55 protein-coding genes and 1 pseudogene (1 of these 56 only partly in view) are annotated in these 56,529 nt (G+C 72.7%); 33 read left to right on the top strand and 23 right to left on the bottom strand.

Going from position 1 to position 56,529, the window contains the following annotated elements; all coding sequences use genetic code 11:
• Positions 1–940 carry the 5' portion of a condensation domain-containing protein gene (locus ON36_RS12435; protein ID WP_043651651.1) on the bottom strand. 476 nt of this gene lie to the left of the window's left edge, so 940 of the gene's 1,416 nt are visible here — the first part of the coding sequence; it begins with the start codon at positions 938–940; its stop codon lies beyond the left edge, outside the window.
• Positions 941–1,154: 214 nt separating this feature from the next.
• Here ON36_RS12435 and ON36_RS12430 point away from each other — a divergent pair, with 214 nt between their 5' ends.
• Positions 1,155–2,186: an alpha/beta hydrolase gene (locus ON36_RS12430; protein WP_043651649.1), complete on the top strand. Its 1,032-nt coding sequence runs from the start codon at positions 1,155–1,157 to the stop codon at positions 2,184–2,186.
• On the opposite strand, the gene ON36_RS12425 is transcribed toward ON36_RS12430, so the two are convergent.
• The 3 genes from ON36_RS12425 to ON36_RS12415 form a co-directional block, all read right to left on the bottom strand.
• A complete protein-coding gene (locus ON36_RS12425) occupies positions 2,187–2,657 on the bottom strand; it encodes a flavodoxin family protein (RefSeq protein WP_043651647.1) in 471 nt (156 codons plus the stop codon). It lies immediately after the preceding gene.
• Positions 2,658–2,731: 74 nt separating this feature from the next.
• On the bottom strand, positions 2,732–3,562 hold the full coding sequence (locus tag ON36_RS12420; RefSeq protein WP_043651645.1) for an alpha/beta fold hydrolase: 831 nt from the start codon (positions 3,560–3,562) through the stop codon (positions 2,732–2,734).
• A gap of 105 nt (positions 3,563–3,667) precedes the next feature.
• The gene (locus tag ON36_RS12415; RefSeq protein ID WP_444543628.1) at positions 3,668–5,215 is read right to left on the bottom strand and encodes a three-helix bundle dimerization domain-containing protein; all 1,548 of its coding nucleotides are present in this window, start codon (positions 5,213–5,215) and stop codon (positions 3,668–3,670) included.
• A 197-nt stretch (positions 5,216–5,412) separates the two neighbouring features.
• Here ON36_RS12415 and ON36_RS36115 point away from each other — a divergent pair.
• Positions 5,413–6,066: pseudogene (locus ON36_RS36115) on the top strand (DUF1906 domain-containing protein); the annotation flags it as partial.
• Between the two features lie 9 nt (positions 6,067–6,075).
• Complete coding sequence (locus ON36_RS36910; protein WP_043651698.1) at positions 6,076–7,125, top strand: N-acetylmuramoyl-L-alanine amidase; 1,050 nt, start codon at positions 6,076–6,078, stop codon at positions 7,123–7,125.
• 5 nt (positions 7,126–7,130) lie between these two features.
• On the opposite strand, the gene ON36_RS12400 is transcribed toward ON36_RS36910, so the two are convergent.
• Together ON36_RS12400 and ON36_RS12395 are read right to left on the bottom strand one after the other, a co-directional pair.
• Positions 7,131–7,706 carry a DUF308 domain-containing protein gene (locus ON36_RS12400; RefSeq protein ID WP_052313913.1) on the bottom strand — a complete coding sequence of 192 codons (576 nt, stop codon included), beginning with the start codon at positions 7,704–7,706 and terminating at the stop codon, positions 7,131–7,133.
• A 73-nt stretch (positions 7,707–7,779) separates the two neighbouring features.
• On the bottom strand, positions 7,780–8,361 hold the full coding sequence (locus ON36_RS12395; RefSeq protein WP_043651643.1) for a TetR/AcrR family transcriptional regulator: 582 nt from the start codon (positions 8,359–8,361) through the stop codon (positions 7,780–7,782).
• 96 nt (positions 8,362–8,457) lie between these two features.
• Between ON36_RS12395 and ON36_RS12390 the strand changes: the two genes are divergently transcribed.
• Both ON36_RS12390 and ON36_RS12385 read left to right on the top strand, forming a co-directional pair.
• Positions 8,458–9,339: an alpha/beta fold hydrolase gene (locus ON36_RS12390; RefSeq protein ID WP_043651639.1), complete on the top strand. Its 882-nt coding sequence runs from the start codon at positions 8,458–8,460 to the stop codon at positions 9,337–9,339.
• A gap of 69 nt (positions 9,340–9,408) precedes the next feature.
• On the top strand, positions 9,409–12,708 hold the full coding sequence (locus ON36_RS12385) for a hypothetical protein (protein ID WP_043651637.1): 3,300 nt from the start codon (positions 9,409–9,411) through the stop codon (positions 12,706–12,708).
• Here the strand turns inward: ON36_RS12385 and ON36_RS12380 are convergent, their stop codons facing one another.
• The 3 genes from ON36_RS12380 to ON36_RS36600 form a co-directional block, all read right to left on the bottom strand.
• Complete coding sequence (locus ON36_RS12380) at positions 12,709–13,125, bottom strand: nitroreductase/quinone reductase family protein (RefSeq protein WP_157224854.1); 417 nt, start codon at positions 13,123–13,125, stop codon at positions 12,709–12,711. It abuts the gene before it with no gap.
• 222 nt (positions 13,126–13,347) lie between these two features.
• A complete protein-coding gene (locus ON36_RS12375; protein WP_052313911.1) occupies positions 13,348–13,974 on the bottom strand; it encodes a maltokinase N-terminal cap-like domain-containing protein in 627 nt (208 codons plus the stop codon).
• 3 nt (positions 13,975–13,977) lie between these two features.
• Positions 13,978–15,423, bottom strand: coding sequence for a S8 family serine peptidase (locus tag ON36_RS36600; protein WP_052313910.1), 1,446 nt, complete (start codon positions 15,421–15,423; stop codon positions 13,978–13,980).
• Positions 15,424–15,647: 224 nt separating this feature from the next.
• Between ON36_RS36600 and ON36_RS12365 the strand changes: the two genes are divergently transcribed.
• A complete protein-coding gene (locus tag ON36_RS12365; protein WP_043651636.1) occupies positions 15,648–16,400 on the top strand; it encodes a siderophore-interacting protein in 753 nt (250 codons plus the stop codon).
• 53 nt (positions 16,401–16,453) lie between these two features.
• Here ON36_RS12365 and ON36_RS12360 read toward each other — a convergent pair whose 3' ends face one another.
• The 3 genes from ON36_RS12360 to ON36_RS12350 form a co-directional block, all read right to left on the bottom strand.
• Positions 16,454–17,182, bottom strand: coding sequence for a dienelactone hydrolase family protein (locus tag ON36_RS12360; RefSeq protein WP_085999616.1), 729 nt, complete (start codon positions 17,180–17,182; stop codon positions 16,454–16,456).
• Between the two features lie 214 nt (positions 17,183–17,396).
• Positions 17,397–18,287 (bottom strand): alpha/beta fold hydrolase, encoded by an 891-nt coding sequence (locus ON36_RS12355; RefSeq protein WP_043651629.1) that lies wholly within the window; start codon positions 18,285–18,287, stop codon positions 17,397–17,399.
• 112 nt (positions 18,288–18,399) lie between these two features.
• Positions 18,400–19,359 carry a coiled-coil domain-containing protein gene (locus ON36_RS12350; protein WP_052313909.1) on the bottom strand — a complete coding sequence of 320 codons (960 nt, stop codon included), beginning with the start codon at positions 19,357–19,359 and terminating at the stop codon, positions 18,400–18,402.
• 766 nt (positions 19,360–20,125) lie between these two features.
• On the opposite strand from ON36_RS12350, the gene ON36_RS12345 reads away from it, so the two are divergent.
• From ON36_RS12345 to ON36_RS12325, 5 genes are all read left to right on the top strand, one after another.
• Positions 20,126–20,917 (top strand): CPBP family intramembrane glutamic endopeptidase, encoded by a 792-nt coding sequence (locus ON36_RS12345; RefSeq protein ID WP_052313917.1) that lies wholly within the window; start codon positions 20,126–20,128, stop codon positions 20,915–20,917.
• 27 nt (positions 20,918–20,944) lie between these two features.
• Positions 20,945–21,607, top strand: coding sequence for a hypothetical protein (locus ON36_RS12340; protein WP_052313908.1), 663 nt, complete (start codon positions 20,945–20,947; stop codon positions 21,605–21,607).
• On the top strand, positions 21,604–22,800 hold the full coding sequence (locus ON36_RS12335; RefSeq protein WP_043651623.1) for a PrsW family intramembrane metalloprotease: 1,197 nt from the start codon (positions 21,604–21,606) through the stop codon (positions 22,798–22,800). Before ON36_RS12340 ends, ON36_RS12335 begins: the two co-directional genes overlap by 4 nt.
• Before the next feature lie 76 nt (positions 22,801–22,876).
• Positions 22,877–23,233 (top strand): Imm51 family immunity protein, encoded by a 357-nt coding sequence (locus ON36_RS12330; protein ID WP_052313907.1) that lies wholly within the window; start codon positions 22,877–22,879, stop codon positions 23,231–23,233.
• A 103-nt stretch (positions 23,234–23,336) separates the two neighbouring features.
• Positions 23,337–23,792, top strand: coding sequence for an SRPBCC family protein (locus ON36_RS12325; protein WP_043651620.1), 456 nt, complete (start codon positions 23,337–23,339; stop codon positions 23,790–23,792).
• On the opposite strand, the gene rox is transcribed toward ON36_RS12325, so the two are convergent.
• Entirely contained in the window at positions 23,785–25,215 is a 1,431-nt protein-coding gene (gene rox, locus ON36_RS12320; RefSeq protein ID WP_043651619.1) for a rifampin monooxygenase, read from the bottom strand. The two genes, ON36_RS12325 and rox, sit on opposite strands and share 8 nt — an antisense overlap.
• A 170-nt stretch (positions 25,216–25,385) precedes the next feature.
• Here rox and ON36_RS12315 point away from each other — a divergent pair, with 170 nt between their 5' ends.
• The 5 genes from ON36_RS12315 (at position 25,386) to ON36_RS12295 (ending at position 30,221) form a co-directional block, all read left to right on the top strand.
• Positions 25,386–26,465 (top strand): NAD(P)H-dependent amine dehydrogenase family protein, encoded by a 1,080-nt coding sequence (locus tag ON36_RS12315; protein ID WP_043651612.1) that lies wholly within the window; start codon positions 25,386–25,388, stop codon positions 26,463–26,465.
• Entirely contained in the window at positions 26,462–26,947 is a 486-nt protein-coding gene (locus tag ON36_RS12310; protein WP_043651611.1) for a carboxymuconolactone decarboxylase family protein, read from the top strand. Before ON36_RS12315 ends, ON36_RS12310 begins: the two co-directional genes overlap by 4 nt.
• Before the next feature lie 68 nt (positions 26,948–27,015).
• Entirely contained in the window at positions 27,016–27,570 is a 555-nt protein-coding gene (locus ON36_RS12305) for a hypothetical protein (RefSeq protein ID WP_043651610.1), read from the top strand.
• 66 nt (positions 27,571–27,636) lie between these two features.
• Complete coding sequence (locus ON36_RS12300; protein ID WP_157224853.1) at positions 27,637–28,869, top strand: DUF1444 domain-containing protein; 1,233 nt, start codon at positions 27,637–27,639, stop codon at positions 28,867–28,869.
• A 71-nt stretch (positions 28,870–28,940) separates the two neighbouring features.
• Complete coding sequence (locus tag ON36_RS12295; RefSeq protein ID WP_052313906.1) at positions 28,941–30,221, top strand: cytochrome P450; 1,281 nt, start codon at positions 28,941–28,943, stop codon at positions 30,219–30,221.
• A gap of 4 nt (positions 30,222–30,225) precedes the next feature.
• On the opposite strand, the gene ON36_RS12290 is transcribed toward ON36_RS12295, so the two are convergent.
• Complete coding sequence (locus ON36_RS12290; protein WP_043651608.1) at positions 30,226–31,056, bottom strand: SDR family NAD(P)-dependent oxidoreductase; 831 nt, start codon at positions 31,054–31,056, stop codon at positions 30,226–30,228.
• Positions 31,057–31,174: 118 nt separating this feature from the next.
• On the opposite strand from ON36_RS12290, the gene ON36_RS12285 reads away from it, so the two are divergent.
• The 4 genes from ON36_RS12285 (at position 31,175) to ON36_RS32705 (ending at position 34,050) form a co-directional block, all read left to right on the top strand.
• Entirely contained in the window at positions 31,175–31,771 is a 597-nt protein-coding gene (locus ON36_RS12285) for a TetR/AcrR family transcriptional regulator (RefSeq protein ID WP_043651607.1), read from the top strand.
• 78 nt (positions 31,772–31,849) lie between these two features.
• Positions 31,850–32,839, top strand: coding sequence for a GlxA family transcriptional regulator (locus ON36_RS12280; RefSeq protein ID WP_043651606.1), 990 nt, complete (start codon positions 31,850–31,852; stop codon positions 32,837–32,839).
• A 73-nt stretch (positions 32,840–32,912) separates the two neighbouring features.
• Complete coding sequence (locus tag ON36_RS12275) at positions 32,913–33,524, top strand: isochorismatase family protein (protein WP_043651603.1); 612 nt, start codon at positions 32,913–32,915, stop codon at positions 33,522–33,524.
• Positions 33,525–33,609: 85 nt separating this feature from the next.
• Positions 33,610–34,050 carry a hypothetical protein gene (locus tag ON36_RS32705; RefSeq protein WP_052313905.1) on the top strand — a complete coding sequence of 147 codons (441 nt, stop codon included), beginning with the start codon at positions 33,610–33,612 and terminating at the stop codon, positions 34,048–34,050.
• Here ON36_RS32705 and ON36_RS12265 read toward each other — a convergent pair whose 3' ends face one another.
• Positions 34,051–35,172 carry an acyl-CoA dehydrogenase family protein gene (locus ON36_RS12265; RefSeq protein WP_043651602.1) on the bottom strand — a complete coding sequence of 374 codons (1,122 nt, stop codon included), beginning with the start codon at positions 35,170–35,172 and terminating at the stop codon, positions 34,051–34,053.
• 90 nt (positions 35,173–35,262) lie between these two features.
• Here ON36_RS12265 and ON36_RS12260 point away from each other — a divergent pair, with 90 nt between their 5' ends.
• The 4 genes from ON36_RS12260 to ON36_RS12245 all read left to right on the top strand — a co-directional run bounded on the left by ON36_RS12260 (position 35,263) and on the right by ON36_RS12245 (position 39,187).
• The gene (locus ON36_RS12260; protein WP_043651671.1) at positions 35,263–35,961 is read left to right on the top strand and encodes a winged helix-turn-helix transcriptional regulator; all 699 of its coding nucleotides are present in this window, start codon (positions 35,263–35,265) and stop codon (positions 35,959–35,961) included.
• 81 nt (positions 35,962–36,042) lie between these two features.
• On the top strand, positions 36,043–36,693 hold the full coding sequence (locus ON36_RS12255; protein ID WP_043651601.1) for a TetR/AcrR family transcriptional regulator: 651 nt from the start codon (positions 36,043–36,045) through the stop codon (positions 36,691–36,693).
• Complete coding sequence (locus tag ON36_RS12250) at positions 36,690–37,862, top strand: FAD-dependent oxidoreductase (RefSeq protein ID WP_043651599.1); 1,173 nt, start codon at positions 36,690–36,692, stop codon at positions 37,860–37,862. Before ON36_RS12255 ends, ON36_RS12250 begins: the two co-directional genes overlap by 4 nt.
• 128 nt (positions 37,863–37,990) lie before the next feature.
• Positions 37,991–39,187 carry a site-specific integrase gene (locus tag ON36_RS12245; protein ID WP_043651596.1) on the top strand — a complete coding sequence of 399 codons (1,197 nt, stop codon included), beginning with the start codon at positions 37,991–37,993 and terminating at the stop codon, positions 39,185–39,187.
• A gap of 6 nt (positions 39,188–39,193) precedes the next feature.
• On the opposite strand, the gene ON36_RS12240 is transcribed toward ON36_RS12245, so the two are convergent.
• Positions 39,194–39,673 (bottom strand): nitroreductase family deazaflavin-dependent oxidoreductase, encoded by a 480-nt coding sequence (locus ON36_RS12240; RefSeq protein WP_052313904.1) that lies wholly within the window; start codon positions 39,671–39,673, stop codon positions 39,194–39,196.
• A gap of 340 nt (positions 39,674–40,013) precedes the next feature.
• Here ON36_RS12240 and ON36_RS12235 point away from each other — a divergent pair, with 340 nt between their 5' ends.
• Together ON36_RS12235 and ON36_RS12230 are read left to right on the top strand one after the other, a co-directional pair.
• Positions 40,014–41,330 carry a family 1 glycosylhydrolase gene (locus tag ON36_RS12235; RefSeq protein ID WP_043651591.1) on the top strand — a complete coding sequence of 439 codons (1,317 nt, stop codon included), beginning with the start codon at positions 40,014–40,016 and terminating at the stop codon, positions 41,328–41,330.
• 71 nt (positions 41,331–41,401) lie between these two features.
• A complete protein-coding gene (locus tag ON36_RS12230) occupies positions 41,402–42,088 on the top strand; it encodes a TetR/AcrR family transcriptional regulator (RefSeq protein ID WP_245558049.1) in 687 nt (228 codons plus the stop codon).
• A 1-nt stretch (position 42,089) separates the two neighbouring features.
• Here the strand turns inward: ON36_RS12230 and ON36_RS12225 are convergent, their stop codons facing one another.
• The 4 genes from ON36_RS12225 to ON36_RS12210 all read right to left on the bottom strand — a co-directional run bounded on the left by ON36_RS12225 (position 42,090) and on the right by ON36_RS12210 (position 45,360).
• The gene (locus ON36_RS12225; protein WP_052313903.1) at positions 42,090–43,088 is read right to left on the bottom strand and encodes an AurF N-oxygenase family protein; all 999 of its coding nucleotides are present in this window, start codon (positions 43,086–43,088) and stop codon (positions 42,090–42,092) included.
• 118 nt (positions 43,089–43,206) lie between these two features.
• Complete coding sequence (locus tag ON36_RS32700) at positions 43,207–43,800, bottom strand: hypothetical protein (RefSeq protein ID WP_157224852.1); 594 nt, start codon at positions 43,798–43,800, stop codon at positions 43,207–43,209.
• Between the two features lie 170 nt (positions 43,801–43,970).
• The gene (locus ON36_RS12215; RefSeq protein ID WP_043651587.1) at positions 43,971–44,663 is read right to left on the bottom strand and encodes a TetR/AcrR family transcriptional regulator; all 693 of its coding nucleotides are present in this window, start codon (positions 44,661–44,663) and stop codon (positions 43,971–43,973) included.
• A gap of 7 nt (positions 44,664–44,670) precedes the next feature.
• On the bottom strand, positions 44,671–45,360 hold the full coding sequence (locus ON36_RS12210) for a MerR family transcriptional regulator (protein ID WP_052313901.1): 690 nt from the start codon (positions 45,358–45,360) through the stop codon (positions 44,671–44,673).
• 101 nt (positions 45,361–45,461) lie between these two features.
• Here ON36_RS12210 and ON36_RS12205 point away from each other — a divergent pair, with 101 nt between their 5' ends.
• The gene (locus ON36_RS12205; protein WP_043651585.1) at positions 45,462–47,183 is read left to right on the top strand and encodes a GMC oxidoreductase; all 1,722 of its coding nucleotides are present in this window, start codon (positions 45,462–45,464) and stop codon (positions 47,181–47,183) included.
• Between the two features lie 68 nt (positions 47,184–47,251).
• Positions 47,252–48,091: an SDR family oxidoreductase gene (locus ON36_RS12200; protein ID WP_043651583.1), complete on the top strand. Its 840-nt coding sequence runs from the start codon at positions 47,252–47,254 to the stop codon at positions 48,089–48,091.
• Between the two features lie 9 nt (positions 48,092–48,100).
• Here the strand turns inward: ON36_RS12200 and ON36_RS12195 are convergent, their stop codons facing one another.
• Together ON36_RS12195 and ON36_RS12190 are read right to left on the bottom strand one after the other, a co-directional pair.
• A complete protein-coding gene (locus ON36_RS12195; RefSeq protein ID WP_043651580.1) occupies positions 48,101–48,991 on the bottom strand; it encodes a DUF5995 family protein in 891 nt (296 codons plus the stop codon).
• 99 nt (positions 48,992–49,090) lie between these two features.
• Positions 49,091–50,026 (bottom strand): helix-turn-helix domain-containing protein, encoded by a 936-nt coding sequence (locus tag ON36_RS12190; RefSeq protein ID WP_043651662.1) that lies wholly within the window; start codon positions 50,024–50,026, stop codon positions 49,091–49,093.
• 76 nt (positions 50,027–50,102) lie between these two features.
• On the opposite strand from ON36_RS12190, the gene cysD reads away from it, so the two are divergent.
• Genes cysD through ON36_RS12165 form a run of 5 tightly spaced genes read left to right on the top strand, consistent with a single transcriptional unit; the run spans position 50,103 to position 56,011 of the window.
• Complete coding sequence (gene cysD / locus ON36_RS12185) at positions 50,103–51,008, top strand: sulfate adenylyltransferase subunit CysD (RefSeq protein WP_043651578.1); 906 nt, start codon at positions 50,103–50,105, stop codon at positions 51,006–51,008.
• Complete coding sequence (gene cysC / locus ON36_RS12180; RefSeq protein ID WP_043651575.1) at positions 51,008–52,861, top strand: adenylyl-sulfate kinase; 1,854 nt, start codon at positions 51,008–51,010, stop codon at positions 52,859–52,861. Before cysD ends, cysC begins: the two co-directional genes overlap by 1 nt.
• Positions 52,858–54,075, top strand: a complete 1,218-nt coding sequence (locus ON36_RS12175; protein ID WP_043651573.1) for a hypothetical protein — start codon at positions 52,858–52,860, stop codon at positions 54,073–54,075. The genes cysC and ON36_RS12175 overlap by 4 nt, the downstream gene beginning before the upstream one ends.
• Entirely contained in the window at positions 54,072–54,857 is a 786-nt protein-coding gene (locus ON36_RS12170; RefSeq protein ID WP_043651572.1) for an SDR family oxidoreductase, read from the top strand. The genes ON36_RS12175 and ON36_RS12170 overlap by 4 nt, the downstream gene beginning before the upstream one ends.
• Before the next feature lie 20 nt (positions 54,858–54,877).
• The gene (locus ON36_RS12165) at positions 54,878–56,011 is read left to right on the top strand and encodes a sulfotransferase family protein (protein WP_043651566.1); all 1,134 of its coding nucleotides are present in this window, start codon (positions 54,878–54,880) and stop codon (positions 56,009–56,011) included.
• Between the two features lie 56 nt (positions 56,012–56,067).
• Here the strand turns inward: ON36_RS12165 and ON36_RS12160 are convergent.
• A partial coding sequence (locus ON36_RS12160) for an ATP-binding cassette domain-containing protein (RefSeq protein WP_157224851.1) occupies positions 56,068–56,529 on the bottom strand: 462 nt, incomplete at its 5' end.

The following is a 56,529-nucleotide window of genomic DNA, read 5'->3' as shown; positions in this document are numbered from 1 at the left end:
CGCGGGTGTTGACCGGGGTGAGCACGAAGTACCGTTCGGCGCCGGTGCATTCGAATTCGGTGAGGGCGAGGGCGGCGAACAGCCCGCCGAGGAAGCGGCCGCCGTGGGTGGCGCAGACCTCGTCGAAGCGGGCGGCGTCCGCGCCGGTGAGCAGCGGGAAGGTCAGCTGGGCGCCTTCGGCGAATCCGTCGTGGTCGGCGGTGCCCAGCGGCAGCGCGAAGGTCGGCATGGTCCCGCCGTGGGCGCCGAGCAGCTCCAGCCAGGTCGCCACCGCCGGGCTGGTGGCGGTGAGCGCGGCGTTGGCGGCGCGTTCGCGCGCGCAGTAGGCGATGTGCCCGTCGACCGGCGGCGCGGGGATCGGGGCGGGCGCGAGTTCGCTGCCGTAGCGGGTGATCAGGTCGACGCAGGTCAGGGCCTGGCCGACGCCGTCGGTGTGCAGGTGGTCGACCGCGGCGAACACGGTGAACTCGCTGCCGCGGTCGATGATGCCGAACCCGAAGCAGTCCCAGGTGCGCGCGTCGGGGGTGCCCGCGGCGACGAACTCGCGCAGCAGCGCCGGGTCCTGGAAGTGGCCGTGGTCGGTGGCGGTGAGCTCGATGAGCGCGGGGTCGAGGACGTGGCGCACGACCTGCTCGCAGTCGAGGCGGAAGCTGCTGTGGAAGGTGTCGTGGCGGCGCACGAACGCGGTGAAGGCCCGGCCGAGGGCGGCCACGTCGGGCGCGGCGGGAATGTCGAAGGAGATCATGCACAGCCGTGAGGCGCGCGCGGCGCCGCCGCCGGTGCGGTGCGCGGTGCGCAGGTATTCGGCCTGCTGGTAGGAGGGCGGCACCGGATGGGCGGGTGCGGCGGCCATGGCGTCGCGGGACTGCGGCGCCGCGGTCCACGCGACGACCCGGCCGGGTGCGGGCTTCCAGTCTTCGAGAAAGCCGAAATCGACCACGGATGACCTCGATTCATAGGTGCCGAACGTGGCGCGCGGCGGAGACCCCCGTGCGCCATGGCGACGATTGAAGCCCAGGTCGGCGACCGGTGACAGCGCCCTGGCGCCAACGTTGTGAACGAATCCAGTTCGGGTCGGGGCGCCCTGTCAGCCTCGACAGGGCCGTGGCGGAATCGTTGTGCCGGACCCGGCGCGGCTTCTACCGTCGCCTGCCATGCGCCCCTGGCATCGTCTGCTGTTGTGCTCCGTCCTGCTGCCTGCCGCCGTGCTGGCCGGCCGGGTCCCGGCCGCGGCGGTGCCCGGCCCGGCCGAGGTGCTCGCCGCCGCGCGCGCCGCCCCGGACGGGTCGCGGGTGACCGGGGTGTCGGAGGGGCCGGGCCGGTTGCTGCTGCTGCGGGTGTATTCGGCGGCGATGGACGCGGTGTTCGAGGTGCGGGTGCTGCGCGCGGCCGATCCGTCGGCCCCGGCGCCGGTGCTGTATCTGCTCAACGGCGCGCACGGCGGCACCGATGCCTCGTCGTGGACCGACCAGACCGACGTCGCCGACTTCTTCGCCGACGACCAGGTCACCGTGGTGGTGCCCATGGGCGGGCGGGGCAGCTATTTCACCGACTGGCGCGCCGACGACCCGGTGCTGGGCAGGCAGCGCTGGAAGACGTTCCTGACCGAGGAGCTGCCCCCGATCGTGGACGCCACCTTCGCGGGCACCGGTGCGAACGCGATCGCCGGGATCTCCATGGGCGGGACCTCGGTGTTCCAGCTGGCCGCCGCGAAACCGGGTCTGTTCCGGGCGGTCGGCTCGTACTCGGGGTGTGTCGGGACCAGCGATCCGCAGGGGCAGGCGATGGTGTCGGCGGTGGTGACGCGCTGGTCGGGCAATCCGGCCAACATGTGGGGTCCGCCCGGTGATCCGGCGTGGGCGGCCAACGATCCGGCCGTGCACGCGGACCTGTTGCGCGGCACCACGATCTACGTCTCCAGCGGCACCGGGCTGCCGGGCGAGTTCGACACCCTCGACGGGCCCGGCATCGCGGGCAACCCCGGGAAACTGGCCGGTCAGCTCACCAACGGCGGGGTGCTCGAGGCGGTCACCCACGCGTGCACGCTGGCGTTGCGGGCGCGCCTCGACGCGGCCGGGGTGCCCGCCACGTTCGTCACCCGGCCCTTCGGCACCCATTCCTGGGGGTACTGGCAGCGGGAGCTGCACGAGTCGTGGCCGGGGTTCGCCGAGGCGCTGCGGCGTTGATCAGCCCGCGTGCCCGCCGGTGCGCAGCCCCTGGGCGAAGGCGTGGGCGGCGGCCAGGTCGTCGGTGCCGGGGCGGCCCTTGTTGAGCCCGCCGATCAGCCCCAGCGGGAACACGGTGTCCAGGCCGCGGCAGGTGAAGGTGCCCGCGACCCGGAACCCCTTGCCGCCCAGGGTGTCGGCCAGCTCGCGCAGGTAGGGGCGCAGCGGGGTCTCGGGCATGCCGCTGGTGGCGAAGACGAACGCCGCGCCGCGCTGCCCGCCGGGCAGCTCGCGCACGAGCCGGCGCAGTTCGGCGTGGAAGCTCATCCAGTAGATGCCCGAGCCGAAACCGACCAGGTCGTAGCCGGTGAGCTCGGCCGGGTCGATCTCGGCGGGGTCGACGACGCGGGCGTCGAGCACCCCGCCGATGGTCTCGGCGACACGGCGGGTGTTGCCGTGGGAGACGGACTTACACACGATGGCGGTCTTCATGACGGGATCTCCTCCGGCCGCGTGGGCCACGTCCGATGTGCGGCACCGACCCTACCCGTGCCGAGGGGGCCGCCTCATCCGCGCACGACCTCGCGCAGGCGCGCGGCGAAACCGGCCGGGTCGCCGAGGAATCCGGCGTGGTCGCCGGGGAACAGCACCGGCTCGACGCCGAGGGCGGCGGCGAGGGCGCGGGAGGTGCGGTCGCAGAACTGGCCCGCCGAGTCCGTCCCGATCCCGACGATGATGCGCGGCGGGCCCGCCCTGAGCACGTCGAGGACGGGCACGTAGCCGGTGGTGGCGCGCAGTTCGTGGGCGAACCAGTAGCGTTCGCTCGCCACCTGCGCCGGGTCCCGGTCGGGTCCGCCGAACATCTGCTCGAGCATCGCGTCGGTGATCGGGATGGCGGCCATGGCGAAGAACTTCCGCCACGCGCCGACCGGGTCGGCGCCGTCGCGGTAGGTGGCGATGAGGTCCTCGGTGGCCACGCGCTGGGCGGCCGCGTCGTCGAGCAGCTCGCGCAGCGGCGGTTCGTGGGCGACGACGGTGGTGACGCGGTCGGGGTGGTCCTGGGCCAGGGCGAGGGCGCTCACGGCGCCGCCGCTGGAGCCGAACACCACCGCCGGTCCCTGATCGAGGTGGGCGATGAGCGCGGCCAGGTCGTCCCCGCGCAGGGCCGGGGTGGAGTCGCTGTCCGGATCGGCGACCACGCTGGCGCCGTGTCCGCGCGGGTCGGTGGTCAGCACGGTGTGGGTGGTGGCCAGCGCCTCGGCCGTCGCGGCGAATTCGCCGGCGCCCATCGGCGCCCCCGCCAGCACGATCAGCGGCCCCGACCCGCGGACCTCGTAGTACAGGGTGGCGCCGGGCACCGCGAGCGTGCCCGTGCGGACGGCGGAACTGGTGGTCATCGCATCTCCCATGTTTCGGCTACAGGTAGCACCGGTTGAGACGACGCCGCCGCGGCGAATTCATCGCCGCGGCGCGAGAATCTTTTCCGCCGTGTCCGCGCGGGGTCAGTTGTAGGACTTGGCGACCCCGTCGAGGAGGTGTTCGAGGGTGTCGTAGGCGGGCGGGTCGACCAGGTCGATCAGCGGCGTGGGCACCGCGACCCGGCGTTCGGCGGCCACCTGCGCGAACTGGGTGTCCTCGCCGGTGCGGAAGCCGTGCTCGACGGCCAGGCGGCGCAGCTCGGGGTTCTCGGTGAGCAGCTTGCCGATCCGGTCGCCGCCGGCGGTCAACGGCACCAGGGTGTGCCGTGACAGCACGGTCGGCGAGGGGTAGGTCAGCACCATGTCCGGCTTGATCCGGCCCGCGCCCGCCGCCTCCAGGAATTGGGCCTCGTAGATGCAGACCAGCGGGGTGGCGCCCATGCCGTTGTCGAGGTACTGGCCGAAGGGCCCCTCGCTGCTGGAGTCGGTGTAGCCCTGCGCGAGGAACAGTTTCGACAGGGTGGGCAGCACGAACTGTTCGGCGGTGCCGCCGCGCACCACGGTGTTGTCGTTGGCGACGTAGCTGGCGATGGCCAGGTACATGGCGGCGGAGTTGGAGGTGCGCGGGTCGGTGGTGGAGACCAGGATGTTCTTGCGGACCGGGTAGACGGTGTTGCCGGGCAGCTGATCCCACTGCACGCCGTTGCCGGCGATCTCGAGGAACCGGTTCATGTCGAAACCGGGGACCGGTCCGGCCGTGATCACCCCCGCCGCGGTCAGCAGGTCGGCGATGGGCCGGTAGGTGGCGATCGCCATCGGCGAGGAGAACGGGGTGTAGCGGCCGGTGATGTTGCGCTGGCGCTGGATGCGTTCGGCGGCCGGGCTGCTCGAGGGGAAGGCGAAGTCCAGCGCCCCCAGGTCGACGCTGGTGGCGATCTGGCGCGACCCGGCCGACTCGACCTCGACGCGGATCCCGTTGTCGGCCAGCACGGCCACGACCTTCGGGTCGGTGAAGAACGGGATCTTCTCCGAGCCGACCACGCCCCGGATCACCGACAGCGGCGCGGCGACCGGCGCGGGCGCGTCGTCGCCGTCCGCGGAGAACACCGCCACCGCCCCGGCCGAGACCGCGACCACCGCGGCCGCGCCCAGCGCCAGCGGCGCCAGTTTGCGGCGGTCGAAGCGGGGTAGCGCGATGCCCTCGGGTGGGGTGTCGAGCGCGCCGGGTGGTTCGGTGCCCGCGGCGCGGGCCAGCGCGGTCTCGGCGTGGGTCGCCGAGGCGGGGATGCGCACGGTGTCGATCGGCTCGGCCAGTTCGCGGCGCACGATGCGCTCGACCAGGATCGGCACGAACTCGCGGATCGGGCTGGCGGCGAACCGGGTGTGCGCCTCCCCGACCGCGGAGGTCACCTGATCGGCGGGCACGCTGCCCGATAAGTCCTCGACCAGCGAGTCGGTCATGCGACGCATCGCCGAGGCTTCGCGACGGGCGGGATCGGCTTCGACACCGGGGGTTACAGGTGACACCACACTCTCCTGGACACTCTTCGATCGGACGGACTCGGCGTCGATCGGGCCCACCCCCGTGCGCGCGCCGCGGGCCAGGCTACCTGCGCGCAGCACAGTTGCCATCCTTGCGAAGCGGTGGGCACGTACTGTTCGCCACACGCTCGACGGCCGGTCATATACCGTTGTCCCGGGGTTAGCCGCGGCGGCCGAAGGGGATGAAACATGTTCTCCCCTATGGTATTTCGGCTGTCCACGCGGCGCCCCACGCGTCACCTCTGCTCGACGTTCCATCGAATACGCCGTGATACTAGGGGTTCAGCATGCCTACCGCAGTCGACTTCGCCGCCCGGCTCATCGATCCCGCCGCCATCGCCGCGGCCGGACACTCCGCCGTCCTGGCCTACGTCTCACCCTCGCGCCCCGGCGCCAACTTCGGGGCCAAACCGATCACCGCCGACTACGCCCGCGCGCTACGCGCCGCCGGCCTGGACATCGTCTCCATCTGGCAGTACGGCAAACCCGGTGACCCGACGCCGTCGGACTGGACGACCGGTTTCGACGGCGGGGCGCGCATGGCCGAACAGGCCCGCGCCACCCATCAGAGCCTGGGCGGGCCCGCGCAGGCGCCGATCTTCTTCGCCGTGGACGAGGACCTGACCCTGGCGCAGTGGAACTCGACCGCGGTGGAGTTCTTCCGCGGCGTGAACTCGGTGCTCGGCGTGGCCTGGACGGGCATCTACGGGCACTCGCGGGTGTGCGCGTGGGCGATCCAGGACGGCGTGGTCGGCGACCGGGGCGAGTTCAGCTGGGTATGGCAGACCCGCGCCTGGTCCGGCGGGGAACGCGAGCCCCGCGCGGTGCTCTACCAGCGGGTCATCGACACCCCGTCGGAGCCGGGGCCGATCATCGACGGCGCCCACGTCGACGTGAACGACATCCTGGCCGCCGACTTCGGCCAGTGGGCGCTGGACCGCAGGGTCACCGTGCCCGCGTTCGCCGAGCTCGACCGGGTCGGCGGGTCGCACTCCTCGCGCCACGGCGCCCGCGTCACCAATTTCCTGCTGCACACCCAGGAGGGCAACGGCACCGCCGAGTCCCTGGCCGGGTACCTCAACGACCCCGCCAACGGCGTGTCCTACCACTACACGCTGCGCGACGGGATCGTCTGTCGCGTGGTGCCCGAGGACCGCGCCGCCTGGTCGGTCCTCGACGCCAATCCCTACACCGTGAACCTGTGTTTCGCGGGCAGCCGGGTGGCCTGGTCGCGCGAGCAGTGGCTCGGCCTGGGCGACGACCTGCGGATCGCGGCGTATCTGGCGGTCCGCAGCGCCCACCGCCACGGCTACTCCACCGAGGTCATCGCGCCGGACTACCGGGTGGCCGAGGGGATCGCCGACCATCGCTACGTCACCGAGGCGCTGGGGATCGGCACCCACACCGACGTGGGCCCGAACTTCCCCTGGGACGTGTTCACCGGCCACGTCACCGAGTTCGCGGCCGGGCAGGCGCTGCCCACCGCGATCGATCAGGCCGCCGCGGCCGCGCCGTGGCTGGGCGCGCGCCGCACCCTGGGCGAGCTGATGACCCCGGACGGGGCGGGCCGGTTCGCGGAGTTCCAGCACGGGCACGTCTACTGGCATCCGGTGACCGGCGCGCACGCGATCCCCGCCGCGATCATGGCCAAGTACGCCCAGCTGGGTTGGGAGGCGGGTCCGCTCGGCTATCCGGTCGCCGCCCACGCCGAACTGGCCGACCCGCGCGGGTCCGGGCCGGGGCTGGCCCAGGCGTTCCAGGGCGGGGCGATCTACCGGCGGGCGGGCGCGGACGGGTGCTGGGTGCACGGGGCGATCGGGAAGCGCTGGGCGGCCACCGGTTTCGAGAACGGCCCGCTGGGCTGGCCGGCCGGCGACGAACAGGCCCACGCCGACGGCGCCTATCAGGACTTCGAGTTCGGCCGGATCTTCTGGGCGCCCGAGCAGGTGTTCGCGGTGCGGTTCGACGGCGCTCCCGACACGCCCCTGCCGCGGCCCTGACCGGTTCAGGGGGCGGGCCGGGACGCGGCGCGGCCGCCGGTGGGCAGGGGGATCAGCCCGCCGGCGGTCAGCTCCATGACCCCGAGCACGATCAGTCCGGCTCCGGCGAACACCGCGACACCGGTGAGGGTTTCGAACCGGATCGCGATGATGACCACACCGGCGACCACCGTGCACATGCCGCACACCTCGTGCAGCAGGCCGTTGGGCAGGTCGTCGTCCCAGGCGCCGACCAGCGCCTGCACGGTGCCGCGCACCGCCCATCCGATGCCCAGCCACAGCGAGAGCAGCTCGAAGTTGTCGCTGCGATAGCACAGGATCGCGACCGTGAAGGTCAGCGCGGCGCTGAGCCCGACCAGCGCCCGCAGCAGCCCGTTGAGCCGCGCCTGCACCGCCAGGGCGACCTGCAACAGCGCCGAGGCCAGCAGGCTGGTCCCCAGCAGCCAGGCGACGAGCAGGACGGTGCGGTCGGGCCAGAGCAGCGTGACCGCGCCAAGCAGGACCGAGCAACCACCGGCGACGAGGATCGCCGTGGCCGCACCGCTGCGCGCGCTGCGTCCTTGCTCGACGTTGACGGGCACCCGCCCATCGTAGGCTCGCACCCCGCGACAGCCCCGGATTTGCCACGGGTGTGCGCGTTGTCCCGGCGCGGGATCAGGCGCCCAGCACGCGATCCAGGAGGTGGTCGACGAGGGCGAGCGCTTCCTCGGTGGAGGCGAAGCCCTGGAGCATGCCCTGGGCCAGGCCGCCCGCGGCCATGGTGATCAGTTCCGCGTCGCGCTCCGGGGTGGCCCCGCCCGCGCGGCGTAGCTGGTCGGCGACGATGGCGATGAGCGCGCGAGGCGCGGCGAAGCTCTCCTGCGCGACGGCGTCGCGGCCGGTGACGTTGGCCCACCCGAACGCGCCGAGCACCAGGACCTCCTCGCGGCGTCGTTCGTCGAGGGGCAGCAGCTCGGTCAGGACCGCGCGGATCGAGGCGCGCGGCGTGGCGTCGTCGCCCAGGCCGGCCCAGCCCCGCTGGAAGCGGATGCCCGCGTCCTCCATGACCGAGCGGTGGGTGGCGAGCAGGAAGTCCTTCTTCGTCCCGAAGTAGTACTGCACCAGGCGCACCGAGATCCCGGCCTCGGCGGCCACGGACTGGAAGGTCACCGATTCCAGCCCGCCCGCGACGATCACCCGCCGGGTGGCGTCGGTGATCTGGCGGCGGCGCTGTTCGTGATCGACCAGTTTCGGCACGGTGTCTCCCTTCGTCGCAGCATCGGAGTTTACATGGTACGCACATACCATTTACGTGGTACGGTCATACCGTAACAGCGACGACCGGGAGGGTTCATGCCGAAGATCGGACGATTCACCAGCGAGAAGGCGAAAGCCGAGTTCCTGCGCGCCTACGACGCGCTCGGCGCGAAATGGCCCGTGCCCTACACCGATCTCGACGTCGAGACCTCCTTCGGCACCACCCGGGTGCGCGCCTCCGGCAGCGGCGACCGCCCGCCGATCATGCTGCTGCCGGGCATCGGCGGCAACGGCATGAACGCGCTGCCGTTCGTCGAGGCGCTCACCGAGGACCGGGTCGTCTACAGCCCCGACGTCATCGGCTGGGCAGGCCGCTGCGTGCAGACCGCGCCGGTGCGCACCACCGAGGACATCGCGCGCTGGGGAGCCGAGGTCATCGACGGGCTCGGCGGCGCGCGCGTGCACCTGGCCGGGAACTCCCTCGGCGCCTGGCTGGCCGGCGCGATCGCCGTACACCGCTCCGACCGCCTGGCCAGCCTCACCATGTTCGAGCCGAGCGCGTCCACCTTCGCCAAGCCCCGCCTCGGCCTGCTCCTGAAGTTCCTGTTCGCCGGCATCAACCCGACACCGGAGCGGATGCGCAAACTCAACAGCTGGCTGATGCCCGGCGTCGAGCTCTCCGACGAGGAATTCGCCGTCGCGATCGCCGCGGTCAAGTTCCGCATGGCCATGCCCTGGGACCGCCCGTTCACCGACGCCCAGCTCGCCGGGATCACCGCGCCCGCGCTGATCCTGTTCGGCGCCGACACCGTCGTCGCCGACCCGCAGGCGGGCGCGGCCCGCGTCCGCGCGCACATGCCGACCGCGATCGCCGAGATCGTCCCCGACATCGGTCACGACCTGCTGTGGGCCAACCCCGAGGTCGTCATCCCCCGCTTCCTGGACTTCGTCGAAGCCACCGACCGGATCCGCGCCTGAACCCCCGTGGCCGCCCGCCGCCGGAAAACCCGGGGGCGTTCGCCGCGGGCGGTCACTACCGTGTCCGGGGTGAACCACTCGGCACAGACCCTGCTCGCGGACACCGCGGCGCTGTCGATCCCCGATCGCGCGCGGGCCCTGACCCGCACGGCCCGCGCGCTCGCCGGAACGCCCCGCCTCGCACCGTTTCTCGACGACCTGGCCCGCCACGGCGAGCAGGGCCGCGCCCTGGCGATCCACCTGGCCGTGGTCACCGGCTGCCGCGAGGTCCTGCTGCGCCTGCTCGACGCCGCCGACCCCCGCACCGCGGGCCGGGCGCTGGCCGGGCTCGTCATCGTCGGCGTCGACCCGGCGACCGTGGCCCAGCGGCTGCCGTCGTGCTCCCAGCGCGCCCGGCGCGGACTGGCCCGCGCGTTGTCACGCGCCGACCGGCAGCCGATCGCCGACGCGCTTCTCGCCCCCTGGCGCCGGGACTTCGGTGACCGGGAGGCGGCGCGGCTGCTGGTGGCCTGCTCGGGTCCGGTGGTGACGCGCGCGCTGCCCGAACTGGCCTACGCGGTGCCCAGCTGGGCGGCCCTGTGGCGCAGGCATCCGGCCCCGGTCCTGCGGTATCTGCAGGACTGCGCGCGCGGCGCCGATCGCGCCCGCTGGCAACAGATCTGGCCGCGACTGGTGGCCGCGCCGCAGGTCGCGGCCGCCCACGACCCCGATCGGCTGCTCGCCCTGGCCGCCGCCGCGCTGCCGCACCGGCGGATCGACGGGCTCGACCCCGTACTCGGCCTGCTCGCGCGCCGCGATCCCGACGCCGTGTGCCGGCTGATCCTGCACCCCAGCGGCAACGGCCGCGTCGCCGGCGGGCCCGCGCTGTGGCGCGCGCTGGCGGCCCTGCCCGACGACCGGGTCCGCGCGCTGTTCGCGGCGTGGCCGGCCGGGACGCGAGCGGACTTCCTGCGCACGCTGCCCCCGTCGCGACGCGCCGCCATCGCCACGGCCGAGCTGCTGCGCCCCGGACACCCGCCCGGCTCGGCCGACCTCACCCTGCTCGACCTGCTGCCCGCCGCCGACCGGCACGCGGCGGCACGGGAACTGCTGGCGCGCCCCGGCGGCGCGGACGTGCCCGCCGTGGCCGAGCGGCTCACCGCGCGCCTGGCCTGGACCGAGGCCGAACCCGTGCTGGGGGTGGCCACGCGGCGGCCGGTGGCCGAGGACCGGGCCACCGCCTACCCGCTGCTGGTCACCGCCGCCATCGGCACCCGCGACCCGGCGGTCGTCGGCGGGCTGCTCAGGCTGCTGGCGCGCCTGCGCAACGAACAGGACCCGGTGCGCGCCCGCGCGCTGGCGGCGGTGTCGAGGATCCCGATGTCGCTGGTGCGCGCCGATCATCTGCCCGCGCTCGAACAGCTCGCCGAGGACGGGCTGCAGGCCCGCGACCGCTCCGGCGCGACGATCGCGGCCGTGGCGAACCTGGCCCGCGCCCTGCTCGTGCGCGGGGGCGACCCCACCGCCGGACCCGAATTCGGCGCCGCCGCGCTGCGCGTCCTGGCGCGGCTCGCCGAACTCGCGGTCACCCCGAACCTGTCCGGCCTGCACCGCGACCTGGCCCGCGGCGGCGAACACCGCCTGTTCGAGGCGCTGGCGCCGCGCCTCACCGCCGACGCCCAGCGCGACCAGTGGACGCTCACCCTCGCCCTGACCGCGGGACTCGAGCACCGCGCCCACGACATCCCCGGGCTGCGCGAGCTGCTGCTGCGGGCGTGCACGTCGTCCTCGGACGCCACCGTGCGCGCCGCGGTCACCGCGGTCCTGTCCGACCGCGCCCGCCGCGACGAGAACCTCGACCGACTGCTCGCCCGCGACCCCTCGCTCCTCACCCTGCCCGCCGTGCAGGCGATCATCGGCACCCGGCGCACCGACCTGCTCGACACCCTCTACCGGGCGGCGCCGGGCCGGTTCCTGCCCCCGGACGTCCGGTTCGTGCCGCTGTTCGCCACCGGCATGCGCCGCTGGTCGCCCTACCAGCTCGACCGGTACGCGCGCCTGCTCACCGACTTCGCCCGCGACCCCCGCCCCGCGCTGTGGGAACGCGCGGCCGCGGTGCGTCAGCTCGGCCGCCTGCCCGGCGGTGCCGCCGCCGTGGCCGCGTTCGCCGGTGAGGCCGAACTCGTCGTGTCCGAGGCCGCCCTCACCGCGCTCGGCGCCACCGGCGACCCCGCGGCGGCGCTGCCGATCCTGGCCGGGCACCTCGGTGGCGACCGGGCGCGGGTCGCGGTCGGCGCCGTCGCGACCTGCCTGCGCGCGGTGCCCGCGAACCGGGTGGCCGCGGCCGCCGCGCCCCTGCTCGCCTCCCCGAAGGTCACCGCCCGCAAGGAGGGCATCCGGCTGCTCGCCGAACTGCGCGCACCCGACGCCGTCGCGATCATCGGCGCGCAGGTCCGCGCGCCGGACGCCCACCGCGACGTGCGGCGCGCCGCGGTGTCGGCCACCCGCCACCTGTTCGACCAGGAGCCGGCGTGGACGCTGCTGGCCGAGTTCGCCGCCGACCCGGCGGTCGCCGACGCCCTCCTCGACATCGCCCCCGCGCAACTCCCCGAACCCCAGCGGCCGCGCTTCGCCGCGTTCCTGCGCGAACTCGCCGCGGGCCCGGATCCGCGCGTCACCCGGACCGCCCTGGACGCCCTGACCCGCTGGCGGCGCTGGACCCCGCCCGGCACCGACGCGGTCATCGTGGACCGGCTGACCGATTTCAGCACCGTGGCCCTGTGGCAGACCGCGGCCCGCGCCCTGCTGGCCGGCGTCGACGCCGGCGCGCGGGAAGGGTTGCCCGAGGCGGTGATCCGGCTGCGCTCGGCACTGTCGCTCAGCCCGCCGGGCCGGGATCTGCCCGCCCTGCAGCGGCTGGACACCGTCCTGCGCTGGTTCGCCACCGCCGTGCGCCTGCGCGACGAGGCGCGGGCGCTGGCCCCGGCGGTCTCGACGCTGCTGAGCGAGGACTACCGACTGCACGGCCACGTCGTCGACCTCGCCGTGGCGGGACTGCGCTGGACCGAACCCGAGGCCGCCGTCGAGGCGATCGAGGCCGTGGCCCCGTACGCGGTGGGCGCGCTGGTCGCCGCACCCGCCGAGCAACTCACCCGGCGCCTGGCCGGCGAGCTCGGCCATCATCCCGAGACCACCTGGGCCGTGGTCGGCGCCGGGCTCACCGCCCGGCCCGCCGCGTCCTCGGCGCTGGCCGGGCTCGCGGTGGTCGACGCGTGCGGCACGAGATTCGGGTGGTCGCCCTCGTGGGTCGCGCTGCTGGCGGCGTTGCGCGCCCACCCCGAGATCGACGTGCGCCGCGCCGCGTACGCGGTGTTCGCGGTGCCGGAGTAGTCAAGACGCCGCGCGCGGAGTCAGCGCGACGATCGGGACGGTCCGTCCCGCCCGGCGTGCCTGCGCCCGGTAGGAGGCGTAGGCCGGGAAGACACGGTCGGCCAGCGACCAGAGGCGTTCACGCTCGCCCGCGTCGACGACGGCAGCCGCCCGCATCGGCGCGCCGCCGAGCACGACGTCCGGGTGCGCCCGCAGGTTGTGATACCAGGCCGGATCGGTGGCACTGCCCGCGTTGGACGCCACGATGATCGTGCGATCACCGTCGGAGAAGTAGATCACCGCGTTGCGCCGCCGCGCTCCGGTTCTCGCGCCGGTGGTCTCGAGCACCGCGGTCGGGAAGATCAGCGTCGTGGCGACCCGGCCACGGGTGAGCCGCAGCAGCAGCGGGTCCAGTCTCCAGGCGAGCCGGCGCGACACGAATCCGGCGACACGGCTCGCGGCGAACCTCGCGTAGGCCCGGGTAAACCACCCGGGCCCGGCGGTGGTGTCCACGGGCCGTGCGCGCAGGGTGCGGACGCCGTGTGTTCCGGTGCGCGAGCGCTTCATGGCATACCCCCGGCCGAGTCGAACTACTACACACCATCGTAGTTCCCTGCCGGCTGTAGGCGCCGGGATTCCGCGCCCGCGGCGGCGGGCGGGTCACGCGTCGGCGAGCAGCTGGACGAGCACGACCGGCGCGCCCGGGATGTCGGCGAGTACCGGCGGTGCCGCGACCTCGGCCACCACGCGCGGCGCGGCATCCACGGCAGATGGCGTGCGCTGGAAGCGCAGGACCGCGCTCCCGGCCCCGACGTCGGTGTGCGCGTCGCCGTCGACGGCCGGACCCGGGCGGGCCCGCGCGAAATCGCCGACGCGGACGCGCACCGCCGGATCCGGGGTGGCGCTCGCGTGCTGGTGCTGGGCGGGGGCCGCCCCGGCGAGCAGGTCCAGGGTGACCGCGGCCAGCACCGGGTCGGCCGGGCCGTCGTAGATCCAGCGTCGGCCGAGGACCCCGTGTTCGGCGGTGCCGATCAGGGCGTGCTCGGCCCCGGGCAGCGGCACGCCCCGGTAGCTCATCGGCACGTGATACAGCACCGGCACCGCCCCGGAATCGTCGGCGACCAGCACGAATTCGAGGCCGACCTCTCCCTCGGGGTCGTCGAGCCGGAATCCGCCCGCGCGCCGCAATCGCGGCGCCGCGCCGCGATACCAGGCGCGGCCCGGCAGCCAGGCCGTGAGCAGGTCGAGCTTGCCCGGGGTGAGGCTGGCGCGGTGGACGACGGCCACGGCTCACTCCTCTCCGGCCAGGGCGCGCAGGTCGGGCAGGTTACCGATGCGCTGGGTGGCGGGCCGGCCGGGAGCGTCGGCCTGCGGGGAGCCGGTGGTGCGCAACAGGTTCCGCACCTGTTCGGGGTCGAGCCGGTCGCCGCCGCGCATGGCCTGGGCGGCGGCGACCGCGCCGACGACGATGGGCGAGGCGCTGGAGGTGCCGCTGAAGATGTCGGTGTACCAGAGGTCCTCGTCGCCGCCGCCCTGCAGGTCCCCGTAGCCGGTCGTGGTGACCTCGCGGCCCCAGCCCTGCGCGTCGAGACGCGCGCCGTAGTTGGAGAACGCCAGCCGGGAGCGGGCCGGGCCGTGGTCGTTGCCGTGGGTGCCCGGCGGCGGGGCGCCCGCGCCGACGAGGACGGCGCCGGAGTCGATGGGCCCCGGGCGCAGCGGGTTGTGCCAGGTGCCCGGGAACTCCGCCGGACGGGTCTCGTAGAGCGCGTCGTCGAGGTCCTCGCCGCCGTTGCCCGCGGCCTCCACCACGACCACGCCGCGCCCGACGGCGTAGCGGATGGCCGCGAAGTCGTCGGGCCACCATTCGACGGGCAGGTAGCCGCGCTGGTCGGGGCGGTGACGATAGCCGAAGCGCGGGCCGGGACGATGCAGTTCGATGAGCAGGACGTCGCCGGGGTCCAGGGCGTCGGCGGCGGCACGGATGGCGGTGGCCGAGCCGATGCCGAAGACCGACACCGCGCGGATGGTCGCCTCGGGGACGATCCCGGTGATCCCGACGGTGTTGACGTCGCCGCTGATCTGCCCCGCCACCGCGGTGCCGTGGTTGCGCCAGCCCGCGTCCTCGGCCGAGGTCCCGCCGATCATGCCGCCCTGGTTCTGCCGCAGGTCCTCGTGGGTGAACCGCCACGCCCCCTCGACGTCGATCACCCGGACCCCGGCGCCGAGCCCGCCGGGCCGAGTCCAGGCCCACCGGGCGTCGATGCCCTGCGGCGCGGCCTCCAGATATCCCTGCCGCGCACCGAAATCCGGGGTCACCCTGGGCGCGTCGGGGGCCAGGCCGTATTCCGCGCCCGGCGCGAGGGGCGGTTCGGCGCCCGGTTTCACGTACGCGGCGGCCACCGTGGCGGATTCGCGCAGCCGGCGCGCCAGTTCGGGCAGGTCCCCGCTCGCGCCCCGCACGGTGTAGTAGCCCAGATACTCCCCCGCCACCGACTCCTGCGGGGTACCGGTGAGGCGGTCGGCCAGGCGGTTGCCGGGTCCGAAGATCGGGACCAGCCGCGCGTGCGGACCCAGCACGCCGTCGACCCGCTCGCGCAGCGCGGTGTGCTCGCGCAGGGCGATCGGCGTGATCGTTCGCCCGACCGGCGCGGTCACGACGACCAGCTCGGCCGGGGTCGCCGGCGGCGGGGCCTGCTGCGACCGCCGCGGTCGGTGGGAGGGAGCGGTGGCGGACATGACTACCAGTGAACAGCGTGGCCGACCCGCCCGCCACCGATCCCGGCGATTCCCGCCGAGATGGCTCCGGCCGGGCCGGAAATCTGTGCGGGGTAACGATTCCGGCGGCGCGCGCGTTGCACCGCGGGCGAGGCCACCCCGCCCGGCGGCGCGAGGTCCCCGCGCCGGGCGAAACCGGAGTACGGTAGTTAGGTAATCCTAATAACTACTGTCCGGAGGTCTCCTTGGCCCGCCCCCGTACCACTCTGACGGTGCTGCGCACCGAGCAGCTGTCCCCGCACATGGTGCGCGTGCACTTCCGCGCCCCCGGCCTCACGGTCGGCGCGTTCACCGACTCCTACGTCAAACTGATCTTCCCGCGCGAGGACGGCGAGGTGCTGCGCACCTACACCCTGCGCACCGTCGACCCGGCCGACGAGCAGGTCGCGATCGACTTCGTCTACCACGGCGACGAGGGCATCGCGGGCCCGTGGGCGGCCGCGGCCGCACCCGGGGCCACCATCGACGCCTTCGGTCCCGGCGGCGCCTACGCTCCGCGCGCCGACGCCGACTGGCACCTGCTGGCCGGCGACGACGCGGCGCTGCCCGCGATCGCCGCCGCCCTGGAAGCCCTGGTGCCCACCGCCGTCGGGTACGCCTTCGTCGAGGTCGCCGGGCCCGAGGACGAACTGCCGCTCACGGCGCCCGAGGGCGTCGAGCTGACCTGGCTGCACCGCGCCGACCGCGCACCCGGTGAGGCGCTGGCCGAGGCGGTTCGCGCCGCGCCGTGGCGGGAGGGTCAGGTGCAGGTGTTCATCCACGGCGAGGCCCATGCCGTCATGCACGACCTGCGCCGCTACATCCGCCGCGAACGCGAGGTGCCCGCAGCCTGGGCGTCCTCCATCTCGGGCTACTGGCGACGCGGCCGGACCGAAGAGGGCTTCCGCGAATGGAAGGCCGACCTGGCCGCCCGCGAGTCCGCGCCGAGCCCCCGCTGACCCGGCCGGTGTGTCCCTCGTCGCGCGCGGGGGACACACCGGCCGGTGTGCGGCTAGCTCAGGTGCCGGGCGAAGAACCGGTTCCCGGCCTCGGCCTCCCAGGCCGGGACCCCCGTGTGCCCACCCATGTTGGCGTGCAGGGTCTTCTGCGGGGAGCCGAGGGCGTCGAACAGTTCGAGGGACCGCTGCCGGTCGTTGCCCTCGTCGTCCCATTGCAGCAGTACCTGCACCGGGACCGTGACCCGCCGGGCCTCCGCCAGTATGGACCGGGGCACGAAACTCCCGGCGAACAGCAACGCGGCCGCGAGGCGGGGCTCGACCAGCGCCAGGCGGACGCCGATCGAGATCACCCCGCCGGAGTAGCCGACGGGTCCGCCGATCTCCGGCAGGTCGAGCAGCGCGTCGAGCGCCGCGCGCCATTCCGGGACCGCCGCCTCGACCAGGGGAAGCACGAGCCGGTCGATGATGTCCTCGTCGACCGGCCTCCCGTCCCGCAGGGCGGCGCGCAGGTCGGCGCGGGCGCGTTCGGCCTTGGCGGACCGGGGGCGGACGCCCGCGCCGGGCAGTTCGAGGGTGGCCGCGGCGAAGCCCGCCGCCACCGCGCCGCGGGCCCGGGCCGAGACCCGGGGATACATGGCCTCCAGACCACCGGGATGCCCGACGAGGATCAGGGGCGCCGGCTCGGTCGTGGAACCGGAGGTCCACAGGATGCCGGGGACGTCGCCGAGGGTGAAGTGTCGTTCGACGAGGCCGTCGGCGCGGGTTTCGGACGTGACAGAAATGAGGGACATCGGATGTCGCCTTTCGAGAGCGGGTTTCGGCGCTCCCGGCGACGTGTCCTATCGCCCGGCCGTGCACTCTCGAGGGAGCACCCACACGGTTCCTACGTTCACGGGTCTCACCTCCTCGGTCGCGATCACGGCGAGACCGACCGTAACAGCCACGGCCGGCCCCGCACCACCGAATTTCCCGGCCCGGCGATACCGGGTGCGGCGGCTACCGGCTGGGGGCGGGCTGCTGGTCGTGGCGGCGAACGAAGGCCAGCACCCGCGCGACGAGCTCGCCGGGAATCTGGTCGAGCACACCGTGTCCCGTGCCCGGGTAGACCTCGATCTCGGCGCGCGGGACGAGGGCGGTGAGGCGCTCGCGGGCCCGGGCGGGGTCGCAGGCCACCGAGTCGCCGCCGAAGAGCGCCAGCAGCGGCACGCCGAGTGCGCGCAGCTCGTCGTCGCGCAGCACCCGGGCCCAGCCGAGCCGGGTCCGGTACCCGAGCGACGCCCGCGCGCAGGCGATTTCCTCGTCGCGCAGCGTGACGCCCGGGGTCACCCAGGCCGTCATCTTCTTCCAGTTCTCGTCGGAGGGGTTCATGCCGAGCCGCATGATCTTCAGCAGCACGCGCCACTTCATCTTCGTGACGACACCGTTGGGCTCGATCAGCGTCAGGCTGGCCACGCGCCCCGGAGCACGGGTGGCCACGAGCGCGCCGTGCCAGGCGCCCTGGGAGAGCCCGAGGACGTGGGCACGCTCGACCCCCAACCCGGCCATCAGCTCGTCGAACCAGGCAGCGAAGTCGGCCTCGCCACGGATCGGGGCGGTCTGCACGCTGCGGCCCGCCGTGCCGAGGGTGTCCGGCGCGAAGACGACGCGATCGCGGCACAGGTCCTCCACCACCGCACTCCAGTACAGACCGGTACCGCCGAACGGGTGCAGCAGCACCATCGGTGTCCCCACCCCCGACCCGTAGCGGCGGACATGGGTCGACCCGAACGACGTCGCGATCTCGGTCGTCTCCGCGGGCTGGGGCGACACCGCTTCCAGGGCGGCGTAGGCGGCGAGATAGGTCTGCCGTGCTTGCTCGTTCTCGAATCGTCCGATCTTGCGGGCCATGGATCCCCTCCACCCTCGTTGGTGATATGACCGTACCATAAAAGGGTACGGTCATATCACCCCGGACCGGCGGCCCGCGCGCCAGTACAGGCCGTCGGGCAATCGGCCGGGGTCAGGAGGGCGTGATCGCGTCCCCCCGTTCCGGCTGCCTGCCGAGGTGTTCGTCCAGCTGGCGCTCCGCGCGCTCGGCGCGGGCCAGGGTCTGGCGGCGGGCGTCGTCGAGGGCGGCCAGGCGTTCGGCGGATTCGGCGCGGACGCGGTCCGCGACGGCGGCGGCCTCGGCGCGGGCGGCGTCGAGATCGGCGCGGGCCGTGCGCCGCAGCTCGGCGAGTTCGGCACGCGCGCGGTCGAGTTCGGAGCGGGTCGTGTCGAGATCGGCGCGGGCGCGGCGCCATTCCTCGCGTGCTTCGGCGGCGGCCTCGACACGTTCGGCCGCGGCCTGTTCGGCGCGTTCGGTGGCGCGTTCGGCGTCTGCGGCGCGCTGCAGGGCCAGGTCGCGTTCGGCCTGGGCGGCGCGCAGCCGGGTCTCGCCGTCGCGGCGCAGGTGGGCCAGTTCGGTGTCGTGGCGGGCGCGGACGTCGGCGATTTCCTCCTCGGCGGCGGCGCGCAGGCGCGCGATCTCCTCGGCGGCCTCGGCCCGGGCGGCGCGCACCGCGTCCTCGGCGTCGCTGCGGGCCGCGAACACCTCCTCGGCCGCCTGCCTGGAGACGCGTTCGACCTCGCGCAACGCCTCCTCGCGCGCGGATTCGGCGGCGGCGACGCGGGATTCGGCCTGTTCGGCGGCGGTCACCGCGTCCTCGGCGACCGCCTCGGCCGCCGCCCGCGCCTCCTCGGCGTCGCGGCGCGCCTGTTCGGCCGCCACCGCGTTGACCTCGGCCTCGGCGATCCGTCGGGCCGCGTCGGCCTGCACCGCCTGGACCTGGGCTTCGGCCACCGCCGGATCGGCCAGGGTGGACAGTTCGGCGACCGCCGCGGACAGGGTCGTGCCGAGCTGCTCGGCCAAGCCACGGAACTGGCCGAGCAGCTCGTCGGCCCGCAGGCGTGCGGCCGTGGCCGGCCCCTGTGTCGTCACAGTGACGTTTGTCGCCGGTGTCTGTGACTCCTGTTGCTGGCGTTGCCTTTCCCGCCAGGCCCGCCATCGGGTGTGGTCGGGATGGTCACAGTATTCCGAGGGTCGGCCGGGTCCGCCGGCGCGGGTGATGGGGCGGGCGCAGCCCGGATAGTTGCAGGTGCTCGACACTCGTGAATCGTAGCGTTTGTTTCGTCAATCGCACACGTAACACACGAAACGAATCCCGTTCCGCCTGTTCGAGTTCGGAATCCGTAGCCCGAGGTGCTGACCACCGATAAGTGAACATTATCGGCGGCCAGGATCGAGTGACCCTCGCGAACACGCTGTGCGCAATTACGTTTCGTTTCATTTTCGCCAACCAAACGTAACCGCTACGGAAAGCGTGAAAAACTGGGGTCGACGGCACGGGTGTACCACTCTGCGCCGTGCCGAAGGATGACGCCCACCGAGAGTGCGAGCGAGCGGAGGCGTCCCCCGCCCGCGCCCGGCACACGCCCGGCCGCCGGGGGCCGATCCACCGACCCGTCCCCCCAGGCCCGCAGCAGCCGGTCAGGCGCCCAGAACCATTGCGGTTGCGTCTCGCCGCAGGTGCCGGAAGTTGTCCGGACATCCGCCGAGCCCCGCCGGCCACGGCGGAGAATCCGGAGACCAGGCACGAGCCGGGTCATGCCTGGTTAACCACCGGATCGCCGGAGCCGCAGCAACACGGTCACCGATGACCGGTTTGCGCCCGCGAATCCGCGTCCCGACCGCTATGTTGACCGGCATGCGCACGCCAGAAGCCGAGGTGACGGCAACGCGAACCGGCCGCCGTCTGTCGTATCCGATGTTCGCGCTGATCGTGATCGTCTATTTGGCGATCATCCAGCTCGGCGGTCTGCTGATGACCGCGCTGACCGGCGAGGACGACTTCCTGTCCACGCGCGCGGTGTTCTACGGCATGATCATCCCGCTCGGCGTCGCGGTCGCGTTCACCTACGGCGTCATCGCCTATCTCGGCTGGATGCGCCCGGTCCTGCACGACGACCGCCCGACCCGGGCGTGGGTGCGGGTGGTGCCGATCGTGTTCCTCGTCGCGATCGTCTTCGGCATCAACTACAGCGCGCTGGCCGACAAGGGCCTGCTCTACACGGTGGTGCTGCTGATCGCGACCCAGTTCGTCGGCTGGGGCGAGGAAGGCATGTTCCGCGGGATCGGCGTGCTGGTCCTGCGCGACCACGGCCTCACCGAGGGAAAGGTCGCGCTGTGGTCGAGCATCGTGTTCGGCGCGGTGCATCTGACCAACGGCATCACCCACGGCGCGAGCGCGCTGCCGCAGGCGATCATGGTCAGCCTGGCCGGCTACTTCTTCTACCTGATCCGCCGGGTCACGCGCGGCAACGTCGTCAACTCGGTCGTCCACGGCCTATTCGACTTCACGCTGCTGACCGGCACGGCGATCCTGCTCGATCAGACCTTCTACGTCGGCACACTGCTGCCGATCCTGGTCTACCCGGTGCTGGCGATCGTGCTGGTGATCAAGCGCCGCGATATCGAACCCGCCGCCGCGGCGGCCTGATCCATCCCTGCTCGATCGGAGGTAGACGTGGGTACGCATGAGCGCGAGGCCGAAGCGGCCTACTCCGAGGAGTACTTCGATCCGGGTGACCGCTGGGTGCCGGTGGACCGCCGCCTGCTCGGCATCGACAAACGCACCATCGTGCCCGCGCTGATCGTGCTCGCGCTGGCCTTCCTCCAAGGTGTGCTGCTGCCCCGCATCGACGCGGCCGTGCCGGAGAAGGAGGTCACCGCCGCGGGCGACGTGATCGCGGTAGAAGGCGGCATCGGATTCACCGCGGCGGGCGGCTGGTCGCTGGTGGCGGGGGAACGCGCGGGCGACGAACCCACCGGGCAGGGCTATCCCCCACAAGCCGTCCTCACCCGCGGCGGCACCCAGTTCCTGGTCCGCGTCGGCACGTTCGACGGCGACGCGGCCGCGCTGCTGTCCCGGATCGAACGCACCGACGAGCTCCTCGGTGGCGCGCTGAGGGCCGAGGGCGACCCGGTCGCGATCACCACCCGCGGCGGCGTCGACGGGATGATCACCCGGTACGCGGCCGCCACCACCGACGGTGTGCTCGCCGCGTTCGTCCTCGACGGCACCGGCATCGAGGTCGTGGCCGTCGGCCCGGCCGAACCGGGACAGGACGTGCTCGGCCAGGTCGCCGAGATGATCGCGAGCATCGGCCGGATCGGCGGCACCCGATGACCACCCCCGCCCTCGACCAGGACCGGTTCCTGGCCATCGAGAACTCCGGCTGGGGCCGGGGATTCACCTTCTACCAGCCGCGCAACCTGGCCTTCTGGGTGTACGGCCTGCTGGTGGGGTCGGGCGCGCTGCTGTTCGTCTCCCGCATCGCGAGCAGCTACCCCGCCTACGGGCGCGCCATCGCGGTCACCGCGGCGGTGTTCGCCGTCTACGGCGCGCTGTTCTGGTGGTTCGTCGCCCACATCGACCGCTACGCCCGACAGCCGACGGCACTGCTCGTCGCCGCGTTCTGCTGGGGCGGTTTCGCCGCGACCTGGTCGATGGCCTCCTACGCCAACACCGCCGTCATCAGCCTCTACGCCAAGCTGTTCGGCCATGCCTTCGCCCAGGACTGGGGACCGGCCCTGACCGCGCCGTTCACCGAGGAGACCGCCAAGGGGTTCGGCCTGCTGTTGCTGATCGCGCTGGCGCCGCGGCTGATCCGCACCGCGTTCGACGGTTTCATCGCCGGCGCCTTCCTCGGGCTCGGCTTCGAGATCATCGAGGACATCGCCTACGGGATGAACTCGGGCGCTTCGCAGTTCGGCGCCAACCAGGTCGACGCCTCGATGAGCACCGTCGTGTTGCGGGTGGCCACCGGCGCGACCGGGCATCTGCTCTACACCGCGCTGTTCTGCGCCGGGCTGGTGTACCTGCTGGGCAGGCCGGCCGAACCGCGCCGGGTCGGGCACGGACTGGGACTGATGGCGCTGGCGATGCTGCTGCACGGGCTCTGGGACGCGATGGGCAACGTCGCCGGTGCCGGCGCGGCGGCCGCGATCGGTTTCATCGTGGGCCTCATGGTGCTCGCGCTGGCGATCGCCGCGCGCGTCTTCGCCACCACGGTGCCGCGGGAGCGGGAATTCCTCGCCCGCATCCTCGCCCCGGAGGTGGCCGAGGGCATCGTCACCGACACCGAGGCGCGGGCGGCCTGCGCGAACGCCAAGGGCCGGCGGGCCTTCCGCAAGTCCGGGGCGGGCAGGGCCGGGCGTGCCCGCAACGAGCACCTGCTGGAGGCGATCTTCGACCTCGCCGACGCCCTGGCGGCCGACCGCGGCGCGCAGACCCCGCGCGTGGAGTTCGCGCGGTCGGAGGTCGCCCGCATCCGCGACGGGCGACCGGCCGGCGAGGTCCGGCTGCCCGTCGCGCTGTGACACGGCCCCGGCGGGCGGGGCGGGCACCGCTCGCCAGGGGCGGTGGATGTCGGTGGGTGCCGATAGGTTGACCCCCGTGACCGATCGAACCTCCTTCGCGCCCCTGGTCTTCTTCGAGTACGACCACAAGCCGGGCACCTTCTGCCTCATGCTCGGTGACGGCGACATGACCGCCGGCGCGGAGGTCTTCGCCGAGGCGGGCTACGAGCCCGGCGGCTACGGCTGGACCGGGGTCGCGCGCGCGGCACTGGCGCTGCGCGCGCCGCAGCTCAGCGATCGGGTGCGCTTCGACCCGGAGGCGGGCATGATGGTCGCCTACGGCACCGACGCCGACGCGCTGCGCACGCTGGGCTCCTATCTCCAGGAAGCCTTGCGCGACACCACCGTTCTGGCCGGCTTCCTGGCGGCAGGCGACCCGGAGTGGTACGACTGACGGCACCCGCGTCCGCGCGGCGCGGCCCGGCGCGAGTCCGAGTTCCGGCCGGGCGGCGTGCGAAGCTGGGGGACATGGGTAGCTCGATCGGGGTGGTGAGCCAATGACATCGGAGCCGCAACGCGATCCCGCGGCCGTCGAGATCGGCAGCTTCTTCCCGCATCCGCCGCAGGCGGTGTGGGCGGCGCTGACCGAACCGCGGCTGGTGGAACGGTGGCTGATGCCCTCCACCGGTTTCGAGCCGGTCGTCGGCACCCATTTCATCTTCGCCATCCCGGTGGGGACCCCGGGCGAGATCGCCTGCGAGGTCCTCACCGCGCGGCCGGGCGAACAGCTGACCTTCACCTGGGTCGACCTGCGCGCCCGCTACCCCAAGCGCTGGGTGGCCGACTGGGCGGTGCGGCCCCAGGGCCGCGGCACCCGGATGCTGGTGACCCAGACCGGGTTCTACGTCGAGGACAAACGCCAGAAGATGGCCCGCAACGCCATGGAACGGGTGTGGCGCGGCGCGCTGTCGCGGCTGGGCGGTGTCCTCGACGACGGCCCCTCGCTCAACTGAGCGCGGGCGTACCGAACCAGCGGCGCAGCGCGGCATCGAGGCCGTCCTGGTCCTCGCCGAGCCAGGCGATGTAGCCGTCGGGGCGCAGCAGCACCGCGGGCGCGTCGAGGCGGGCGCCGGGATCGGTGACGGTGTCGACGCGGTCGTCGTGGCCCTTCGCCGACAGCGCGCCGGTCCGGTCGAGCAGCAGGCCACGACCGGCGTGCAGGCGCGCGTAGAGGGTGCCCTCGCTCAGGTCGATGTCGCGCAGGCGTCGCCCGAGCTGCTCGGGGCCGGGCCCGAAGTCGTAGCGGATGCCGATGCCGGTGAGCTTCTCGAGCAGGTGCCGGTGCACGTCGGGGAAGTCCAGCAGCCGGGTGACCAGGCGCCGCACGGCCTGCGCGCCGGGCGCGGTGGACAGCAGCTCCATCTGGGCGCGGCTGCTGTCGATGACCTCGGCGGCCACGGGTGCGCGTTCGGCCTCGTAGCTGTCGAGCAGGTCGGCGGGCGCCCGGCCGCGCACCTGCGCCGCGAGTTTCCAGCCCAGGTTCACCGCGTCCTGGATGCCGAGGTTGAGGCCCTGGCCGCCGACGGGTGGATGGATGTGGGCGGCGTCGCCCGCGAGCAGGATCCGGTCGCGGCGGTAGGTCTCGGCCTGGCGGGTCGCGTCGCCGAAGCGGGACAGCCAGCGCGGGGAGTGCACCCCGAAGTCGGTGCCCGCCACCGCCCGCAGCCGGGTGCGGAAGTCGTCGAGGGTCGGGGTGCTGGTGCGGTCCTCGCTGACGCCGTCGGCGCGCACGACGACCCGGTACACACCGTCGCCCAGCGGCATGAGCCCGAAGATCTTCTCGGTCGCGCGGATCCGGGTGACCACTTCGGTCACGGTCTGCGGCGTCGCGGTCACCGACATCTCTCCCAGCAGCGTCTCCACCCGCGTCGGTTCGCCGGGGAAGCCGATGCCGGTCAGCTTGCGCACGGTGCTGCGGCCGCCGTCGCAGCCGACGAGGTAGCGGGCGCGCAGGGCGGTGCCGTCGTCGAGCTGCGCGATCACGCCGGTGCCGTCCTGGGTCAGGCCGGTCAGGGTGCGGCCGCGGCGGATGTCGGCGCCCGCGTCGGCGGCGTACTCGGCGAGCAGGCGGTCGGTGATGTTCTGCGGGATGCCGAGGGCGTAGGGGTAGGTGGTGTCCAGGTCGGCGGGGGCCGGCTTGTCGATGGCGGCGAAGAAGCCGCCGAGCGGGTGGTGTGTGCCGTGTTCCTCGAAACGGTCGAGCAGTCCGCGCTGTGCCAGGACCTCGATGCTGCGCACGTGCAGCCCCAGCGCGCGCACGTAGGGCGGCTGGGTGGGCTGCTTCTCGAGCACCACCACCCGCACGTCGTGCAGGCGCAGCTCGCGCGCCAGCATCATCCCGGTCGGGCCGCCGCCCACCACGATCACGTCGATCATCGTCTTCCCCACTTCTGTCGCCGAACCCGGTCCGGCCGGTGATTCTGCACCACGGACCGGGCCTTGCCGCAAGCCCCGGTGCCCGCGATATGGTGAAGGGGGACGAGGCGCCGGGCCTCGTCTTTTTTCGTTCCCGACCTGCCCGACCAAGCGCTTGCTACCCTGGCGCGATGATCCCCACGATCGTCTGGGGCACCGGCAACGTCGGCCGCGCGGCAATCCGTGCCGTCGACGCTCATCCGGCGCTCGAACTCACGGGGGTGCTCGTGCACAACCCCGACAAGGTCGGCCGCGACGCGGGCGCGCTCGCCGGTCTCGACACCGAACTCGGCGTGGCCGCCACCGCCGACATCGACGCCCTTCTCGCCACGAAGCCACGGGCCGTGGTCTACGCCGCCTCCGGCGACATCCGTCCCGACGACGCGCTCGCCGACATCGTGCGCGCGCTGCGGGCGGGCGCCGTCGTGGTCTCGCCCGCGGTCTACGCCCTCTACGACCCCCGCAACGCCCCCGCCGACCTGCGCGCACAGGTCCTGGAAGCCATTGCGGCGGGCGGTGGTTCGCTGTTCGTATCCGGAGTGGATCCCGGCTGGGGCAATGATGTGCTGCCATTGTTGCTCTCCGGGTTATCCACCTCGGTCGAGGCGATCCGCTGCCAGGAGATCTTCGACTACTCCACCTACGACCAGCCCGACTCGGTGCGCTGGCTCGTCGGCATGGGCCAGCCGATGGACTACCAGCCGCCTATGATCGCCCCCACGGTGCCGACCATGGTGTGGGGCGGCCAGATCCGGCTGCTGGCCCGCGGGCTCGGCGTCGAACTCGACGACATCCGCGAGACCGTGGACCGGCGCGCCCTCGACACCACCGTGACCACCCCGTCCATGGGCGAGTTCGCGGCGGGCACCCAGGGCGCGATCCGGTTCGAGGTCCAGGGCATCGTCGACGGCGAACCGCTGCTCGTGGTCGAACACGTCACCCGCATCCACCCCTCCTGCGCCCCCGACTGGCCCACACCGCCCGACGGCGACGGCGCGCACCGGGTGATCATCGAGGGCCGCCCGCGCATCGAGGTCAGCGTGGAGGCCACCGACGAAGGCGGCAACCGCTCGGCGGGCGGAAACGCCACGGCCGTCGGCCGGCTGGTCAACGCCATCGACTGGCTCGCCGAGGCCGAACCCGGCCTCTACGACGCCCTCGACGTCCCGCTGCGTGCCGCGACGGGCAGACTCGGAAGGAAGAAGCCATGATCATCGACGTACCCGAGGGCAAGGACCCCATCGGATTCGTCTGGGGCGAGATGGTTCCCGGTATCGGCATCGCCGCCTCGGCCTTCTCTCTGTCGGTCTACGAACACTCCACCCTCGGCCTGCGCGAATTCGAGGCCGCCCGCCTGCGCATCGCCCAGATCAACGGATGCCTGTTCTGCCTGGACTGGCGCACCGAACGCGACGGACAGAAGGTCGAACCCGAATTCGCGCAGGCCGTCACCGACTGGCGCCTGACCGACCGCTTCGACGAACGCACCCGCCTCGCCGCCGAATACGCCGAGCGCTACGCCACCGACCACCACAGCCTCGACGACGAATTCTGGCAGCGCATGTTCGCCCACTACACCCAGACCGAGGTCGTGGAACTGAGCATGAGCATCGGCGCCTGGCTCGCCTTCGGCCGCCTCAACCACGTCCTCGGCCTGGACGCGGTCTGCGTCCTGCCCGGCCACTCCGCCTGACCCCCGGTGGGTGCGCGGCCACGGCACGCACCCACCACCACGGGGACGCCCCCGCTATTCTCGGCCCGGTGCACGTCGAATTCGGCGCGGACCGGATCCGCTACACCGGTTACGAGATCCCCGCGGCCACGGTCCATCCCGACGGCACACTCGCCGCCGCGCTGATCCGCGACGCCGACTGGTCCACCCACCCGCCCGAGATCCGGACCCGGCGCGGGGAAACACTGTTCGTCCCCGCCGCCCACTCCCAGGACCTCGCGCTGTTCTGCGAACGCGCCGCGATCACACGGGTCCGCCGCTTCGACGTCTGGGCCGACCTGCTCGAACCGTTCCTCGACACCGAATTCCCCGAAGCCGACCAACGCGCGACCCTGGAACGGCTGCGCTCCCACGCCGGCCTCGACGCCGCCGCGGTGGCGGGCATCCGCGCACGGGTCGACCGGCTCATGACCGCCTACAACATCGACAGCATGCTGTGGGAGTGGACGCACCTGGGACTGTTCGACCTGGTCGGCGCCGCGGCAGGCAGGCTGGTGCCGCCGCGGATCACCGCCTGCCTCGGCCCCGCCGACGAGTTCTATTGGTGGGCAATGCGTCTGGCCGACCTGCCCACGTCACGCTGATCGTTGCCTCGGCTACAGTGGCGCGCGGCGCCGCGCCGACCGCGCGCGGGTGCCGGAGGTGTGATCGTGGGGATGGGAGCTGACCGGCGCCGGTGGTGGCCGGTGCTCGAGGGCCTGCTCGTCGTCGGGATGACCCTGGCCAGCTGCGGCATGCTCGCCTGGGTCGCCGCGGTGCTGGTCGCCGCCCGGACCCGGCGCCGCCGCGACGCCCGGTTCGCGGTCGCGGCGTTCGTACTGACCATGCTCGCGGTGCTGTGGGCCGGATCCGAACCCGCCGACCGCGACCCCCAGCGCGCCGACTCCGCGCTGCTGGTCCTGCTGATCCTGTCCTGCGTGTGCGTGGCCCGCTACATCGTCGAGGCCCGCACCGGATCCGGCCCCGCCGAACGCGATCCCGACACCGTCGCGCGCGACGCGGTCTTCCCGTTCCTGTCCGTGCACGAGGCCGCCCGGCTGCGGGCCCTGGTCCGCGAGAACTTCGCCGAACGCGGCGTCGAGGTGACGCCCGGCGCGGCGTCGCTGCGCACCATCGACGGTCACGACTACAGCCTCTACAACCTGTTCGCGGTCTGCAACCAGGACCCGCGCGGGCACCGGGCCTGGCCCGGGCTGGTGCGCGCCCACGTCGACAACGTGCTGGCCATGCCGAGCGGCGAGGTCCTCGCCGCCGCGGGCACCGACCTGCTGGCCACCCTGTATCCGCGCGTCCTGCCCCGCCAGTACCTCGAACACGCGCCCGCCGAACAGTTCCGCTACGCGCGCCGGTTCACCGACGACCTGCGGATCGTGCTCGCCGTCGACACCCCCACCTCGGTGCACGTGCTGGGCGGGGACGCGGTCGCCCAGCTCGGCGACAGCGACGACGTGTGGGCGCGGGCGCTGGCGAATCTGCGCGCCCTGCCGGTCAGTTCGCCGGGCACCTTCAGCCGCCGCGAGGGCGGGCAGTTCCACGCGGTGGTCGACCGCTCGCACTTCACCGCCGCCAAGATCCTGGTCCTGGACGAACTCCTGGCCGGGCTCGGCATCCCCGTCGGCGAGGACGGGGTGCTCGTGGCCGTGCCCAACCGCAACCAGGTCGCGTTCCGGCCCATCGACGATTCCCCGTTCGCGCCCGCCCTGTTCGACCTCACCGACTTCGCGGTGCGCGGCTACGTCGACGCGCCGGGGCCGCTGAGCCCGCACCTGTTCTGGTGGCGGCGCGGTCAGCTGGTGCAGCTGACCGAGACCGACGACGCGGGCGCGCTGGTGTTCCGGCTGCCCGACGAACTGGTCGCCCTGATGGACCGGCACAGCGGCTGACCCGAAACCCGGTCCGGTCACGGCGGGCGGGGTTACCGTGGAGTCAGGTGCCCAGGAGAGGACGACCGCCCATGTTTCCGCCCGGCCCCCGGCTGCCCCCGGTCCTGCAGACCATGCGTTATGTGCAAGCGCGGGAACGGTTCATGACCGCCACCGCCCGCCGCTACGGCGACACCTTCACCCTGCGCATGGTCGCGCCCTACGCCAGGAACCTGGTGGTGTTCACCCGCCCCGAGCACGTGCGCGAGATCTTCGCCGCCTCCCCCACCGACCTGCACGCCGGGGAGAGCAACGGCATCCTGCGCCCGCTGCTGGGCGATCACTCGGTGCTGATCACCGACGAGGCCGACCACGCGCGCGCCCGCAAGCTGCTGATGCCCGCCTTCAGCGGCGCCGCCCTGGCCGGCTACCGCAAGATGATCGAGCAGATCGCGGCCGCCCGCGTGGAGAACTGGGCGCCGGGCGCGACCGTGCGCAGCCTGGACGCGATGACCGAGATCACCCTCGACGTGATCGGCGAAGTCGTACTGGGGGTGAGTGATCCGCGCCGCCGTGCCCTGCTGGGTCCACCGATCCGGCGCATCACCGACATCGCCCCGCTCACCCTGCTCGGCTCGCGCTACCCCCGCCTGCAACGGTACGGGCCGTGGAAGCGCTTCCACGACGACAAGGACCGGCTCGACGCCCGGCTCTACGCCGAGATCGACACCCGCCGCGCCGAGGCCGACGAACCCGGCGCCGACGTCCTGTCGCGCCTGCTGGCCGCGGGCGCGGACACCGAGTCCCCGCTCACCGCGCCCGAACTGCGCGACCAGCTGGTCACCCTGCTCGTCGCAGGCCACGAGACGACCTCCTCGGCGCTGGCCTGGGCCCTGCACGAGCTCGCCGCCGACCCCGGCACGCAGCAGCGGGCACGCCGCGCCGCGCTCGACGGCGACACCGCCTACCTCGAAGCGGTGATCAAGGAGGCGCTGCGCTATCACTGGGTGATCGGCGGCATCGTGCGCAAACTGACCCGCGACCTCACCCTCGGCGGCTACGACCTGCCCGCCGAGACGGTCGTGGCGACCTCGATCCTGCTGGCCCACCGCCGGCCCGAGGCCTACCCGGACGCGGTGTTCCGGCCCGAGCGGTTCCTCGACGGCAGCGTCGCGCCGCACACGTGGCTGCCCTTCGGCGGCGGCGTACGGCGCTGCCTCGGCGCGGGTTTCGCGCTGATGGAGGGCGCGGCCGTGCTCCAGGAGATCCTGCGCAGGCACACCCTGACCCTGCCGCCGGGGGCGAGCGGGCGCGGGCGGGTCCGCAACATCACCCACGTGCCCGCCGACGGGGCCCCGATCCTGATCGGCTGAGCGGCTAACCCGCGCGCCGGCTCAGGTCCTCCCACCTGCGCAGCTCGGCGGCGCGGGCCCCGAGCAGGTCCTCCACGATGTCGAAGGCGGCCCCGCCCAGCACCACCCGCGCGGGCGGCTCGTCCATGCCGACGATCTCGAGCACGGCCGCGGCGGCGAGGGCGGGGTCGGCGTCCACCGACTCGGTCCACCTGCTCTGCAGCCATTCCCGCAGCTCGGCGTAGGCGGGGTTCTCCTGGGTCATGGTCAGCCCGGCGGTGAACAGGCCCGTCTCGTAGCCGCCCGGTTGCAGGATGGTGACCGCGACGCCGAAGCGTTCGACCTCCATGGCCAGGGCCTCGGCGATGCTGTCCAGGGCCGCCTTGCCCGCGCCGTAGAGGCCGGTCGCGGCGAAACCGCCTGCCGAGCCCATGGACGAGACCTGCAGGATGTGTCCCGAGCCCTGGGCGCGCAGGTGCGGGACGACGGCCTGGCTCACCCACAGCGCGCCGAAGAAGTTCACGTCGAGGTGGGCACGGGCCTGCTCCTCGGTGACCTCCTCGAGCATGCCGAGCACGACGCCGCCGGCGTTGTTGACCACGACATCCACCCGGCCGAACGTCGCGAAGGCGCGGTCGACGCCGGCGAAGACGGCGGCGCGGTCGGCCACGTCGAGGGCGAAGGTGACCAGGCGGCCCCCGGAACCGGCGGCCAGGTCGGCCAGGGGCGTGACGTCGCGGGCGACGCCGACGACGCGGTCTCCCGCGGCCAGGGCGGCTTCGGTGAAGGCCCGGCCGAGCCCCCGGGAGGCGCCGGTGATGAACCAGGTGCGGGGTTCGCTGCTCGCGCGAGTCATGGGGGCTCCTTTTCGGTCCGATAAGACGAGACGATTCGTCTCGTTTACGTCCACGACTATGCGCGGCGCGCGCCGACTTGTCAAGACGAGACGTTGCGTTCCCTCTAGAATCGCCGTCATGGCCCGCACCCCCGACACCACCCGCCGCAGCGAACGCTCCCGCCTGGCGATCCTCGACGCCGCCCGCGCCCTGCTCGCCGACACTCCCTACGCCAAACTCACCATCGAGGCCATCGCCGCCCGCGCCGGAGTCGGCAAACAGACCATCTACCGCTGGTGGCCCACCAAGGGCGCGGTCGTCCTCGACGCGATCCTCGCCCTCAGCGAGCACCCCGACAGCGGCGGCATCGCCCTGCCCGACACCGGCGACCTCGCCGCCGACCTCACCACCGTCCTGCGCGCCACCGTCGCCGAACTCGCCGACCCCGCCTTCGGCGCACCCCTGCGCGCCCTCATGACCGAGATCCTCAACGACCCCGACCTCGCCGCGACCTACCGCGACCGCATGCACCGGCCCGTCCACGACGCCAAGATCGCCCGCCTGCGCAGCGCCCAGGACGCCGGCCAGCTCGCCCCCGACGCCGACCTCGACCTGCTGATCGATCTGCTCTACAGCCCCGTCACTCAGCGCTGGCTCACCGGAACCGGCCCCCTCGACGACGCCTTCGCCGACGCCCTGGTGACCACCGTCCTGCGCGGATTCGCCACCCCCTGACCGGGCCGCGATCCCCTGTCCGAAAGTGACACAACCTCGTCATTGCGGCCATGACCGGCGGCGCGACAGGATGACTACATGCCCACCACCCGCCGGATCGTCATCACGGTCTTCCCCGAGGTCGACCTGCTCGACGTGACCGGCCCCGCCGAAGTCTTCGCCCTCGCCAACCGCGAGACCGGCGGCGCCGCGGGCTACGAGATCCGCCTCGCCGCCCCCACACCCGACCCGGTCCACACCTCCGCCGGCGTACGGCTGCTGCCCGACGACACCTTCGCCGGCATCGGCACCCCCGTGCACACCCTGATCGTGCCCGGCGCCGTCGACATGATCGACGGCGAACCCGTCGCCCGCCTCGACCCCGCCGTCGTCGATTGGGTACGCGCCACCGCGCCCCACGCCGCCCGCGTCGCCTCGGTCTGCGTCGGCGCCCACGTCCTGGCCGCCGCGGGACTCCTCGACGGCAGAACCGCGACCACCCACTGGTCCACCGCCGCCCAGCTCGCCGCCGACCACCCCACCGTCACCGTCGACCCTGACCCCATCTTCGTGCGCGCCGACCGCGGCAGGCTCTGGACCGGCGCGGGCATCAGCGCCTGCCTCGACCTCGCCCTCGCCCTGGTCGCCGAGGACCACGGCGAAGACCTCGCCCTGGCCGTCTCCCGCCAGCTCGTCGTGTTCCTGCGCCGCCAGGGCGGACAGAGCCAGTTCTCCGTCCCGCTCAGCCGGCCCGCCACCGCCCGCCGCGACATCGACGCCCTGCGCGCCTGGATCACCGAACACCACGACGCCGACCTGTCCGTTCGCGCCCTCGCCGAACGCATGCGCCTGAGCGAACGTCACTTCGCCCGCGTGTTCACCAAGGAGATGGGCGTCGGCCCCAGCGCCTACGTCGAATCCACCCGCGTCGAGGTCGCCCGCAGGCTCCTGGAAACCACCGACCGCACCCTCGACCAGATCGCCACCGACGCCGGACTCGGCTCCGTGGAAACCCTGCACCGCGCCTTCCGCCGCCGCCTCGGCACCGGACCCGCGAGCTACCGACGGCGCTTCCGCACCCGCGCCTGAACCACCACCCCGAACCACCCGAACCGCGGCCCGCGGTCCGGGCGCCCCCACCTGCCCGACGAAAGGCACCCCCATGACCGTCTCCCCCACCCTGCGCGCCGTCAGCGGCCTCGACGACACCCCGCCCCGCCTGCGCGACGCCGCCCTCGTCCTCATCGACTACCAGAACACCTACCGCACCGGCGTCATGTCCCTGGGCGACAGCGCCGCCCCCGCCCTGGCCGCGGGCGCCCGCCTGCTCGCCCGCGCCCGCGCCGCGGGCATCCCGATCGTCCACGTCGTCAACGACGCGGGCACCGGCTCCCCCTACGACCTCCACACCGACCTGGGCGCCATCAGCGCCGAAGTCGCCCCCCGCGACGGTGAACCCGTCGTCGTCAAACACCTTCCCGACGCCTTCACCGGCACCGACCTCCACGAGCGGCTCGCCGCCCTCGGCGTCGCGCCCGGCGGCGACCTCGTCCTTGCCGGATTCATGACCCACCTGTGCGTCACCTTCACCGCCCAGGGCGCCTTCGCCCGCGGCTACCGGCCCACCGTCGTCGCCGAGGCCACCGCCACCCGCGACCTCGCCGCACCCGACGGCACCACCCTGTCCGCGGCCGACCTGCACCGTGCCGCCCTCACCACCATCGCCGACCTGTTCGGCCCGATCGCGCCCACCGTGGACACCCTCGCCGACTGACGACGGAAAGTGCCGGACGCCCAACGGCATCCGGCACTCCCGGCCCCCGCCGGACCCCCCTCCGCCCCTCGGTAACATTCCGCCGGTGAAACCGACGTCCGACCCCACCCAGCACCAGCACCACCACTTCGAATGCGAATGCTGCGACGCCCCGGTCGAACGCACCTGGAACGTCGTCCACAGCGACGGCGAGCCCGTCGCGGTCTACTACGCCAGCAGCTACCACCACGCCGGCCGCGACCCCGAGACCTGGATCGACGTCATCCTCGGCACCTGGGACGGCGAATACGCGCAGGACCACGTCACCTTCGGCTGCCGCGTCGGCACGCGATCGGGCAACGCCACCCCCGCCGCCGGACTCGTCCACGCCTGCGCCGACGGCACCGCAGGCCCCCTCCACGGCACCGTCCTCACCCGCGACCAGGCGCGCACCCACCCGCGCCTCGCCGACTTCTGGGCCGTGGTCGACCACGTCCTCACCAGCGACCCGGTCGTCAGCGGCCACCTCTACGCGGGCACACCCTGATCACCCGATCGGGCTGTGCCCCAACGCCACATTGCCCGAGAACCGCAACTGCCTCGCGCGCGGCAGCGGATGGAAATGCGCGCCGTGCACGTCGCGGTAGAGCCGCTCCAGCGCACACGAGCGCGAATACCCCGCGCCGCCGGTCGCTTCGATCGCGTGACGCACCGTCGCGATGAGCGCCTCCACCGCCACCGTCTTGCGGCTCAGGATCCGCGCCGCACCGGCATCGGTGTTCGCGAACCGCAGATCCGCCGAATCGGCGAACATCGCCGCGATCAGATCCGCCGCGGTCACATGGGCGTTGAGCATCTCCCCGACCGTCTGCACCGTCGCGTCGTCGCCGCGCCCCGCCAGCAGCGTCGTCGCCACCTCCACCGCCGCGTCGGCCACCCCCAGGTAGGCCGCCATCACCAGCGGCATCGCCGCGCCGATCACCACGTTCAGCAACGGCGGCCACACCTCGGCGGGCCGGATCAGCGAGACCGCCGCGTCCGGGACGAACACGTCCTCGAGCACCACCGTGTGCGAACCGCTCGCCCGCAGGCCCAGCGTGTCCCAGGTCTGCTCGATCCGCACGCCCTGCGCCGACAGCGGCATCGCGAAATGCAGTACCTCACCGCCGAACCGGATACTGCTCACCAGCACGTCGCCGACCTCGCAGCCGCTGGCGGGCGCCTTGCGGCCGTGCACCCGGTACCCGCCCTCGACCCGCTCGGCGGACCCGTTGGATCCCACCCAGTCCGAGGCGCCGGTACTGACCAGGATCGCCCCGCCGACGACCTTGCCGAACACCGCCGAGGCATCGATACCGTGATGGTGCCGCCACACCTGCGCGGCCACCAGATGCGTGTGCATCGCGAACGCCACCGCGGTCGAGGGATCGTGGCGGCCCAGCTCGCGCAACACCGCACCCATCTCGGCGTGGCTCGCGCCGCCGCCGCCGAACTCGGCCGGCACCAACGCGGCGGACAGACCGGAGGCACGCAACCGGTCGAACGCCGCCACCGAGATCTCACCGGAGCGATCGCGCTCGGCCACCTCGGGACGCAGGAATTCACCGATCTCGCGGGCCAGGGCGACGCGGTCGATGGTGGTCTGGGTTTCGGAAACTGTCGAAGTCATGTTTCGAACGTAAGAAGCGCCGCGATAACCGAATAGTCCAGAAAGTGGACTCCCCCGGTCCTGAAAGTGGACCCCGGCGACGAGGTGGACATGACCGACAACAACGACGGATACGGCCAGTACTGCCCGATCTCGCGCGCGCTCGACGTGCTCGGCGAACGGTGGTCGCTGCTCATCCTGCGCGACCTCTACCTCGGCACCACCCGCTTCAACGACCTCGCCCGCGGCCTGCCCGGCCTCTCGCGCAGCCTGCTCGCCAAACGCCTGCGCCAGTTCGAACGGGCCGGCCTGCTCGACAAGGTCGGCACCGACCACCAGCTCACCGCTGCGGGCCGCGACCTGGAACCGATCCTGTTCGGGCTCGGCGAATGGGGCGCACGCTGGACCTTCGGCCCCTCCCGCGCCGAGGAACGCGATCCCGGCCTGCTGGTCTGGTGGATGCGCGACCGCGTCGACACCTCCTCCTTCCCCGGACTGCGCCACGTCCTGCACGTGCGCTTCACCGACGACATCCGCCGCTACTGGATCGTCGTCGAACGCGGCGTCGCCTCGGTCTGCGACAGCGACCCCGGCTATCCGGTCGACGTCACGATCACCGCCGCCGTCGCCACCCTCTACGAGATCTGGCTCGGCCGCGTGCCACTCGTCCACGCCCAGCGCGCAGGCCGCATCAGCTTCCACGGCGACCCCGCCCTCACCCGGCGCATGCCCGCCGTGCTGCGCCTGAGCCCCGTCGCGGGCTACGTGCGCGCCGCCACCGAGGAGGCCCGACCCGCCCGCGCCTCCTGAGGCCACCACGCGCACCCTTGCGCTCGCGGCGGCGGCGCGCTTCAATAGCCTGCAAGTAAGTAGTTACTTACAGGAGGCTCGATGGCGATCTCGTCCCGCCGCCGGATCATGACCGAGGCCCTGCGCCTGTTCGGCGAACAGGGCTTCGCCCGCACCACCATCGCCCAGATCGAACAGGCCGCCGGGCTCTCCGCCGGCTCCGGCGCCCTCTACCGGCACTTCCGCTCCAAGGACGCCCTGCTCGTCGAAGCCATCCAGACCCGGCTCACCGACCGCGGCGACTGGGCCCGCTTCCTCGACCCCGACTTCTCGGTCAGCGCGCTGCTCGACGAGACCGCGCCCGGCGCGGACACCGTCGACAAAATCACCGTGCTCTGCCGCATCGGCCTCGCCCGCCTCGAACACGACCGCGACGTCACCCGCATCCTCATGCGCGACAACACCATCAACAGCGCCGTCCTCGACGTCTTCCGCCGCGAGGAATACGACGTCGTCGTCTCCGTCATCGCCCGCGCCCTCGCCGGCCTCACCGGCGCGGGCACCGACCCCGCCGACTGGACCGACACCGCCGCCGTCCTCACCGGCGCCATCGCCCACTACTGGCTCATCACCGACATCTTCGACGGCGACCACCCCGCGGGCATCGACACCGACCACTACCTGCGCGCCACCGCCGAACTCATCGCCGCCCGCGTCGACGCGGCCCGTCACGGACAGGAGACCCCAGCATGACCACCGACCACATCACCGTCGTCGGCGGCGGAATCGCCGGCCTCACCGCCGCCATCGCCTGCGCCGAGACCGGCGTCCCCGTCCGCCTCCACGAAGCCCACCACACCCTCGGCGGCCGCGGCCGCGCCACCGCCGCGCCCCACGTCGCCCACGACGGCGCCCACGTCTTCTACGCCGACGGCCCCCACTACCGCTGGCTGAAGCAGCGCGGCTTCACCGCCGGACTCGGCTGGCCGTCCCCCGCCGCCGCGGCCCGCCTGCGCTTCCGCGCCGACGACCGCCTCCGCGCCGTCCCCCCGCTCGGCGTCCTCCGCGCCCAGGCCGCCGCCTTCCGCACCGCGCCCGTCGACCTCGACTTCCACACCTGGGCCACCCGCCTCTGGGGCGACAAGACCGCCCGCCAGGTCGCCAACGCCATCAGCGTCGTCACCTACACCGCCGACACCGGCAGCCTGTCCGCCGCCTTCGTCTTCGGCCTATTCCAGCGCGTCCTCGGACCCCGCGTGCCCGCCGTGCGCTGGGTGCGCGGCGGCTGGCAGGAGGTCATCGACCGCATGGCCGAGCAGGCCGCCGCGCTCGGCGTCATCATCGAAACCGGTTCCCGCGTCACCGAACTGCCCACCGGCGGCCCGGTCATCGTCGCCACCGAACTCGCCTCCGCGCGCACCCTCCTCCACGACGACACCCTCACCGGCCACAGCGGCGACTGCGTCCTGCTCGACATCGCCCTCACCACCGACCGCCGCGACACCCTGCTCGCCTTCGACCTCGACGAGGGCGGCTTCCACGAGAGCTACACCATGCAGGACGACACCATCGCACCCGCGGGCGAATCCCTCTACCAGCTCCAGATGCCCCTGCGCGCCGGCGAATCCCACACCTCGGCCCACCAGCGCCTGAGCTACTTCGCCGACCAGCTCCTCCCGGACCGCCTCGCCCGCACCACCTTCCAGCGCACCGCCACCGCCAAGGGCCGCACCGGAGCCCTCGACCTCCCCGGACACACCTGGCGCGACCGCCCCGCCGTCGACCGCGGCGACAACGTCTACCTCGCGGGCGACATGGTCGCCGCCCCCGGGATGCGCGGGGAGATCGCGATCAACAGCGCACTCGAAGCCGCCCGACGCGCGGTCTCCGCGCTACGACCCGGCCTCGCGCTCCGGCCCTGACCCCGCGGGCCCGCCGCGACCGGGCCGCCGAACACCGTGTCCACCAGCGGTTCCCCGCACCCCGGACAGCGGGCGGCTATCGTCGGAGAACACCGTGCCCGCCGTCGAGCACCGAGCGTGAGGACCCGATGACCCAGGACGAGACCGCCGCCCTCGCCGTGCCCGATGCCGTGCTGGATCAGGTACGCCGCGGCGTGCGCAGCGTCCTCGTCGACACCGCCGCGCTGCGCACCGTGCGCGAGCGGTTCGACGAACAGCAGGTCGGCTCGCTGCGCGGATACCTCGAAGCCTCCCAGTCGCCGAACACGCTGCGCGCCTACCGCACCGACTGGATCGCCTGGGCCGCCTGGTGTTCGGCCGAGGGCCGCCAGGCCCTGCCCGCCGATCCCGTCGACGTGGCCGTCTACCTGGCCGCGGCGGCCGACGCCCGCCGCGAGAACGGCGAATTCGCGTTCGGCCCGGCCACACTCGAACGCAAGTCCGCCGCGATCGCGGCCGTGCACGCGGCGAACGGGCTCCCCGCCCCGACCCGCGCCGACGTCGTCCGCCTGACCCTGCGCGGCATCCGCCGCACCCGGCGCAGCCGCCCGACCCGCAAACGCCCCGTCCTCCTGCACACCCTCGGCCAGCTGCTCGACCAGCTCCCCGCGCCCGGCCCCGGCGCCGAGGCCGCCCGCCGCCGCGACACGCTCCTGCTGCTGGTCGGCTTCGCCGGCGCGCTGCGCCGCAGCGAACTCGCCGGCCTGCGCGTCGACGACGTCGCCGTGCAGACCGATCACCGCACCGGCGAACCCCTGCTGCTGGTCCGCCTCGCCGGCACCAAGACCGACCCCACCGGCGTCCACGAACAGCGGGTCGTGCTCCCGCGCGGTCAGCGCCCGCACACCTGCCCGGTGTGCGCCTTCGCGGACTGGTTGCAGCTCAGGGAGATCCACGTCGCCGAGGGTGACTCGGGCATCCGCCGCGCACCGGCCGTCGACAACGCCCTGCATCGCTGCCACGGCTACACCGGCAGCGCACTGGCGGGCCGTGACCTGCCCCTGTTCCCCACCGTCAACCGCCACGGCGGCCTCGGTGCGACCGCCATGTCCGGCCGGGCCGTCGCCGAACTCGTCAAGCGCTATGCCGCCCGCGCCGGACTCGACCCCGCCCTGTTCTCCGGGCATTCGCTGCGCGCCGGCTTCGCCACCCAGGCGGCCCTCGGTGGCGCCGCCGACCGCGAGATCATGCGCCAGGGCCGCTGGTCCAACCCGCGCACCGTCCACCGCTACATCCGCACCGCCGACCCCCTCGACGACAACGCGGTCACCAAGCTCGGCCTCTGACCGGGCTCAGCCCAGCCGCGACAGCCGGAAGATCCGGAACTCCCGGCCACCGGCCAGCTCGTGTTCCATCTCGTAGCCGGGCCAGAACTCCACGGCCTGGTCCCAGGCCGCCTTGCGCTCCACGCCGGTCACTTCGGTGACCGAGACCGGGAACTCGGCGCTGCCCACGCGGGCCGTGGCCTCGGTGGCGGCGCGGAGGTTGGCCGACCAGGCCGGATGTGCCTGCTTGCCCCAGTTCGATCCGATGAGCAGAAAGTCGGCACCGTCGGGGACGTAGAGCAGCGACGTGCTGCGCGGCAGCCCCGTCTTGCGGCCGCGCACGGTCACCTGGATCGAGGGCAGCCCCGACAGATCCAGGACGCCGTAGCGCCCGCCGGTGACCCGGCGCAGGAACTTCTCGGCGGGCAGCACCACTCCGGCTCCCCGCATCACCCACCGCTGCTGCGCGACCACCCGGGCGATCGCAGGCAAAGGATTCGACACCATCCACGAATCCTTTCTCGAGCCACCACGATTCGCGGCACCCAGCACGCCCGATGAGAGGCACCTCACGCCAACCCCTCCCCTGTCTGTGCTGGTGAGGGTTCGTATAGCGAGGATTTCAGGTGTCTGGAGGGGGCGTTCGAGACAGGAAAGGAGATGTATAATTAGATGCGCATATCTATCTATCTCGATGGAAAACCGCTCAGACCGGGGCAGGGTCGAAGCCACCGAAGGACGAAGCCACGGCTCTCCTCCCCGGCGCGCTCGGCGGGTAATCCGGCTCCCCTCCCCCGAAGTACCGCACACTGTGAAACGACCCTCTCCCCTCCCCCAGGAGGATCCTGTGCGCTCCCCCCGCCGCTCCTTCCTTCCAGTCCTCGCGCTCGCCGCGGTCCTCCTCGCGGGCAGTGCCGCGCCCGTGGCGGCGCGCCCGCCCGCGCCGGCCGTCCTCGCTCCCCTGCCCCACGACTTCCTGTGGGGCGTGGCCGCCTCCGGATTCCAGTCCGAAGGCCATGCGCCCGAGAGCAATTGGACGCGCTACGTCGCGGCCGACCCGAAACTCGACCGCTACGGCGACTCGATCGACTTCTTCACCCGCTACCGGTCCGACATCGCCCTCGCCGCCGGTCTCGGCGTGCGGGTGTACCGGCTCGGCATCGAGTGGGCGCGCGTGCAGCCGCGGCCCGGCGAGTGGGACGAGGCGGGCCTCGGCTTCTACGACGAGGTGATCCGGGCGATCACCGACGCGGGCATGCGGCCGATGATCACCCTGGACCACTGGGTGTATCCCGGCTGGGCCGCCGATCGCGGCGGCTGGCGCGACCCGGGCATGGTGGACAACTGGCTGGCGAGCGCGCGTCGCGTCGTGGACCGGTACGCCGCGGCGGACCCGCTGTGGGTCACGTTCAACGAACCCGCCTTCTACCTGGTCAACGAGATCCGGCACGGCGCGCTCACCCCCGCAGACCTGCCGACGGTCCGAGACCGGATCGTCGCGGCGCACAACGCGATCTACGACCACATCCACGCGGCGCAGCCGGGCGCGATGGTCACCAGCAACATGGCCTACATCCCGGCCGCCGACGACGCGGTCAACGGATCCATCCTCGACGGCATCACCGGCCGCCTGGACTACGTCGGCATCGACTACTACTACGGCCTGTCCCCCGACGCTCTCTTCGTCCCCGACTTCGATCGGCTCTGGAACATCCCGTTGCAGCCCGAGGGCATCTACTACGCCCTCGACCACTACGCGCGCCGTTTCCCCGGCCTGCCCCTCTACGTCGTCGAGAACGGCATGCCCACCGAGAACGGGCTGTCCCGCGCCGACGGATACGGTCGCGCGGACGCCCTGCGCGACACCGTGTACTGGCTGCAGCGCGCGGTCGCCGACGGCCTTCCCCTCCTCGGCTACAACTACTGGAGCCTGACCGACAACTACGAATGGGGCTCCTACACACCCCGGTTCGGCCTCTACACGGTCGACGTCCGGACCGACCCCACGCTGACCCGGCGCCCCACCGAGGCGGTCGCCGCGTACACCGACATCACCGCCCGCGGCGGGGTGGCCGCCGACTACCTGCCGACCCGCCCGCCGGTCGCCTGCTCGCTCGTCGACGCGCCCGCGGGCTGTACCGATCCGGTCCGGCTACCGCGGTAGTGGCCGGACGCGGCGTGCGGTGATCTACACTCGGGCGGGTGTCGAGCGCAGCGTCACAATCCGGGAGCGCCGTGAGCGGCAGGGCTGCCCGCTGGCAGCCCCACAACGACAGCCGCCGCGAGCAGATCGTGCAGTCGGCGATCACCCTGCTCGAGCAATCGCCGCCCGGGGTGGAGGTGCCGATCGTCCAGATCGCCGAGCACGCGGGGCTGGCCAAGTCCGTGGTCTACCGCCAGTTCGCGGGCCGCGACGAACTCGACCGGCGCATCCGCACCACGGTGGCCGACCTCTTCGTCGCCGACATCGAGGACGCCCTCGACATCGCGGAGGGGTCGATCCACGAGATCCTCGCCCGCACGGTCAGCTCGGTGGTCGAGTGGATCGAGGAGCATCCGCGCCTGCACGAGTTCCTGCGCGGCGGCCCCTCGGAATCGGACCCCGACACCGACGGCATGAGCTCGCTCATCGCCTCGATCTCCGCGTCCACCCGGCAGCTGGTCGTCGGGCTCGGCGGCCTGGTCGGCGTCGTCGACGAACCCGCCGCCGACACCATGACCTTCGCCATCGTGTCCATGACCGAGGCCACGGTCACCCGCTGGGCCAACGATCCCGCGCCCGCGCTGACCCGCGATCAGCTCGTGGCCGAGGTCGCGAGCTACGCCTGGCACGTGCTGGACGGGGTGGCGCGGCAACGCGGGCTCGTGCTCGATCCCGCGCTGCCGCTCGTGCAGGTCATCACCCAGCTCAGCCGCGGCTGACTCAGGCGACGCGGCGCACGCCCCGCTCGGGCTCGCTGCGGTAGCGCGAGGGCGGTCCGTCGATGCCCATGGCGCGCCACAGCCGGCGGGTCACGGGATTCATCAGGCCGAGGTCACCGGCGAGCTTGCGCATGTCGCCGAAGTAGCCCGACAGCGTGGCGCGCGAGTTCTCCGACTCCCAGAACGCCTCGCGCATCACCTCGCGCGGGATGTCGAACTTGCGCGCGAACTCCGGGTGCGGCGCCATGATCTCCCCGGCCAGCCAGCGCATCGCGATCGGGAACGCGACCGCGCACAGCTGCCGGTTCACCGGGCCCATCCGGGCGATGTGCGCGGCGAGGAACTCCCCGGCGAACGAGATGTGCCGAGCCTCCTCGGCGACGTGGATCTCCATGGTGCGCAACACCATCGGTGGCATCCGGCCGCCCTCGCGCAGGATCGCCTTCTGGTAGTGGTCGATCGGTTCCTCGCCACCGAGGATGCCGATGAACAGGATGGTGTGCGCGTAGCCGCCGGCGACGCCGATGAACGGCGAGAGCATCTTGAACAGCGGCCGCATCCCGGGGACGTCCTCGCCGATCCGGTTGATCAGCTCCTGGAACATCTGGATGTGGTTGCACTCCTCGGTCATCTCGTGCAGGCAGTAGCGGAACTCCGGCGACCCGTTGGGCAGCTTCATGATGTACTGCATCATCCCGCGGATGAGCACGCTCTCGAAGGCCGCGCCGACCTTCACCACGTTCGCCACGCGCCAGCGCCCGATGTCGATCTGGCGCTGCAGCGGCTGATCCCTGTACCACTGGGTGGCGCCGAGCGGATCGAGCTCGGGCGAGAGCACCCAGCGCACGTCGTTCGGATCAAGAGCGAGCTCGGGCGCATCCCAGTCGATGTCGAGGTAGGGGTCGAAATTGCGGTCGACCGACCCCTGGGACAGGGTGGCCAGCGCCTCCCGGTACTCCTCGGTGATGAGTGCGCCACGGCTCGATTCGGACAGCGTCATCGATGCCTCCTCGGTTCGTGCCGCGGTGTGCGCCTGTTGTCGGCGTCACACCCTTGGTACCGAGAGTAACTGAGACCCTGCGTCCCACACAACACTCCCGAGCGTGTCGCGACCGGGCTCAGGACACGAGGACCACCGCCGAGAGGCCCGCCGCCGTCGACTCGTCGGGACCGCCGAGCCAGACCAGCGGGCGGCGCGGATCCACGGCCTCGAGCGCCTCGGGCAGCGACGGATGCAACCGCTCGGCGCGAACCACGCACAGGCGCGGCGCGATGCCGAGCCGGTGCCTGCCCGCGCCCGTCTCGACGGCCAGGGCCCCGGAGGAGGCCACGGCCGCCACGGCCTCGCCGACGACCACCTCGGCGTCGTCGCTGTCGTCGCGGCCCTCGAAGACCACGGCCCGATCCTCGCCCGCGGACCACAGGTCCAGCCACGGCGGCGACGGGTCGGCCGTGCAGGCGGTGCGGACCCCGAGGGCGTCCAGGGCGGCGCATACGGCTTCGGGCAGGTCGTCGGCGGAGCTCTGCCAGACCGGGGTGTCGTGACCCCGCAACTGCTCGGCGAACCGGTCGGCGAGCTCGGCGCGCTGCGCCGGATCCAGGACGGGACCGCGCGCGGCGGCACCGGTGCGCACGGTCACGTGGCGGTGATCATCGGGTAGATCACGCAGCCCATCGCGAACACGACGCAGCACATCCTGGCGAAAATCCATCGGGCACTCCTGTTCGAACCGGCACATCGGCCGTGCCCGCCACCCCGGCGGACACGATCACCACCTGCCGGTCTACCGCGCACCGGGACAAATGGCATCTTCGTGCTTACCGTACCGATCGGTCCGCAGTGTCGGCGCCGCCTCGGCGAACCCCCGGCGACCATCGCGTGTCAGCGGAAACCCAGGCTCGCCATCAGGTTCGACACGTGCAGCTCGAACACCTCGGCACGGTCGGTGAAGGTGTCGCGGCCGTACATGTCGAACACGTCGAAGGTGACCGCGCCGAACAGCGAACTCCACACGGTGAGGGCGGCGCCGAGCAGCCAGTCGGGCAGGTCGAGGCCGAACTCCGCGCGGATGGTGGCGAAGTCCGCCGCGAGCGCGGCGGGGACCGGCGCGGGCGCGTCCGGCGCGCGCAGGTCGCCCGCCCGGTACGCCTCGGCGATCAGGCGCAGCAGGGTGGCGATCACCCGCACACCCGGGTCGACGGTTTGCGCGGCGGGAGCCTCGTAGCCGGGCACCGGGGTGCCGAAGAGAAGCCCGTACCAGGCGGGTTCGGCGAGGGCCCAGGTGCGCACGGCGACGGCGGCGGCCCGGAACCGCTCCGCGGGCGAGTCGGGGGCCGCGGCCACGGCCGCGTCGACGGCGTCGCCCAGGGCGTTGTAGCCGTCGATGACGAGCAGGGTCAGCAGTTCGTCCCGGCTGCTGACGTAGCGGTAGACCGCCGAGGAGACCACGCCGAGGTCGCGCGCGACCGCCCGCAGCGACAGCGCGGCGGCACCGTGGGTGGCCAGGTGCTCGCGGCCGATCCGCACGATGTCGGCCATGGTCTGGGCGCGGGCCCGGGCGCGTGGAGTGGTCATCGCAGCATCATCGCGCACCGTCGGCGGCGCGCGCCGCGTGCGCCGCCCGGGTGATCTCGTCGGCCAGGGTCGCCCCGCCGACCTCCCAGCACACCGCGCGCAGGGGCTCGAGGAACCGGTTGAGGTCCTCGTCGACGTCGCCGCCGCCGTAGGAGCGATCGGCGCCCTCCCGGAACGTCTGCACCAGGTCGACGGCGAGGCCGGACATGCGTTCGCGGATGAGGGCGCGCAGCCTGCTGCTCAGGGCGACGTCGGTGCCCACGTCGTAGAGCACCAGCGCGCCCTTGAGCATGGGCAGGTCGGGGACGTACCAGCCGTCGGGGCGGCGTTCGAGGTAGCCGGCGGCGACCAGGTCGTCGAGGACCTCGGCGCGCTCGCCGAGCAGGGCGGCGATCCGGTCGTCGTCGAGCAGGGAGTCGCGCTCCTCCCCCGGCGCGGCGCGCGGGTCGAACAGGGCGCGCCAGTCGGTGCTGACGCCGGTGCCGGAGTCGAAGACCTCGCGGATGGCCTCGAGCCGCAGCCCGCGCGCCTGCATGCGACCGATGTCCTGGAGGCGGTCCAGGTGCTCGTCGCCGTAGACGACCTCCTTGCCCGCGCGGAGGGGACGTGGCAGCACGCCGAAGGAGTGGTAGTAGCGGATCGTCCGGGCCGCGACGCCACTGAGTTCGGCCAGCTGAGCACGGGTGTATCGGGGCACGCGACCAGCATAGGGCGAACCGGGCGGAGAACTTTGACAGTTCCCGCTGTCGCTATTAGCGTTACCCGCGTCACTGCCGACACCATCCGAGGAGCTCACGCATGGCCGAGCGCGCCACCGACTTCGACGTCCTGATCGTCGGTTCCGGATTCGGGGGCAGCGTCACGGCGTTGCGCCTGGTGGAGAAGGGATACAAGGTCGGCATCCTCGAGGCGGGCCGCCGCTTCGCCGACGACGAGCTCCCCAAGACCAGCTGGGATCTGCGCAAGTTCCTGTGGGCGCCCAAGCTCGGCTGTTTCGGCATCCAGCGCATCCATCCGCTGCGCGACGTGCTCATCCTCGGCGGCGCGGGCGTCGGCGGCGGTTCGCTGAACTACGCCAACACCCTCTACGTGCCGCCGGAGCCGTTCTTCAACGACGCCCAGTGGCGCGACATCACCGACTGGCGCGACGAGCTGACCCCCTACTACGAGCGCGCCAAGAAGATGCTCGGCGTGGTGACCAACCCGCACATGACCCCCGCCGACGAGATCTTCAAAGCCGTCGCCGAGGACATGGGCGTCGGCGACACCTTCGTGCAGACCCCGGTCGGCGTGTTCTTCGGCGAGCCGGGCAAGACGGTGGACGACCCCTACTTCGGCGGCGTCGGCCCGGCCCGCACGGGCTGCATCGAATGCGGCGACTGCATGGTCGGCTGCAAGTACAACGCCAAGAACACCCTGGTGAAGAACTACCTGTACCTCGCGGAGCAGGCCGGGGCCCAGGTCGTTCCGCTGACCACCGTGACCGCGCTGCGGCCGCTGCCCGACGGCAGCTGGGACGTCGACACCGAACGCACCGGCGCGTGGCTGCGCAAGAACCCGGCCACCTACAGCGCCCGCAACGTCGTGCTGGCGGCGGGCACGCTGGGGACCCAGAAGCTGTTGCACGCCATGCGCGATCGCGACATCCTGCCGGACCTGTCCGACCAGCTCGGCGTGCTGACCCGCACCAACTCCGAGTCCATCGTCGGCGCGGCCACCAAGACGCTGGCGCCCGGCCAGGACTTCACCAAGGGCGTGGCGATCACCTCCTCGATCCACCCGACCCCCGACACCCACATCGAGCCGGTCCGCTACGGCAAGGGCTCCAACTCGATGGGCCTGATGCAGACGCTGATGGTCGACGGCGGCGGCCGCGTCCCGCGCTGGCTGCGGTTCCTCGGCATCGCGCTGATGCATCCGCTGCTGTTGCTGCGCTTCCTGAGCGTGAAGAACTGGAGCGAGCGGACCATCATCTCGCTGGTCATGCAGCACCTGGACAACTCGATCACCACCTACACCAAGCGCACCGTGTTCGGCAGGCGCAAGCTGACCTCGAAACAGGGCCACGGCGAGCCGAATCCGACCTGGATCCCGGCGGGCAACGACGTCACCCGCCGCGTCGCGGAGAAGATCGGCGGCGTCGCGGGCGGCACCTGGGGCGAGGTGTTCAACGTCCCGCTGACCGCGCACTTCCTCGGCGGGGCGGCGATCGGCGCCGACCGCTCGCGCGGCGTGATCGACGGCTACCACCGGGTCTTCGGCTACCCCACCCTGAGCGTGGTCGACGGCGCGGCCGTCTCGGCCAACCTGGGCGTCAACCCGTCGCTGACCATCTCGGCCCAGGCCGAGCGCGCCGCCGCCTACTGGCCCAACAAGGGCGAGGCCGACACGCGCCCCGAGCAGTCGGAGGGCTACCGCCGCATCGCGCCCGTCGCCCCGATCGCGCCGGTCGTCCCGGCCGGGGCACCCACCGCGCTGGTGCTGCCCATCGTGGAGATCCGCGACAGCTCGGCGAGCTGAGCGCCCGCGCGCATTTTCACCGCGGGTGGTTCCACGCCTGCCGCCGGGTCGCCCCCTAGCCTGAAGGCATGCCGGAAACGATTGCGATCTCAGGGGCGAGTGGGCACATCGGCGGGCGGGTGGCGCGGCTGCTCGGCGGTGGTCCGCAGCGATTACGTCTGCTCGGGCGGGATCCCGCGCGGATCCGTCCGGTGCCGGGCGCGGAGACGGCCGCCGCCGACTTCACCGACGCCGAGTCGGTGCGCAAGGCACTGGACGGGGTCGACACGTTCTTCTTCGTCTCGGCCACCGAGAGCGCCCATCGCGCCAGCGAGCAGGAAGCGGTCACCGCGGCCGCGAAGGACGCCGGGGTGGAGCGGATCGTGTACCTGTCCTTCGTCGGCGCCGCGCCCGACTGCACCTTCACCTTCGGCCGGGATCACTGGTACACCGAGCAGGCGATCCGTGGCTCCGGGCTGGCCTTCACGTTCCTGCGCGACAACCAGTACCAGGACCTGCTGCCCCTGTTCGCCGGCGAGCACGGCGTGATCCGCGGGCCCGCGGGCACCGGCCAGGTCGCCGCGGTGACCCGCGCCGACGTCGCCGCCGCGGCGGCCGCGGTCCTGGCGACCCGCGACCACGACGGGCGCACCTTCGAACTCACCGGCCCGCGCGCGTTCACCCTCACCGAGGCCGCCGCGACCATGACCGAGGTGCTGGGCAGGCCGTTCAGCTACGTCGCCGAATCGGTGCAGGACGCCTACGCCTCGCGCGCCGCCTACGGCGCCCCGCGCTGGGAGGTCGACGGCTGGGTGACCTCCTACACCGCCATCGCCCAGGGCGATCTCGCGCACGTCACCGACGACGTACCCGCCCTCACCGGCCGCCCGGCCACCGACTTCCGCGACTACCTGACGACCCTGTCCTGACCGGAGGATTCAGAGCCCGCCCGCGCGGGTCAGCACCTCGAAGGCGATGTCACCGGCCTGCCACAGCGCGTCGATCTCGGCGCGCGTGGCGGGCGCGAGGGCCGGATCCTGCAGGGCGAGCCCGTTGGTGAAGATGACGACGTTGGCGCCGAGATCCGCGGCGATGAGCAGTTGTTCGGTGGCCACGCCCGCGCCGAACACCCGGTCCAGGCCCTCGCCGAAGAAGTAGAACCGCCACAGCGGGCCGAGATCGGCCCCGTAGACGTCCCTGGTCCGTTCGACGATCACGTCGCCGGCGGCCGCGATCGTGGCGACGATGTGGAAGTAGTCCTCGGCGTCCTCGGGCCCGGCGCCCACCGCGGCGACGGCGTTGGCGAGGTCGACGACGAGGTGGGCGTTGTAGCCGGTCATCGCGGTCCGCGCGCGCGAGACGTCGCATTCGCGCGCCAGCGCGAAATGGCGGGCCCAGTGCGCGGGGACGGGGGCACCGGTGAATTCGGCGTGCAGGGCGTCGAGAAAGCGGCGCAGCAGGTCGTAGCTGATGGCGTGGGCGAACTCGGGATCGCGGAACGCGCCGGGATCGCGTTGCAGCGGCATCACCGCGACGTACTCGACCGCGTCGAGGCCGAGGGCGAACACGCCGCGCATGTCGCGATGGGCGACGAGGATGTCCGTGATCCGGTGGTGGCGGTCCACGGCGTCCTCGAGCCGGGCGAGGCCGTCGCCCGGCAGCGCCCGATCCGGGTCCGACAGGTCGGCGATCTCGGCGATCTCGGCCGCCGACAGCGGTGTGCCACAGGCGCTCTCGGCGACCGCCGCCCGCGCGGGGGCCGACGCGAGGGCCGGAGAGGCCAGCGCGAGGACGGTGAGGACGGTGGCGGTTGCGGACACCAGACGCACGCGGGGCTCCTTCGCGGACTCGGCCTTCGACCCCGCTATTGGACCACCCCGGCCCCGGTCCCGCCGGGGACGGCGCGCCGCCGCCCGGCCGGGCGGCCCTCAGCGGGCGGCCTCGCCGCGCAGTTCCCCGGCGATCCGGTCGGCCGCCGCGGTGATCGTGGCGGCCAGTTCGGTCAGTTCGGTGGCCGTCAAGCGCGCGTCCGGGCAGGCGACGACCGAGGCGGCGACCCGGCCGTCGGGGCCGAAGACCGGCACGGCGACGGTGACGACCGCGTTGACCGCGCCCACCTCGTCCGGCAGGTAGTCGATGGTGACCAGTTCGGCGATGACGGCGCCGAGATGGTGGCGCAGCGGGTCGGTGACGGTCGAACTGCGCAGCGCCGACAACGCTTCCAGCATCGGGGTGCTGTCGTCGACGAGCCGTTCCACCGAGTAGCCGCGGGCTGCCACGGCGTCGAGGACCGCGGCGAGCCGGTCGCGGTGGGCGGGGTCGGCGCGGTCGAGCCAGGCGGTCCGCTCGGCCTCGGGGGCCCAGGCGACGAACTCGCGGCAGACCGGCGGGGCCAGCGGCAGCCGCCGCCCCACGCGGATCCAGCCCGCGGACGGGGTGCCCAGCACCTCGGTGACGACGATGGCCTCCCCGTCACGTTCGGCGAGGAACACCGGGACGCCGACGGTGGCGGACAGGGCGCGCAGCGCCGCCTGGGCGGTGCGGCGCAGCGGGAAGGCGGCCTCGGCGCGCCGGGCCAGCGCGAGCAGCCCGAAGCCGAGGCCGTAGCACCCGTCCTCGTCGCGCACCAGCCAGCCGTCGGCGGTGAGCTGGGTGACCACGGCGTGCGCGGTGGCGCGCGACAGGCCGGTCTCACGCACGATGCGCGCGAGCGAGAGGTGTTCGGTGGCGCGGCGCGACAGCAGTTCCATCACCTGGACCACCCGGTGGGTGGGCGGGGAGGCGGCCGGATCCGTCTCCCGCGCAGGCGCGTCCGGCGCCACCTCTTGACCGGCGTTCGCTGCCGGGCTTATCGTCTGTGTCACAATCTCGAACAATAGCGTCGAATATTCGACATTGCAAGCCGCAGTTCCGCACGGCGGCGAACATGGGTGGTGACACGTGCAAGTGGGATACGAGCTCTCGCATCTGGCGGCCCTCGAGGCCGAATCGGTGCACATCTTCCGGGAGGTGGCGGCCACCTTCGACCGTCCGGTGCTGCTGTTCTCCGGCGGCAAGGACTCCGCAGTCATGCTGCACGTGGCGCGCAAGGCCTTCTGGCCCGCGCCGCTGCCGTTCCCGCTGCTGCACGTGGACACCGGCCACAACTTCGACGAGGTCATCGACTTCCGCGACCGCACCGCCGCGAAGACCGGCGCGCGGCTGCTGGTGGCCCGCGTCCAGGACGACATCGACGCGGGCCGGGTCAGCGAGACCCCCGGCGGCACCCGCAACCGCCTGCAGACGACCACGCTGCTGCGCGCCCTGACCGAGCACCGCTTCGACGCGGTCTTCGGCGGTGCCCGCCGCGACGAGGAGAAGGCCCGGGCCAAGGAACGGGTCTTCAGCTTCCGCAACCGCTTCGGCGAGTGGGATCCGCGCACCCAGCGCCCCGAGGTCTGGAACCTCTACAACGGCAGACACCGGGCGGGCGAGCACATCCGGGTCTTCCCCCTGTCGAACTGGACCGAACTCGACATCTGGGAGTACATCGAGCGCGAGGAGGTCGAGCTGCCGACGCTGTACTACGCCCATCACCGGGCCGTGGTCGAGCGCGACGGCATGCTGCTGGCCACCGGCCGCTTCGTCGAACCCGCCCCCGGCGAGCCGATCCTCGAGGCCACCGTGCGGTTCCGCACCGTCGGCGACGCCACCTGTACCGGCGCGGTCCGCAGCACCGCGACCACGGCCGCGCAGGTGGTCGCCGAGACCGCGACCGCCCGGGTGACCGAACGCGGCGCCACCCGCGCCGACGACCGGATCTCCGAGACCGGCATGGAGGACCGCAAACGGGAGGGCTACTTCTGATGAGCCGCAATCTGCTACGCCTGGCCACCGCGGGCAGCGTCGACGACGGCAAGTCCACGCTGATCGGCAGGCTGCTGCACGACTCGCGCAACCTCCTCGCCGATCAGCTCGCCGCCGTGGAACGGGTCAGTCAGGACCGCGGCGCCGCGGCGGCGGACCTGGCCCTGGTCACCGACGGGCTGCGCGCCGAGCGCGAACAGGGCATCACCATCGACGTCGCCTACCGCTACTTCACCACGGCGCGACGCAAGTTCGTCATCGCCGACACCCCCGGCCACATCCAGTACACGCGCAACATGGTGACCGGCGCGTCCACCGCCGACCTGGCGCTGATCCTCGTCGACGCGCACGCGGGCATCACCGAACAGACCCGCAGGCACGCCTTCCTGGCCACCCTGCTCGGGGTGCCGCACCTGGTGCTGTGCGTGAACAAGATGGATCTGGTCGGCTGGTCGCGCGAGCGCTTCGAGGAACTCCGCGAGGAGTTCGCCGGCTTCGCCACCAAGCTGTCGGTGGGCGACCTGAGCTTCGTCCCGGTCTCGGCGCTGCACGGCGACAACGTCGTCGAGCGCTCCGGGCACACACCCTGGTACGCCGGTCCCCCGCTGCTGCGCCACCTCGAGGAGGTGCACGTCGCCTCCGACCGCAATCTCATCGACGCGCGCCTGCCCATCCAGTACGTCATCCGCGCGCACGAGGGGGTCGGGCACCGCAGCTACGCGGGCACCGTCGCGGGCGGGGTGTTCAAGCCCGGCGACGAGGTCGTCGTGCTGCCCGCCGGACGCGCCACCCGGGTCGAACAGATCTGGGGTCCCGGCGGCGCCAAGGTCGACGAGGCGTTCACCGGCATGGCGGTGTCCCTCTCGCTCGAGGACCAGCTCGACGTGGCACGCGGCGACATGCTCGCCCGCCCCGGCAACCAGCCGCATCTCGGCCCCGACCTGGACGCGATGATCTGCTGGTTCTCCGACGACACCGTGCTGCGCCACGGCGCGGAGTACACCGTGCGCACCGCCGCCCAGACCGCCCCGGTCCAGGTGACCCGCCTCGACTACCGCCTCGACGTCAACACCCTGCACCGCGACACCGCCGCGGACACGGTGTCGCTCAACGACATCGCGCGAATCCGCCTGCACAGCCGCCGCCCCCTGCTGTCGGACGCCTACCGCGACAACCGCCGCACCGGCAGCTTCATCCTCATCGACCCGCTGACCGATCAGACCGTCGCTGCGGGCATGATCGTGCAGCGCGAGACCGCGACCCGTCCCGCCGCCGCCGACGTGGTGTGGCATCGCCCGGCCGTCGCGCGCGGCGACCGACCCCACGCGGGCCGCACCGTCTGGCTGACCGGGCTCTCGGGCTCGGGCAAGTCGACGGTGGCCGCCGAGCTCGAACGGCGGCTGGTCGCCGCGGGCCGCACCGCCTACCTGCTCGACGGGGACAACCTGCGCCACGGCCTCAACGCCGACCTGGGCTTCTCCGCCGCCGACCGCGACGAGAACATCCGCCGCGTCGCGGAGGTCGCGGCCCTGTTCGCCGATTCCGGCGCGATCGCCATCGTCTCGGTGATCAGCCCCTTCGCCGCCCAGCGGGCCGCCGCGCGCGCCGTGCACGACGGACGCGACCTCGCCTTCCACGAGGTCTTCGTCGACACCCCCGCCGCGGTGTGCGAGGACCGCGACCCCAAGGGCCTCTACGCCAAGGCACGCGCCGGCCGGATCCGCGACTTCACCGGCGTCGACTCGCCCTACGAACGCCCCGAGCACCCCGACCTCGTCATCACCCCCGAGCTCGGCGATCCGGCCGCGATCGCCGCGCACATCCTCCGAGAGCTAGGAATCGCAGACCGTTGACCGTTCCCGACACCGACGCGGACCCCGGGCTCGTACGCCCGGGCGAGCCGCTCACCGCACCGCTGACCGAGGCGATCGCCGCCGCCGAGAAGCTCATCGCCGGCGCCGAATTCGTCCGCACCGCGACCGATCTCGCCGAAGGCTACGACTATCTGGCCGCGAGCATCGCCGCCTGTGTGCGCCTGTCGGGCGCCCACGGCACCTCCCATCCCTACTTCGTGTCCTCCACCGGGCCCTACGCGAAGATGGGCCTGGACAACCCCGACACGCTCTACTATCATGCCAACATCGAGCCCGACGCGGAGTACGTGGTCACCGGGACCAGGGGCACCACGACCGATCTCAGCTTCCAGGTGCTCAAGGGCGACTACACCGCCACCGACGTGCCGGGCGGCGAGGACGCCTTCGACGACCGCCGCCTCGACATCGCCGCCGACGGGACCTACACGCTGCGCTTCGGGCCGCCACGCGCCGACGCGGGACCGAACTACTTCGCCCTCGGCGCGGGCGCGTCCATGCTCGCGGTGCGCGAGGTCTACAGCGACTGGACCGAGCGCAAGGGCTCGATCCGCATCGAGCGGGTGGACTCGGTGGGTACCGCCCCGGCCGAACCGGGTCTCGAGCAGCTGCGCAAGCGCTACCGCGCCGCGGGCAGGATGCTGCTGACCCGGCTGCACACCTGGTTCAACTTCCCGAAGTGGTTCTACCTCGACCTGCCGGTGAACACCCTCACCGAACCCCGCCTCACCCCGGGCGGCCTGAGCACCCAGTACTCCTCGGTCGGTCACTTCGATCTCGCCGACGACCAGGCCCTGATCATCACCGTCCCCAAATCCGACGCCCCCTACCAGGGTTTCCAGCTCGGCAGCCTCTGGTACATCTCGCTGGACTACGTCAACCACCAGACCAGCCTCAACCACGCCCAGGCGCAGGTCGATCCGGACGGCCTGATCCGCATGGTCGTCTCGGCGCGCGACCCCGGCATCGCCAACTGGATCGAGACCACCGGCAGGCGGCGCGGCATCCTGCAGTTCCGCTGGCAGCGCACCGACCGTGCGATGACCCCCGCCGACGGGCCGACCGCCGAGGTCGTCGGATTCGACGAGGTGGCCGCCCGGCTGCCCTACCTGGACACCAACCGCATCGATCCGGCCCCCTGGCGGGACCGGATCGCCGCCCGCCAGCGGGCTTTCGCAGAGAGGATGCTCGGATGAGCGCGGGAATGCTCGACGGCAGCGTGGTCGTCGTGAGCGGGGTCGGCCCCGGACTCGGCCGCTCGATCTGTACCCAGGCCGCGGCCGAGGGCGCCACCGTGGTGCTGGCCGCGCGCACCGAGTCGCGGCTGCGCGAGGTCGCCGCCGAGATCGAGGCGCACGGCGGCACCACCCTGTGCGTGCCCACCGACATCACCGACGACGCGGCCGTCGCCCGGCTGGCCGAGACGGTCACCGAGCGTTTCGGCCGGGTGGACGCGCTGGTGAACAACGCGTTCGCGGTGCCGTCGATGAAGTCCTTCGAGCGCACCGACTTCCAGCAGATCCGCGACAGCCTCGACCTGACCGTCCTCGGCGGCCTGCGCATGACCCAGGCGTTCACCCCGGCGCTGGCGGAGAACAAGGGCGCGGTGGTCATGATCAACTCCGCGGTGCTGCGGCACTCCGAGCCCCGCTACGGCAGCTACAAGGTCGCCAAGTCCGCGCTGCTGGCCATGTCGCAGACCCTGGCCACCGAGCTCGGCCCCCGCGGCATCCGGGTCAACACCGTCGCCCCGGGCTACATCTGGAGCGACCAGCTGAAGTGGTACTTCGGCCAGGTCGCCGAGAAGTACGGGATCACCCCCGAGCAGGTCTACGAGCAGACCGCCTCGCGCTCGGATCTGAAGCGGTTGCCCGAGCCCGACGAGATCGCCCAGGCCGTGGTGTTCCTGGCCTCGCGCCGCGCGAGCGCGATCACCGGCCAGACCCTCGACGTCAACTGCGGCGAATACCACGCCTGACCCACCAGGAGACCATTCCCATGACCACCCGTACCGACGTCGGCACCGTCGAGGATCTGCACGCCTCGGCCACCCGGCTGACCGGGCTCACCGACTTCGGCCCCGACGACCACACCGAGGCCCTCGGCGTCCTGCTCGACTCCTACGCCGCCGACGCGGGCCTGACCGAACTCGGCTCCAAGATGTCGCGGTTCTTCCTGCGCGGCGCGCTGGTGGCCCGCCTGCTCACCGAGGCGGGCTGGCAGGCCAACCCCGGCTACGTCGAGACCCCGGTCACCCGGCCGATCTTCGTCACCGGACTGCCCCGCACCGGCACCACGGCGCTGCACCGGCTGCTCGTGTCCGACCCGGCCCATCAGGGTCTCGAGCTGTGGCTGACCGACTTCCCCCGGCCGCGGCCCCCGCGCGAGACCTGGGCGGATGATCCCGCGTACCGGCAGATCGCCGCCGGCCTGGCCCAGCACCGGGTCGAGCACCCGGAATTCGGCGGGCTGCACTACATGTCACCCGACGACGTCGAGGAGTGCTGGCAGCTGCACCGCCAGACCCTGCGCGCGCACTCCTACGAATGCCTGGCCCACATCCCCGGCTACTCGCGCTGGCTGGCCGGCCAGGACTGGACCGGCGCCTACGAGCGGCACCGCCGCAGCCTGCAACTCATCGGCCTCGGCGACGACCGCCGCTGGGTGCTGAAGAACCCGGCGCATCTGTTCGCCCTCGACGCGCTGCTGAAGGTCTACCCCGACGCCATCGTGATCCAGACCCACCGCGACCCGGCCACCATCATCCCCTCGGTGTGCAGCCTCAACGACCACGCCTCGCGCGGCTGGTCGACGGTGTTCACCGGCGAGACCATCGGGCGCGACCAGCTCGACCTGTGGGCCCGCGGTTACGCCGACTTCCGTTCGGCCAGGGCCCGCCACGGTGCCGCGCAGTTCTACGACGTCGACTTCGACGACCTGCGCCGCGACCCGCTCGGCGTGGTCGAGTCGATCTACCGGCACTTCGGCCTGCCCTTCACCGACGGCGCCCGCGCCGCCATGGCCGAGGTCGACCGCGAGAGCCGCAGCGGTGACCGGGCCCCCGCGCACCGCTACTCCCTGGCCGACTACGGTCTCACCGAGGCCGAGGTGGCCGAGCGCTTCGCGGACTGAGCGCGAAAACCGCGGCGGGGCAGCGTCGATGACGCTGCCCCGCCGTGTGCGCCCGGTCAGTGGACCACGGACCCGAAGTCCAGCTTGATCAGCTGGTCGGCGCGGTCGAAGTAGCGGTCGTCGTGGGTGATCACGATGACCGTCTTCCCGCGCCGCTTGAGGTCGACCAGGATCTCGGAGTAGAACACCTCGCGGAACCGGGGTTCCTGGTCGGCGGCCCACTCGTCGAACAGGTAGATCGGGCGGTCCTCGAGCAGCGCGGTCAGCAGCGCGAGCCGCTTGCGCTGGCCCTGGGACAGATCGATCGTCGAGAGCTTGCCGTCGCGCACGCTCACCTTGTGCGCGATCTGCAGTTCCTCGAGGTAGCGCTGCACGTCGGCGTCGATGCCGTCGCGGTCGAACCCGAGGTAGTCCTCGAACAGGTGGAAGTCGGTGAACACGGCCGAGGAGTTCTGGCGGAACCACGTCGATGTTGTCGTGGGAGATCTTCTCCCGTTCAGCGACAGCGATCCGCTGCC

The sequence above is a fragment of the Nocardia thailandica NBRC 100428 genome, from assembly GCF_000308795.1.
GTDB lineage: Bacteria > Actinomycetota > Actinomycetes > Mycobacteriales > Mycobacteriaceae > Nocardia > Nocardia thailandica.
The sequence above is the reverse complement of the archived record's forward strand: the minus strand, read 5'-3'. Positions and strand labels throughout refer to the sequence as shown.

What these genes read in the sequence shown, in the direction of transcription:
- ON36_RS12165 (WP_043651566.1), top strand. Translation starts at nt 54,878, where the DNA reads ATGACCACCCGTACCGACGTCGGCACCGTCGAGGATCTGCACGCCTCG.
- ON36_RS32700 (WP_157224852.1), bottom strand. Translation starts at nt 43,800, where the DNA reads ATGGATTTTCGCCAGGATGTGCTGCGTCGTGTTCGCGATGGGCTGCGT.
- ON36_RS12240 (WP_052313904.1), bottom strand. Translation starts at nt 39,673, where the DNA reads ATGGTGTCGAATCCTTTGCCTGCGATCGCCCGGGTGGTCGCGCAGCAG.
- ON36_RS12325 (WP_043651620.1), top strand. Translation starts at nt 23,337, where the DNA reads ATGACATCGGAGCCGCAACGCGATCCCGCGGCCGTCGAGATCGGCAGC.
- cysC (WP_043651575.1), top strand. Translation starts at nt 51,008, where the DNA reads ATGAGCCGCAATCTGCTACGCCTGGCCACCGCGGGCAGCGTCGACGAC.
- ON36_RS12200 (WP_043651583.1), top strand. Translation starts at nt 47,252, where the DNA reads ATGCCGGAAACGATTGCGATCTCAGGGGCGAGTGGGCACATCGGCGGG.
- rox (WP_043651619.1), bottom strand. Translation starts at nt 25,215, where the DNA reads ATGATCGACGTGATCGTGGTGGGCGGCGGCCCGACCGGGATGATGCTG.
- ON36_RS12205 (WP_043651585.1), top strand. Translation starts at nt 45,462, where the DNA reads ATGGCCGAGCGCGCCACCGACTTCGACGTCCTGATCGTCGGTTCCGGA.
- ON36_RS12295 (WP_052313906.1), top strand. Translation starts at nt 28,941, where the DNA reads ATGTTTCCGCCCGGCCCCCGGCTGCCCCCGGTCCTGCAGACCATGCGT.
- ON36_RS12260 (WP_043651671.1), top strand. Translation starts at nt 35,263, where the DNA reads ATGACCGACAACAACGACGGATACGGCCAGTACTGCCCGATCTCGCGC.
- ON36_RS12390 (WP_043651639.1), top strand. Translation starts at nt 8,458, where the DNA reads ATGCCGAAGATCGGACGATTCACCAGCGAGAAGGCGAAAGCCGAGTTC.
- ON36_RS12245 (WP_043651596.1), top strand. Translation starts at nt 37,991, where the DNA reads ATGACCCAGGACGAGACCGCCGCCCTCGCCGTGCCCGATGCCGTGCTG.
- ON36_RS12265 (WP_043651602.1), bottom strand. Translation starts at nt 35,172, where the DNA reads ATGACTTCGACAGTTTCCGAAACCCAGACCACCATCGACCGCGTCGCC.
- ON36_RS12420 (WP_043651645.1), bottom strand. Translation starts at nt 3,562, where the DNA reads ATGACCACCAGTTCCGCCGTCCGCACGGGCACGCTCGCGGTGCCCGGC.
- ON36_RS12335 (WP_043651623.1), top strand. Translation starts at nt 21,604, where the DNA reads ATGACCACCCCCGCCCTCGACCAGGACCGGTTCCTGGCCATCGAGAAC.
- ON36_RS12170 (WP_043651572.1), top strand. Translation starts at nt 54,072, where the DNA reads ATGAGCGCGGGAATGCTCGACGGCAGCGTGGTCGTCGTGAGCGGGGTC.
- ON36_RS12275 (WP_043651603.1), top strand. Translation starts at nt 32,913, where the DNA reads ATGACCGTCTCCCCCACCCTGCGCGCCGTCAGCGGCCTCGACGACACC.
- ON36_RS12345 (WP_052313917.1), top strand. Translation starts at nt 20,126, where the DNA reads ATGCGCACGCCAGAAGCCGAGGTGACGGCAACGCGAACCGGCCGCCGT.
- ON36_RS36600 (WP_052313910.1), bottom strand. Translation starts at nt 15,423, where the DNA reads ATGTCCGCCACCGCTCCCTCCCACCGACCGCGGCGGTCGCAGCAGGCC.
- ON36_RS12250 (WP_043651599.1), top strand. Translation starts at nt 36,690, where the DNA reads ATGACCACCGACCACATCACCGTCGTCGGCGGCGGAATCGCCGGCCTC.
- ON36_RS12225 (WP_052313903.1), bottom strand. Translation starts at nt 43,088, where the DNA reads ATGACGCTGTCCGAATCGAGCCGTGGCGCACTCATCACCGAGGAGTAC.
- ON36_RS12280 (WP_043651606.1), top strand. Translation starts at nt 31,850, where the DNA reads ATGCCCACCACCCGCCGGATCGTCATCACGGTCTTCCCCGAGGTCGAC.
- ON36_RS12290 (WP_043651608.1), bottom strand. Translation starts at nt 31,056, where the DNA reads ATGACTCGCGCGAGCAGCGAACCCCGCACCTGGTTCATCACCGGCGCC.
- ON36_RS12355 (WP_043651629.1), bottom strand. Translation starts at nt 18,287, where the DNA reads ATGGCCCGCAAGATCGGACGATTCGAGAACGAGCAAGCACGGCAGACC.
- ON36_RS12215 (WP_043651587.1), bottom strand. Translation starts at nt 44,663, where the DNA reads ATGACCACTCCACGCGCCCGGGCCCGCGCCCAGACCATGGCCGACATC.
- ON36_RS12285 (WP_043651607.1), top strand. Translation starts at nt 31,175, where the DNA reads ATGGCCCGCACCCCCGACACCACCCGCCGCAGCGAACGCTCCCGCCTG.
- ON36_RS12255 (WP_043651601.1), top strand. Translation starts at nt 36,043, where the DNA reads ATGGCGATCTCGTCCCGCCGCCGGATCATGACCGAGGCCCTGCGCCTG.
- ON36_RS12315 (WP_043651612.1), top strand. Translation starts at nt 25,386, where the DNA reads ATGATCCCCACGATCGTCTGGGGCACCGGCAACGTCGGCCGCGCGGCA.
- ON36_RS12415 (WP_444543628.1), bottom strand. Translation starts at nt 5,215, where the DNA reads ATGGCAACTGTGCTGCGCGCAGGTAGCCTGGCCCGCGGCGCGCGCACG.
- ON36_RS12430 (WP_043651649.1), top strand. Translation starts at nt 1,155, where the DNA reads ATGCGCCCCTGGCATCGTCTGCTGTTGTGCTCCGTCCTGCTGCCTGCC.
- ON36_RS12310 (WP_043651611.1), top strand. Translation starts at nt 26,462, where the DNA reads ATGATCATCGACGTACCCGAGGGCAAGGACCCCATCGGATTCGTCTGG.
- ON36_RS12425 (WP_043651647.1), bottom strand. Translation starts at nt 2,657, where the DNA reads ATGAAGACCGCCATCGTGTGTAAGTCCGTCTCCCACGGCAACACCCGC.